This window comes from Bradyrhizobium sp. 76, assembly GCF_023073025.1.
GTDB lineage: Bacteria > Pseudomonadota > Alphaproteobacteria > Rhizobiales > Xanthobacteraceae > Bradyrhizobium.
On the sequence record NZ_JADPIS010000035.1, the window covers coordinates 112,198 to 169,868 of the forward strand.

Here is a 57,671-nt window from a genome sequence, read left to right on the forward strand (position 1 = left end):
CACTTCATAGCCGGGATGCTTCTTGCGGACGGCGTCGAGCTCGGAATCGAGCTTGTCGACGATCGGCAGGAGCTGGCTGGAATCCTTGTCCGGCACGCGACCTGCGACCACGACGGCGTCCTGCTCGGCATCGATGAACCGGCGCACCAGATGCTCCGGAATGACGCTGACATATTCCTTCAAGGTCGCGACGTCGGCGCTGCCGGCCTTGTCCGCGAGCCAGCGGCGCAGGGTCTCAACCGACCAGACATTGCCGACACCGGCTGCCTTCTCCACCGTCGCGTGCACGTCAGCGATGGTCTGCAGCGTCTCCGGCGAATAGAGCGATTCACCCTTGGGGAACTGGATCAGAACGTTGACCGGGTTGGCGCCGGTGAGCTTGGCGTCGAGCCGGTCGCTGGCAGCGACCGCCTGGCGCTTGTCCGGTACCTGGTCGGCGAGCCGGTAGCGCGGCTCCAGATTGGCGTAGATGACGCCGAGGCCCGCCACGAACACCACGGCGATCAGGCTGAACAGGCCGGGACGGCCCACCATGCGCACCGCGATCCAGTAGCAGAAATTACGCAGCGCCTGCACGCCGGCATCCGCAGTCTGGAACTTGGTCGCAAAGACCTTCTCGTTGCGCACCAACAGCACGCCGAACACCGGCACCAGCGACAACACCGCGACCAGCGCGATGATGGTGGCGGCGAGACCGGCCTCGCCGAACTTGCGGATCAGATCGGAGTCGGAGAACTGGAGCGCGATAAAGGAAATGCCGGCGGTGCCGTGCGTCAGGACGCAGGCCGGCCCCACCACCAGCACCGCGTTCTTGAATGCGGTGAACTTGTCCTGGCCTGCGATCAGCCGGTCGCGCGCGGCGAAGGTGAGCTGCATCGAGTCCGAGAAGCTGATGACCATGATGAGCGGCGTCATCACGTTCAGGAACATGTTGAGATTGAAATTGGCCCAGCCGAGCGCGCCGAGCGCCAGCAGGATCGCGATCATCGGCGGGAACGCGGCCGCCACCATGAATGAGATCTTGCGGAAGAAGATGATGGCAATGACACAGCCGGCGAGAATGCCGAGGATGTTGTAGGTGAGCCCGTCGCGCTCGACCGCATTGCGGATCTCGAGCTGCATCACCGGCACGCCGGACAGCTGCACGTTGAGCCCGGTGTCGCCGAGGTCTTCCTTCATCAGCGCGCGGATGTCGGCGACGGTCTTGGTCAGCTTATTGGAGGCGACCACCTCCGGATCGAGCGACAGCACGATCAGCGCCAGCGTGCCGTCCTCGGACAACAGCTTGCCGCGGATGATCTCGTTGGCTTTGACGCCCTCGATGAACTTGTCATAGGCCGCGCCCTCGGGCAGCTCGGGCGGGAACAGCGCGGCGGGAAGCTTGCCCGGCGCCGGCGCCTGACGCGCGGAGAACAGCGAGACCAGTCCGCGCGTCCCCTCGACCAGCTGCATGTCGGTGACGAAGTCGCGCAGCTTCTCGAGGTTGTTCCGCGCCAGCAGGGTCTTGCCCTCGACTACGACGAGAACGTCGAATTCCTCGGCCGGGAACTTCTTGGTCACCGCTTCGTACTGGCGGAATTCCGGCGTGTTGGACCGGAACAGCTGCGACAGCGAATCGTCGATCTTGATCCGGTGAATGCCGAACACGGCGCCGACGATCAGGAAGAGCAGGACGATGCAGGAGACGATGGGCGCCCGGACTGCGAACAGCCCAATGCGCTCCAGCCCGAAGGCGATCGAGGACGCAGGTCCCTGCTCGACCTTGTCGACATGAACCTCACTCTCGCTGTGCTTTTCGAGCATGCCTTGTCCAGTTCCTAAATCGGCTCGGGTCTGTGAGCTTGTCGCGCCCCGCGAACGGCTTGAAAATGCCATACCAATGGGAGGCTTGCCCTTTGAAAATGCGCAGAAAATCGCCGCGAGGGGTTTAGCAGGTCAATCACCCTTCTCGCAAGCAGGCGGAGTGTGGCCGAATCGATCAAGATGTGGCGATTTTGCCTTAATGCCCTTCATTCGGGCAAAGCCGTGCCAATTCGACGCGGCGGACGGTCCGCGCTCTCGTCCTTCAGCGCCACACCGCTCACTTCCCGCGCGAGCCCCTCGCGGACCAGCCAGGCGATCTTGAAGGCCGCCTCGTCATAGCTCAACCCGGCCTTGTGGATGTTCGACACGCAATTGCGCTCGGCATCGGTGCGGCCCGGCTTCGGGGCGAAAGTCAGATAGGCGCCGAGACTGTCGGGCGCCGACAGGCCCGGCCGCTCGCCGATCAGCGTCGCGACCATGCGCGCGTCGAGAATGGCGCCGATCTCGTCACCGAGCGCGACGCGCGCGCCTGAGGCGACGACGACATGGCTGATCGCGACACCATCGTCGGCTGCGAGCAACGGCAGCAGGCGCATCACCAGCGCGGCCGCATGGGCGTGGACCGCCGCCGCTGACAGCCCATCGCCAATCACGACCGCGAGTCGGCACGGCTCCGAAGCGCTCCGCGCCAGGGCCTCGATTGATCCGGCATCGAGCCGTCTGCCCAGGTCGGGCCGCCGCAGATAGTCCCTGCGATCGACCGCCCGGCTGTTCGCCTCGGTGACGACGAGGCCAAGCGCGCGGAGATCCGCAACCAGCCGCGGCGCATCGAAGACGGCATGCACGGCATCGCGGGCGCGGGCATGGTCCAGCGTGAAATCGAGCAGTGCCCGCGTCGGCAGGCTCGCGCCGCTGCGCCCGAGCGCGACGCGCGCAGGCGTGAGCGACCGCAGATCGAGGGTCGGGCGACGCGGGGTGGCCGGATCAGACATGTCGCATCATTCGGCGGGGACGGAAGCCTCGCGTAGCCGGATCGAATAGTTCGAGGCGTTCTGCTGGCCGGTCGAGGCCGCCCGCGCAAAGGTGATGAGATGGTGCGCGATCAGGGTGCAGCCGATCAGCCCTTCGAGATCGCCGCGCTTGATGCGGCCCAGCGCGAACTTCCAGAACACGCGCTTGTAGTCGCCGAGCACGCCGACCTTCCAGAAGATGTTTCGCAGCATGACGAGGCCGCGCCTGATGTTGGGCCAGGTCTTCATTTCGTCTGGTGTCGGCATCTTAAGGCGGTGCACGTAAACGTGGTCGCATTGATACTGGAAGCGCGCGTAGACCTTCTCGGGCTCGTAGGCGACGGCCATGGCGTGCTTCCAGGACGCGACGACGTCGTCGTAGGGCAACAGGAAGTTGACATTGGAATCGCGGCCGTCGTCCTCGACCAGGCGCCCCTCGCGCTCCAGACGGTCCCACAGCGGCGTCTTCGGCAGCGCCTGAAGCAGGTTGATCGTGAGCAGCGGAATCCGGGAGTCCTCGACGAAGGCGAGCAGCGCCTCCGACGTGTTGGGCTTGTCGGTGTCGAGCCCCATGATGATGCCGGACACGACCTCCATGCCGTAGGAGTTGATGGTTTGCACGCCCTCGAGGATCGGGACCATCATATTGTGGTCCTTGTGCATCGCCTTCAGCGCATCGGGGTCGGGCGTCTCGATCCCGCAGAAGATGGTGACGAAATAAGCCTCGCGCATCTTCTCGAGGATTTCCGGCCGCTTGGCGATGTTGAGCGTCGCCTCGCAGGCGAGCCGCACCATGTAGCCGGTCCTCTTCTGCCATTCGATCAGATGCGGCAGGAGGTCCAGCGCCGCCTTGCGGTTGCCGATGAAATTGTCGTCGACGAAATAGACCGTGTCGGTCATGCCGCATTCGCGCAGGCGGTCGAGCTCGGCGATGATCTGCTCCGGCGATTTGAGGCGCGGATTGCGGCCGTAGAGGCCGGGGATGTCGCAGAACTCGCACTGATAGGGACAGCCGCTGGAATACTGGATGCTGCCGAGGAAGTACTTCTTCACGTCGGCGAGCTCGTAGGCCGGGATCGGAAACTCCGTCATCGGCACGCGGTCCTTGGTGGTCAGAACCACCTGCGCTTCCGGACGCGAGATGTCCCGCGACAAGATCTCGAGCAGCTGATTGGTGGCGTCGCCGAGCTCGCCGACATGGAGATAGTCGAAGGAGGGATAGTAATCCGGGCAGGCGCTGACGGAGGGACCGCCGAGCGCGACGGGCAGATCGAACTCGTGGGCGCGGCGGCAGATATCGTTCATCTGCTGGCGCTGGATGTGCATGCCGCTGACGAAGACCGCCTCGGCCCACTCGAACTCTTCCCTTGTCGCGCGGCGAAGGTTCTCGTCGACGAATTTGACCTGCCATTCCTTGGGCAAATAGGCCGCGAGCAGCAAAAGTCCCTGCGGCGGCATGAAGGCGCGGACGCCATCGGTCAGGGGGTAGGAATGCTCGAACGTCCCGAACGACGATGTGTATCGCGGAAACACGCAGAGAATCCGCCGGGACGTCCCGTTACTTTCAGCTCGCATCAAAGCTCCCCCGCCACGCTCGACTTAGCCGCGGAAATTGCCAGACAGACACATAGCGTAATGCTGCCGCCGGAATTTCTCAATATTGTGGCATGAGCCTAATTCCCTAGGGCACCAATGGTTTCCTCGGGTCGCCGGGTGCCTCCGCCGAGTCACGCGATCAGCCGTGACGCAAAATCGGGCAGCAGGCCTGCATCGCCGGCAAGACGGAAATCTGGGCCCGCAATGCCGGACCGCACCAGCCAGTCGTCGAATTCCGGTGCGCGGCGCAGTCCGAAGACGTCGCGGACGTAGAGCGCGTCGTGAAAAGACGTGGACTGATAGTTCAGCATGACGTCATCGGCGCCGGGAACACCCATGATGAAGGTGACGCCGGCGGCCGCCAGCAGCGTCAGCAGATTGTCCATGTCGTCCTGGTCCGCCTCGGCGTGATTGGTGTAGCAGATGTCGATGCCGAGCGGCAGGCCGAGCAGCTTGCCGCAAAAGTGATCTTCCAGCCCGGCCCGGATGATTTCCTTGCCGTCGTAGAGATATTCCGGGCCGATGAAGCCGACCACGCTGTTGACCAGGAGGGGCGCAAAGGCGCGGGCGACCGCATAGGCGCGCGCCTCGCAGGTCTGCTGGTCGACGCCGTGATGGGCGTTGGCCGACAGTGCCGAGCCCTGGCCGGTCTCGAAATACATCACGTTCTGGCCAACCGTACCGCGCTTCTGCGACAGCCCGGCCTCCTGCGCCTCCTTCAGAAGCGCGAGGTCGATGCCAAAACTGCGGTTGGCGGCCTCGGTGCCGGCGACCGACTGGAACACGAGGTCGACCGGCGCCCCCTGCCCGATCAGCGAAAGCGTCGTGGTGACATGGGTCAGCACGCAGCCCTGGGTCGGGATCTTCAGCCGCGCGATGACCTCGTCGAGCAGCCGCAGCAATTGGCCGATCATGGCCGGGTCGTCGCTCGCCGGGTTGATGCCGATGCAGGCATCGCCGGCGCCGAGCAGGATGCCGTCGAGGATGGATGCGGTGATGCCCCTGGCGTCGTCGAAGGGATGGTTGGGCTGGAGCCGGGTGCTCATCCGGCCCTTCAGGCCGATGGTGTTGCGGAAAGCGGTGGTGACCTGGCATTTCCGCGCCGCCAGGATCAGATCCTGGTTGCGCATCAGCTTCGAGACCGCGGCGGCCATCTCCGGGGTGATGCCGCCTCCTAACTTCCGCAAGATTTCGGGCGTCGCGGCATCCGACAGCAGCCAGTCGCGAAATGCACCGACCGTCAGCGAAACCACCGGCGCGAAGGCCTTGGCGTCGTGGCTGTCGATGACGAGGCGGGTGACCTCGTCCGTCTCATAGGGGATGACGGCTTCCTGCAAGAACTGCCCGAGCGGGACGTCAGCCAGCGCCATCCGCGCCGCGATCATCTGTTCGGCGCTGGCGGCGGCGATCCCGGCCAGCCGGTCGCCGGAGCGCGGCGGCGTCGCCTTGGCGAGCAGGTCGCGCAAATCCGGGAACGTGTAGGTCGTGGCGTCGATGGTGTGGCGGTAGACCAAAGGTCTCTCCGGGGTTCGTCGGCCAGAGGCCGACTCCAGGCGATCCCAAGACTATACCTTCAGATCAAGACGCTGAAATATCTACCTTTCTTTCGGCCGAGGGCAAAGGGGGCCAAACCCGGCGTTAACGCCGCGTCCATCTTCATTCTGCATAGTTTTGCAATCATTTGCACGACCGCGCTCTCCGGCCGCTCCCGGCCATTCGGGCCCCTGAAAACCATGACAACTGACCGACCTGGGAATGCCACCGGCCTCGCCGGCCGCTTCACGCTTGCCAACAAGCTCTACGCCATCTTCGCGCTGTTCGCGCTGCTCACGGCGGCGATCGCGATGCTGTCCGACTACAACAGCCGCCGCGGTGCCGACCTGACGAGCGCGATCGAGACTGCGAACGCCGCCGCGCTGAACGTCGAGCGGGTCAACTCGCTGGTCTATGCGGTCGTGATGGAATCGCGCGGCGTCTACATGTCGACCGAGCCCGCCGTGGTGAAGAAATACGGCGAGGGCCTGCTCAAGTTCAACGCCCAGATCCTTGACGTCGTGAAGCGCTGGGAGACCATCGTCAAGGCTGACGATGCCGAGCAGTTCGCCACCTTCAAGAAGCGCATCGAGCAGTTCGTCGAGTTTCGCAAGGAGCTGGTGCGCCGCGGCGTCGAGATCAATGCGGCCGCGGGCCGCGAATGGGGCGACAACGACGCCAACCGCACCGTGCGCTCGGCGCTGAACAAGGATCTCGAGGCACTGTCCAAGGTCTATGCCGAGCGCGCCAGGCAAATCGCGCACGAGACCGAGACCAATCGCATCCTGTCCCTCGTCCTGACCTGCCTCGCCGGCGTGGCGCTCGCGCTCGTCGTGATCGGCATCGTCATCATCGCCCGCTCGATCGCACGCCCCCTCTCCGCCATCACCGCGACCATCAAGCAGGTCGCTGACGGCGCCGAGAACGTCGTGGTGCCCCACAGCCACCGCGCCGACGAGATCGGCGCACTGGCACGCGCGATCCAGATCTTCCAGGACGCGATGGCGCGTAACCGCAACCTCGCCTCACAGGTCTCGCAGGACTCCGCCGCGCGCGAAGAGCGCGCCCGCCACATCGAACAATCCGTCGACGCGTTTCGCGAGGCGATCGGCGCGATCATGCGCGGCCTCAGCGACAACGCCTCCGTGATGCGCGAGACAGCGCAGACCATCACCCGCGTCACCGCGGACGCGAGCAGCCGCGCCGGCACGGCGGCGAACGCCACCGCGCAGGCTTCGCACAACGTAACGGCGGTGGCAGGCGCGGCCGAGGAGCTGTCGGCGTCGGTGGTGGAGATCGGCCGGCAGGTGCGGCAATCCGCCAGCGCGGTCGAGCAGACCGGCCAGCGCACCGAGAAATCCATCGCCGAGATCGAGAGCCTGGCCGCTGCCACGCAACGTATCGACGGCGTGCTCAGCCTGATCCAGGCAATCGCCGAGCAGACCAATCTGCTCGCGCTCAATGCCACCATCGAGGCGGCGCGCGCCGGCGATGCCGGTCGCGGCTTCGCCGTCGTCGCACACGAAGTCAAGGCGCTCGCGGGACAGACCGCGAAGGCGACCGCCGACATCAGCGAGAACGTCTCGATGATCCAGTCCTCCACCCGCAACGCAGTTGATGCCGTCCGCGAGATCGGCGGCGCGGTGCGCGAGATCAACGACGTCACCTCGGCGATCGCCGGCGCCATCGGCCAGCAGGATGCCGCCACGCGCGAGATCTCGTCCAACGCGCAATCGGCGGCCCAAGGCAACGAGACCCTCGTCGCCAACATCAGCTCGCTCCGCGACGCCATCGGCGAGACCGATACGGCGGCCTCCTCGGTGCTGACGGCTGCGAGCAGCGTGACCGAGACGGCGGAGACGCTGTCGCGCGAGGTGGAGAAGTTCTTCCAGAACCTGCGCTCGGGCGCAGCGGACGGCCGCATCGCCAAGGCCGGATGACGGGACGTCCACCGGCGGCGCTGGGGTCGCTCTATCAATAAAACGCGAAAACAACCCCATGCACAGTAACCGGGGACAGCGATTTCAATGGCTTGGCCATCGGCGTTACTTTTTGCGGATTTTACGAATCCATTTGCTCCGTCGGGCAAAACAGGGGCATGATGTCAATGTTGGAGCTTTCCGCGCTGGGGGCCGGCAGATCGTGGAAAGCCGAAGGCCGGCTGAGGCCGCCTCTCGTCGCTTGATGCCCCATAGACAATGATCCAGAACTTTTAGCGAAACTATCCAGCCGCCTCTGCGTCGGTATGCGGAGGGAATTACAGCATGTCTGCAGACGGCCAATTCGACGAACAGGAGGTCCTGATCTTGCGCTACCGGGCGTTGGAGCGAGAGGTGACCGATCCGCTTGCCGCCGTTCTGCTCCACGACATCGTCCAGGATCTCGAAGCCGATCTTCATAGAGAGCGCGCGATGGCTCTCTCCGCAATCCCATCTTCCAAGTCATAATCGCCAATTATAGCGAGTTGATCTGTCTTTCGGGCACGGGATGCCTGCGAACAGAGTGGCGGCAGCTGACGATATCTGTTCAGCCATGGAACCATTGGGTTCCCAGTCTATTGCCTCACTGACACATCACATTTTGGAGAAACACCATGAAATTTTTAACAGCCGCTCTGACGGCCGCAGCAAGTGCCCTTCTTGTGACCGCTGCTTCTGCAGCCCCGCTGTCTCCCACCCTGTATGCCGCTCCGGACAGCAATGTTCAAAACGTGCGCATGGTCTGCAATGAAGACGGTCGTTGCTGGCGCGAGCGCAGCGAGCGCCGTGTCATCATCCGCGATGGGCGCGATTCCTACGGATATGCACCTCGCGAGCGCTACATCGAGCGGCGCGGCTATGAAGAGCGCAGCGGCATCGGCTTCCGCGCTCCCGGCGTGAGCGTCGGCATCGGCACTGACCGCTACTGAGATACGAATCCTGTGAATGCAAAAGCCGCGGAGCAATCCGCGGCTTTTTTGAACTACAAACTCGCCGCTTTTCCCGGCCTAGCGAGGAGCTGTGATCAGGCAGCCATTCAAAGCACGAACACCGGAAGAACTGATTTCTCTATTGAGCGCCGTGGCGATGGCCATTCTCGCCGCGATCATTGTCATGGTGCTGTATTATGGTCGCGAGATCATCATTCCGATAGCGCTGGCCGTCTTGCTCAGCTTCGTGCTGGCGCCTCTGGTTCGACTGGTTCAGCGACTGCGCATTCCACGCAGTTTGGCTGTGGTGAGCGTGGTCGTGATCGCCTTCGCGTTCATATCTGCGATGGGCAGTCTGCTCGCTACCCAACTCGCCCAGCTGGCCGGCGATTTGCCGCGATATCAGTCCACAATAAGCGAGAAGATCCAATCCTTCCGTGAGACCACGGCCGGTCGGGGCACGCTCGAGCGGGCTTCCAGCATGTTGAAGGACCTCAGCAAGGAGCTCGACAAGCCGAAGGAGGCCGCGAATTCGTTGGGGACCATAGCAGCCCCGAAAGCGGCCCCGCCGAAACCCGTTCCTGTGGAAGTACTTCAGCCCGATCCCGGCGCGCTGGAGAGCTTGCAAACGCTGATTTCACCATTGCTTCATCCGCTCGCAACGACCGGGATCATCGTCATATTCGTGATCTTCATTCTGCTTCAGCGCGAGGATCTTCGTAATCGTCTGATCAGGCTGGCCGGTTCGGATGACCTGCAGCGCACCACGGCTGCTCTTGATGACGCGGCGAGCCGCCTCAGCCGGCTTTTCCTTATCCAGCTTCTCGTGAACGGGGGCTTCGGCATCATCATCGGAATCGGTCTCTGGCTGATCGGCGTTCCAAGCGCGATCCTGTGGGGCATTCTGGCGGCAGTGCTGCGCTTCGTGCCTTACATTGGGGCGGTCATCGCCGCCGCCTTCCCTCTCGCTCTCGCGGTTGCGGTCGATCCAACCTGGACGATGCTGCTTTGGACGATCGCGCTGTTCGTGGTGGTGGAGCCCGTCGTCGGCCACGTGCTGGAGCCGATGGTCTATGGACACAGCACGGGACTGTCGCCGGTGGCCGTTGTCGCTTCTGCGACATTCTGGACGGCGCTCTGGGGTCCGATCGGCCTCGTTCTCGCAACACCCCTTACGGTGTGTCTGGTCGTCCTGGGCCGCCACGTCGAGCGCCTGGAGTTCCTGGACGTCATGTTTGGAGACCGACCAGCGCTCTCTCCGCCTGAGATATTCTATCAGCGGATGCTCGCCGGCGACCCGACCGAAGCATCTGCAAAAGCCGAGGAGTTCTTGAAGGAGCGATCTCTCAGCTCTTATTACGACGAAGTCGCCTTGCGAGGACTGCAGCTGGCTCAAGCGGATGCCGAGCGCGGCGCTCTGGATCCCGACCGGCTGGCTAAAATCAGGGATGCGGTCCAGGAATTTGCCAATAACATTTCGGAGCAGGATGAGCGTCCGCCGCCGAAGGTCGGCCCGACCACAGATGTCGAAGCTACATCTGCCATAGAAGGCGTGGCTGAGGATGCGCCTTATGAGGGTCTGCGGGTGCTGCGCAAGGAGGACTTGTCCACTGAATGGCAAGGCGAACATCCCGTGCTCTGCGTGGCCGGGCGAAATCCGATCGACGAAGCCGCTGCGATCATGCTGGCTCAACTGACCGGAGCGCATGGCTTGTCGGCCAGAGTCGAGGCAGCGGAAGCGTTGTCGACGGCGAATATCTTCCGCCTGGAGACCGATGGGGTCGCCATTGTCTGCCTCGTCTATATGGATGCAAGCAGCCCGGCCCATATGCGTTACTCGGTGCGACGGCTTCGCCGTAAATTGCCGAAGGCTACAATCATTCTGGGTTGCTGGATGAAGGACATCGACCCATCGGCGCTTGAAAATCTGCGGGAAGGCGCCAAGGCGGATCTGGCTGCTGCAACTCTGGGCGGGGCGCTTAAACTCTGCATAGAGGCGACGGGTGTGGACTCCCTTGGCACAGTCGCTGAAGGCCGGATTTCGAAGATCACGGCCGGCTAGCAGTTTATACGCGGAGACATGGCTGCTGCAGGCGCGCAGCAAACCCGAAAGGCCTTCGTTCCTGCCGACATTGAATCCGGCTCGAGGCCGGTGTGTCCTGGCACTCCCTCAGTCACATACAAAGGACCGTGCTGCGCGACCTTCTGGTGCGACGGTTCAGCCAACCGGCCCGGGGGTCCAATCGCCGCCGGCAAGCGGCCGCACCTTTACATCGGGAATGACCCCGCGCTGCAGGCCCGGATCAAAATGGCGCATCGTCCGCTCGTTGAGGTCGATGATGCGGCCAGGCCTTAGCGGTCCCACGTCATTTATCTTGACGATGACCTTCTTGCCGACGGCCTCTACGAGGGCGTATTTCGGCTTCGCGCCAAACTGGACTCCACCGAATTTCTTACGCAAACTCGTTTTGATGGCGGCCGACCAGACTGAGGGATCATAGCGCTCGCCGGAGGCTGTCTTCGGGCCGCCCTCCTCTTTGCCCGGCTTGAACGGATTGTACGTGGACGCCGCGCCGACGATCGCTTCCCCGGAAGCGACATTGACGACAGCGCTTGAGTGAACTCCAGCGGCTTCGCATCGAGCAACAGTAACGGAAACGGCAAGCGCAACCACGGCGCCGCAAATTGCGGCGCTGGATCGGAACACCATCATATCTCCTGTGATTTTCGATTGTCCGGTTCCGATGCCTCAAAACATCATCAAGCAAACGCGGAAGCGTTCGGGTTCGTGATGTTTACAGGTCGAGCCAACCCCGGCTGCGGAACCATTGCAGGAACCAGAATGGTTCCAAACGGTGTTTTTAGTTGTCGCCGTCTAAGACGGACATTGCGTCAACAGCGTGACAAGAAGAGGCCACGGCGAAATGGCGCGGCCACATGAGTCCCGCGGCGCTCACAATCAGATTGATTGTTCCACTCGCCTGTCCGACCTTCTCTTCTTTCCCATCGACCGTCCTTTCCGCAGAAGCGATCAACGCAGATACACTGCTGCACAGGCGTGCACCCTCTCGAACGAAGAAGAGATCGCCCCTACTCCATCACCCGCTCCGCTTGATCGGATTGTAATCCTTGCCTCGGCAAATCTGCTACGCGCTGTCGCGAGAATGCGGCAAGCGATCATCCGACCTATCTTGCAGGCCGGGAACGCAGCTATCAGGGAGTGGGATCGCGGCCTTGCCCCGCAACGGGCGCGGCTAGAGCGTCCGCGGTTTCTCGTCCGATTGATCGATCGAGAACAGTCCGCTGAGCGCCTTGATGTTAACCGGCTTTTCGACACGTGGCACGGCTGCATAAGCATCCGGAATCGCCCAAGCGTCATAACCGGTGGTGAACACGAACCGCACCCCGCGCGTCCGAAGTGCGTCGGCAACCGGATAGGAGCGTTCGCCGCGAAGATTGATGTCCAGGACGGCGCCATCTATCCGCTGTTCGGCCGCAACCAGATTCAGGGCGTCCTCGACCGACCCCGCCGGCCCAATGACCTCAGCGCCGCGATCTTCCAGCGCACGGGCCAGGTCGGCGGCGATCATGTACTCGTCTTCGACGACGAGGAGCCGCCGGCCTAGTAGTGATTGCGACTCAGTCATCACGCTTCTCCTCGCTCGCGAGCGGCACGGCGATTTCGCAGTGGACGCCGTCAGGTTCGAACCGAAGCTTCGTTTTGGCGCCGAGCTGATAAGGAAGTGCTCGCTCGATCAATTCGCTTCCGTAGCCTTTTCTCGCCGGCCCGCCCTCAGGCATGGCAACCCCGCTTTCGGACCATACCACGGTTGCTTGCCGCCTGGATTGATCGTTCTTGACCTCCCATCGCACCGTCAGCCGGCCTGAGGGTTGGCCGAGGGCGCCGTATTTTACCGCATTCGTGGCGAGCTCATGCAGCGCGAGAGCCATCGATTGCGCCGACATCGCCGGCAACGGTGCCGCCGGCCCCTCGGTCGTCACCTTCTCCACGTCGGCACTGGCGTGCGCCTCCAATTCGGCCCTGACCAGATCACCGAGTTCAATCGGCCGATTGTCGCTTTGCGCGAGCAAACCCTGAGCCCTGGAGAGGGCGCCCAACCTGGCTTCAAAGTCGTCTGCAAAGTCGTCCAGGGACGGGCTCGATCTGATCGTCTGCCGGGCAAGTGATTGGACGACCCCGAGCAGATTGCGCCTGCGGTGCTGCAGTTCGGCCAAGAGAACCTTCTGCCGATCTTGAAGCACGCGCAGTTCGTGGATGTCCGTCATCGTGCCGACCCAATCGACAGCGTCTGCATCCGAACTGACTTTCATCGGTACCGCGCGGGTCTGATGCCACCTGAACTCTCTGTCGGCGGAACGCCTGACGCGGTGCTCGACGTAATACTCGCCCTTGGCGCGCGCTTCGAGCCAGGCCGCCTGGGTCTCTTCGCGATCATCCGGATGGATCGCGTCAAGCCAACCGAAACCGATGCTATCAGCGAAGCTCAGACCGCTGAAGATGGTCCATTGCGGGCTGGCCCAAGTGCGTTCACCATCACTTTTTGAGCGGAAAACCAGCTGGGGTATATTGGTGGCGAGAACGCGGAACAGCTCCTCGCTTTGCGCGAGCTGCTCCGCAGCACGGTGCTGGCTGGTGCGATCGCGCAGCATCTTCACGAAACCCGCGTCGCGCTCCGCCAGCGGCATCAACAGGCCCGAAGCCCAGAGCCGGGTGCCGTCCTTGCGCATCTGCCAGCGTTCGTCCTCGGCGCGGCCCTGAGCTAACGCGCTGCGTCGTTCTTCGGCTGCCGCCTCAAAACCACCCTCCTCGGCGGGAAAAATCACGTCCGCCGATTTTCCGATGATTTCGTCGGTCTTGTACCCGAGTAACCGCTCGGCGCCGGGGTTCCAGCTGGTGGTGATGCCGTTCGGGTCTGTCGTGAAGATAGCAAAGTCCGTCGCGCTCTCGAATACGAGACGCAGCAGCTCATTGTCCGCGGGGACGGCCGGACCGTTTGTCGGGTGATTGCTCTCCTGCACGCGGACGATCTCCAGCGCTCGCGCTGGGCAGCGCGCCAACTGCCAGCGACAATCGCGACAGTCCAAGGACGTTCCTAAGCTGGTTCACGACCCAGGTTCCCGCAGCAACGGGTGACGTCCGGTAACGGTCCTACCCGGCCATCACCCCGCCGCGCTTGATCAGCTCCTTCCCTACCGCGGCCAGATGCACCTGATCCGGCCCGTCGCCGATGCGGATGAAGCGGGCGTAGACGTAGGCACGCGCGAGGAAGGTATCCTGCGAGACGCCGGCGGCGCCGTGGATCTGGATGGCGCGGTCGATCACGCGGGCGGCCATGCTTGGCACCACGATCTTGGCGGCCGCGATCAGGTCGCGCGCGGCCTTGTTGCCTTCGCGGTCCATCCTGTCGGCGGCTTGCAGCGTCAGGAGCCGCGCCTGCGCGATCTCGCAGAATGAGTGCGCGATGTCCTCGCGCACCGAGCCCTGCTCTGCGAGCGGCTTGCCAAAGGCTGTGCGGGAGGCGGCGCGCTGGCACATCAATTCCAGCGCGCGCTGGGCACAGCCGATCAGCCGCATGCAATGATGGATGCGGCCGGGACCGAGCCGGCCTTGCGCGATCTCGAAACCGCGGCCCTCGCCGAGCAGGATGTTCTCGGCGGGCACGCGAACGTTCTCGTAGACGATCTCGGGATGGCCGACCGGCGCGTCGTCATAGCCGTAAGTGAGCATGTCGCGGACGATGCGCACGCCGGGCGTCGCTCTCGGCACCAGGATCATGGATTGCTGGCGGTGGCGGTCAGGATCGTCGGGCGCCGTCTTGCCCATCACGATCAGGATCTCGCAATCCTCGTTCATCGCGCCGGAGGTGAACCATTTGCGGCCGTTGATGACGTAGTCGCCGCCGTCGCGCTTGATCTCGCATTGAATGTTGGTGGCATCGCTGGAGGCGACCTGCGGCTCCGTCATCGAGAAGCCGGAGCGGATGCGCCCCTCCAGCAGCGGCTTCAGCCAGCGCTCCTGCTGTGCCGGCGTGCCGTAATTGGCCAGCACCTCCATGTTGCCGACATCGGGCGCCGAGCAATTGAACACCTCCGGCGCCCAGAGGATGCGGCCCATGATTTCCTTCACCGGCGCGTATTCGAGATTGGTCAAGCCAGTGTTGTTAGGGTCTTGGCCGTGCTCGCCGGAGAGGAACAGGTTCCAGAGCCCCTGCTCGCGCGCCAGCCGTTTCAGGTCCTGAAGGACCTGCGGCGTCTTGTAGCGTGTCGCTTCCGGCTTCACCTGCTCGTAGTAGAGCTCCTCGACCGGCTCGACATGCGTCCGCATCAACCGGCGAACACGCTCCTGCAGCTCGAGCGAACGTTCGGAGTGGTGAAAATCCATGGTGTTCTCCTCTTCCTTCTCCCCTTGTGGGAGAAGGTGGCATAGGCGGCCTTCGGCCGGCGTTCCTAAGAACGCCGAAGCAAAGCTTCGGCTATGGCGCCGGATGAGGGGTTGTATCCGCGAGTTCAAATGTAGAGACGACTCGCGGAGAGACACCCCTCACCCGGCTCGCCGCTTCGCGGCGATCCACCCTCTCCCACAAGGGGAGAGGGTGCACCGTCTCTGCAGCCGCTCGCTTCGCAGTCCCTCACGTGCCGCGCAACAGCTCGCTTGCCACGATCCAGTCGTTGCCGTTGAACTGAAGCATATAGCCGTCCTTGATCGGGCGGAAATCCTGCGGCGTGGTGTTGAGCGTGATGCCAGGCATCAGCAGCGATAGCGGCACGTTCTTCAAATTGGCCGCCTGCGCCATGATGTTCTCACGCGTCAGATTGTCCTTGCACTGCTTCAGCAAGACCACCAATGCCTCGGCGACGGTGTAGCCGTAGAGACCCGCGACGTTGTTGACGTCGGCATTGGGCAGGCGCTTCTTCATGAAGTCGATATAGGCCGTCATCGCCGGATCGTCCTTTGGCGCCTCGACGAACGGCTTGAGCGAGCCGAGCGAGAGCACGCCCTTGCCGGCATCGAGGCCAGCCGGGACCATCACGGTTGCCTTGTTGGCGCAGCCCGAGGCGAGGAAGCGCGTTGCCTGCCAGCCGACCTCATGCGCTTTCCGGATCGCCTGGGCGCAGGCGCGCGGCGTCACCGAATAGATCATGAACACGTCGGCCTTGGTGTTCGCGAGAGTCAGCACCTGGGAATCGACGGTGGGGTCGGCGACCTCGAAGCTCGACGCCATCGCGATCGCCTTGTCGGCGTCGGCACCAAGCGCTTCCTTGACGCCGCGCAGATATTCCTTGCCGGCGTCGTCGTTCTGATAGAGCACCGCGAAGCGTGCATTCGGGTTCTTGGCGCGGGCATAGGCGACGTCGATGGCCGCCTCGCTGGTGTAGTTCGGCGCCCACGGCAGCGCCATCGACCAGGGCATGTTGGCCGGGTCGTTCCACTTCGAGGCCGAGCTGATCAGAAACAGCTGCGGCACCTTGTTGCTGTTGAGATATTTCGCAATCGCCGAGCTCGGCGCGGTGCCCATGGTCGCGAAGATGAAGGCGACGCCATCGCCCTCGACCAGCCGGCGCGCCGCTTCCATGGTCTTCGGCGGCGAGAAGGCGTCGTCGAGCGACAGGAGATTGAGCTTGCGGCCGTTGATCCCGCCCTTCTCGTTGACCTCGTCGAAATAGGCCGAGATCACCCTGCCGGTGATGCCGAGCGGCGATGCGGGGCCGCTATAGGGCATGGTGTTGCCGATCTTGATCTCGGTGTCGCTGACGCCCGGACCGTAGGATTTTTGCGCGGAGACAGGCGTGGACAGGCAGGCAGCCAAGGCTGCAGCCAGGACCAAAGCGGCTTTCATGGTTTCTCCCCGGTGATGATCGCCGCGCGACTCGGAAGGCGCGGCGTGCTGCTCTTGCCAGCACGTCAGATCAGCGGAGTTCCACAAGGCGGTCTTGCGTCGAGTTGCTGATCAGCCGGTGCACAGCCGCCGTCGCCGGCAGCAACATTGACGCCAATCAAGATCGGATGCGGCGCCTCAGCCGCGCGTCCGCTCCATCTCCAGCTCGGCCTTGAGGTTGTCGAGATCCCGATAAATTGAAGCAATCGCAAGGACACGGCCGCCCTTGCGATACTTCAGCAGGCAGTCCTTGCCGGAAATGCTGCCGTCGATTGCGATATCGTCAAAACTATCGGCGTGGCCGACATAGTTGATCGGCACGTCATAGTGCTGCGACCAGAAGAACGGCACGGCCTCGAAGCGCTCGCGCTTGCCGAGCATGTTGCGGGCCGCGGTCTGGCCCTGCCGCTCCGCCACCACCCAGTGCTCGACGCGAATAGTTTGCCGCGAATGCGGATCGGGCCAGCGCGCGATGTCCCCGGCCGCAAAGATACCTGCTATGCTGGTCTCCAGATATTCGCTCACGCTGACGCCCCGGTCGGCCGCAAGCCCTGCCTGCTCGGCGAGCGCGAGGCGCGGCTTGACGCCGATGCCGACCACGACCAGGTCGGCCTCGATCACGCCGCCGCTTTTCAACGTGGCGCGCGTGCCGTCCAGCTTCTCCACCGTGTCCTCGAGGTGGAAGTTGACGCCATTCTCCTCATGCAGCGCGCGCACGAAGTCGCCCATCTCGGGACCGAGCACCCTCTGCATCGGCCGTTCGTCCGGTGCGACCACGTGGACCTCGATCTTGCGTGCCCGCAAGGAGGCCGCAACTTCCAGGCCGATGAAGCTGGCCCCGATCACCAGCGCACGCTTGGCGCTGCCGGCCGCCTCAATGATGGCGCGGCTGTCGGCGACGGAGCGCAGGGTGTGGACATGAGGCTGGTCGGCCCCCGGAATCTGCAATCTGACCGGCTCGGCGCCGGTCGCGAGCAGCAGCCGGTCGAACGGCAGCCTGTCGCCGTTGCCCAGCGTCACGCTGCGCGTCTTCGCCTCGATCGCGGCGACATTCGTGTTGAGCCTGAGATCGATGCCGGCATCCCGATAATAGTCCTCGCCCCGCAGCGGCAGCCAATCCTCCGGCGCGTTGCCCGCGAGGTAATCCTTGGAAAGATTGGGCCGGTCGACCGGCATCGCGTTGTCATTGCTGAGCATGGTGATGGCGCCGCCAAAGCCCTCGCGACGGAGCGTCTGCGCCGCCGCGAAACCCGCCGCGCCGCCGCCGATGATGACGAATTTTTCCGGCGTTGGCGCCGTCCGGTGAGGCGCCGGAGGCTTCGGCATCTCGCGCTTGCGCTGAACGACGATCTTGTCTTGATCGCGCGAGACCTCCCACACCGCCAGCGCATTCAGCGCCGGCGGACGGGTCGCCTCGCCTGACCGCAAGGAGAAGCAGGCATGATGCCAGGGACAGCGGATGGTGTCGCCAACCACCAGTCCTTCTGCAAGCGGTCCGTGATAGTGGCTGCAGGTCGGCTCGATCGCAAAGATCTCGCTGCCGGCCTGCACCAGCAGGACGTCTTCCTCGCCGACATGGCCGAGCAATTTGCTGTCCTTGAACGCGGCGAGCGTCACGCCTCGGCTCAAGTCGGGTCCGCTTGGCTTCTTGTCCTCGGTCATGGCGTTGCCTCCTTGAGCCGTCGCGGATCAATCGTCCGAATTGGCCAGCCCCAGCAGCTCCTGGCGCGTCAACGCATTGTCGCGGAACACGCCGAGCATGCGGCTGGTGACGAGATCTGTCCCGGGCTTGTGCGCGCCGCGCGTGGTCATGCAGTGATGCGTTGCCTTGATGATGACCCCGACGCCTTCGGGCCTCAGCACATCGTTAATCGTGTTGGCGATCTGCGCGGTCATCTTCTCCTGGATCTGAAGCCGCTTGGCGTAGATGTCGACGAGACGCGCGAGCTTGGAAATGCCCACGACGCGTCCTTGCGGGATATAAGCGACCCAGGCGCGGCCGACGATCGGTGCCATGTGGTGCTCGCAATGGCTTTCGAAGCGAACGCCGCGCAGAACGATCATCTCGTCATAGCCTTCGATCTCCTCAAACGTCTTTTGCAGGATTTCGGTCGGATCCTGCGCATAGCCGGAGAAATACTCCTCGAAGGCGCGCGCGACCCGGTCCGGCGTATCGCGCAGACCGTCGCGCGCGGGATCGTCGCCGGCCCAGCGGATCATGGTCCGGATCGCTTGCTCGACCTCCGCCCTCTCAGGCCGCTCGCTTGGCGCCTGCGCGACCGCGACACGTTCCAGCCTGCGCGTTTGCGTCTTCATCTAAAACTCCCCTGCAACGAACCGCATACAGAAGGCGGCCCACAGCTTGGACGGCTGCGATCGGAAAAGGTTCCCGGGATCAGGAAAAATTGGAAGCTGTGAGAGCGGCAAGACAGCGGGACGAGAAATCCGGCGCTATGAGGCCGCTTTCCGTACATCGAGCACGGCCTGGGCCCATTCGGCCGGCCGCTCCTGCGGCAAATTGTGGCCGGCCCCTGCAAAGACGCGCCGCTCGAAAAAGCCCGCGAATTTGCCTGCGTGGTGAGCGGTGCCGGAATTGACCCCGTCGCTGTCACCGTCGATCGCGATGGTCGGCACCCGAACCGGCGGCTGGGCGGCGAGCTTCGCCTCGATCGCGGCATAGGCGGGATCGCCGGCGACCAGCGCGTAACGATGTCGATAGGAGTGGATCACAACATCGACGAAATCAGGATTGTCGAACGACATGGCGCTGGTCTCGAACGTCGCGTCGTCGAAGTCCCATGTCGGCGACCACATCGACCAGAGCTGGCGCGCAAAATCGCGCCGGTTGCGCTCCAGCGCGCGGCGGCCGCGTTCGTTGTGGAAGAGATATTGATACCAGAGCGCCGCCTCCTCGGTTGGCGAAGCCGGCTCCATCGAACGCGCGATGTTCTGGATGTTGTAGGAATTGCCCGAGACGAGGCCGATTACGCGCTCCGGGTGCAGAACCGAGACCACGCAGGCCGCGCGCCCGCCCCAGTCGTAACCGCCGACCACCGCGTGCGAGATTCCAAGCGCATCCATGAAGGCCAGGAGATCGGCGCCAAGCGCCGCCTGCTCGCCGGAGCGCAACGTCGCAGCGGAGCGAAACCGCGTCGGCCCGTAGCCGCGCAGCCAGGGCACCAGCACCCGCGCGCCCGCTTGCGCAATGATCGGCGCGGACTCGGCATAGGCGTTCACGTCGTAGGGAAAGCCGTGGCCCATGATGCAGGGCCAGCCGTCCGGCGCGCCGTATTCGCGATAGGCGATATCGAGGATATCGGTGGCGACAGTTTTTTGTCGCATCACAAAGCGGAGCTATTTTTGCGGCCCGGACAACGTGATGTCACGCTCGGCGCGGAACACGTTGCTGTAGAGGTTGGCGATCCACTGGCGGCCGATCTCGGTCTTGTTGAGATAGCCGATCTCGGTTTGAATGTGCGGTGCGACGCTATTCCAATAGAACTGCGGATAGCGGTTCACGATGTCGGCAGGCGAATCGTAGCCGAGCTGGCGGTTCATGCCGACTTCTTCGAATTCGTAATAGAGCGCGTTGGCCTTGCGCAGATAGTTGGGATCTCCGAGTTGCCCGATGAAATCGGCAGCGCGCAGGATCGAGGCGTCGTCGTCGTATTCCTGGCCCTCGCGGGCCGGGAAGCGGGTGCCCTCGATGGCGCGCGCGATCCGCTCTGGATCAAGTCCGGGAATATGCTGCAGCCGGCGCATGACGTAGAGCTTGGAACGGTCGACGTGATACATCATCAGGCTGGCATCTGATGAGCCGCGGGGCAGCGAGACCTTGCTGCCTGCCGCATCGACCACAAAACCGTCCTCGTCATCTTCCTCGAACAAGCCACGGACATAGCCAATATCGTGCGCAAGGCAGGCGATCAGGACGTGGACGTAATCCTCGGCCGAGAGATGAATATGAAGATACCGGCCGCTCAGGATGGAATGACCCGCGAGCGTGACCAGCATCGTATGTTCGACATTATGATAGAGCGCGTCGCTGTTTCCGATGCATTCCATAGCGGTACGGGTCGCGCTCTCGACGATGTTTGCCGGAGAATCGCCGTACCTGCGGCGCATGAACGAACCTAGCGTCTTCTCAAGGGATTCAGCCGCCAGTCTCGGTAACGTGATCATGGATGCAGCCCCGTCTGTCGGTGGTGTCCCACGCCAACTACCGACGTCTCATTCTCGTCCTCGACGCAAGCGCCAGCATAGCCCATCTTGGGCCGACTGGCCAAACCCGGGAACGAAAATCCGGAAAAATGTTGCGGTTGTGCCCCGCGATATCGCGGTTGCGGTGCCGGCCCGACACACCCGCGCTGGGCGTCGCCGGGACGGCAAAAACGGCAATCATTCCACCAGCAGCACGTCGACGGCGACGTCGAGCTTCTGCTTCGGCGAGCCGACGATGATGCCGTCGACCGGCGAAACGTCGGAAAAGTCGCGGCCGACCGCGAGCACGATATGGTCGCCAGCGACCATAAGATCGTTGGTCGGATCGAAATCGACCCAGCCAAGGTTCTCCCCGCACCACAGCGACACCCAGGCATGAGTGGCATCGGCGCCCTGCAGGCGCGGCTGGCCCGCCGGCGGAATGGTGCGCAAATATCCGCTGACATAGGCCGCGGGCAGTCCCAGCCCGCGCAAGCCCGCAATCATCACATGGGCAAAATCCTGACAGACGCCATGGCGCTTGACGAAGACCTCGTCGAGCGGCGTCGAGATCACCGTCGCCTTGGGGTCGTAGCGAAATTCGGTGCGAATGCGATGCATCAGATCGACCGCCCCGGCGAGGATACCCGCGCCGGCCGCGAAGCTTTCCGCGGCATAGGCGCTGACGGGTCCCAGCACCGGCACCAGCGGGCTCGCAAAGACATAGCCGACCGGCGAGGACGGCTCGAGGCTCGTCGCCTCGAAGGCGATGTCGCGAATGCTCTCCCAGCCCGGGCTGTCAGCGTCACGCGCCGGCGGCTGGCGCGACACCTTCACGCGAGAGCGGGAATCGATGCGCAGAGTGCGATGCGCGGCCTCGATCACCACACTCTCGGTCAGGGTGCCGAAGAAATCGCGCCGGACGCTACGCTCCGCGGGGCGCGGACGAATCTCGACCTTGTGCGAGATCAGCTCCTGGCCATTGCCGCTCCTCGGCTCCAGCCGCAGCGTGCAGCGGGCGAAGCTGACCGGGCTCTCATATTCGTAGGTGGTGACGTGACGGATATCGTAGATCACGCCAGCCCCGTCAGCTTTTCCGGCCGGCTGGCATTGGGGCCGTGCGGGAAGTAGTGCTGCCCGACTGCCTCGGCGAGGCTGAGCAGATCCTGCTCCAGTGCGAACAGCGTCTTGACCTCGATCCTCTCGGCCTCCGCGGTCGCGAGCATCGCCTGCAGCGCGACCGCAAGCCGCTGCGGCTTCTCGATCAGGCCGTGCTCCTTCAGGCTCGGCAGTGCAGCGATATGCTCGTTCAGCGCCGTCACCTGGAACGCCACCGAACGCGGATTGTAACTGTCGAGCACGGCGAGATCGCGCACCGGCGCAAGGATCGGCGCCAGCAGATAACGCGAGCGGTAGGTGATCTGGCAATCCACCAGCGTCAGCAGGATATCGAGATCCTCGTCGCCGGCTTCGTCATAGGCAAACTGCCGGGCAAAGCGCGTGGTGTTGATGGCGCGCTCGGTGCGGCGGCCGATATCGAGGAAGCGCCAGCCGGCGGCGCGGTTCATGTTCTCATGCGCAAGGCCGGCAAAGCTCGCGAGCTCCTGCAAGGTCAGCTCGGCCGCGCTCAGCACGCTGTCGTCGTCCTCGACCTCGACGGCCAGCCGCTCGACCATCTCGGTGATGACTTGCCAGGCATCGGGCGACAGCCGCTCGCGCAAGGAGGTCGCCGTGCGCTGGGCCGCGCGGACCAGCGACAGTGCCGAGCCGAAACGCTCCGGGCTCTGCAGCGCTTCGGCGACGATGCGGCCGGGCGCCGCACGCGACGTCTGTGAGATCGCGCCCCAGGTCACCAGCAGGCGCTGGATACGCTCCGCCGATTGCAGCGAGGCCGCGGTGCCCTTGTTGGGCCCGCTCGGCGAGCCCAGCGCCCGCACCAGCCGCAGCGTCGCCTCGGCGCGTTCGAGATAGCGGCCGAGCCAGAACAGATTGTCGGCGGCGCGACTCGGCAGCACTCCGGCGATACGGCGGATGCGCACCTTGTCAACCGCAGGCAGCAGCGTCGCGGTCGAGACCTGCTTGTCCGAGACCACCACCCAGACGTCGGCGGAACGCGCGCCGTCGCCCATCGACACCGCGCGCGCATCCGGCTGCTCGGCGATCCGGCAGAAGCCGCCGGGCATGATGGCCCAGCCGTCCGGCGTCGCGGCTGCGAACACGCGCAGCACGAAGGGACGGGACGTGATCTGCCCCTGCTCCCATACCGGCATGGTCGAGAGCCGAACCACCTCCTGGCCGACATAGTCCATGCCGCGCGCAGCGATCGCGTCGCTCAGGCGCCGGCGGCCGGCGGCATCGAGCTCGCTCGCGAGCACCGGACCGTTGCTGTCGAAACCGGGAACGCCGCGCCGATAGGCGCCTTCGATCGCGACCTCGTCGAGCCGCGACAGCACCTCGTCGCGCGCCGAGCGCTGGCCGCACCACCAGGTCGCGATGTGCGGCATCTTCAACTCTTCACCGAGCAGGCGGCGGCTCAGCGCCGGCAGGAAGCCGAGCATCGCGCGCGCCTCCAGCACGCCCGAGCCCGGCATGTTGGCGACGACGACGCCGTCCTTGCGCAGCACGTCGATCAGCCCGGGGACGCCAAGCCGCGAGGAGGCTTCGAGCTCGAGCGGGTCGAGCGAATTGGAATCGACACGGCGCAGCAGCACGTCGAGCCGCTTGAGGCCCGCAACCGTGCGGATGTGGATATGGTTGTCGCTGACGGCGAGATCGTCGCCTTCGACCAGCAGGAAGCCGAGATAGCGCGCCAGCGTCGCGTGCTCGAAATAGGTCTCGCTGAAGCTGCCCGGCGTGAGCACGCCGATCCGCGGCTCGTCGCGGTCGGCGCGCGCCCGAAGACTGTCGCGAAACGCCTCGAAGAACGGCGCGACGCGCGGCACGTTCATCGACTTGTAGAGATCGGAGAAGGCGCGCGAGAGCACCAGGCGGTTCTCCAGCGCATAACCCGCGCCGGAAGGTGCCTGCGTGCGGTCGCCGAGCACCCACCAGCGGCCGTCGGGCCCGCGGCCGACATCGGCGGCATAGAGCGAGAGATAGCGCCCGCCCGGCGGCGGCACGCCGCAGACGGGGCGGAGATATTCGGGGCTGCCCGCGATCGCGGCCGCCGGCAGCGCGCCTTCGGCGACGAGGCGACCCTCGCCATAGATGTCGCGCAGCACGAGCTCGAGCAGCTCGGCGCGCTGGATGATGCCATCGGACAGCTGCTTCCAGTCGGCCTCGTCGATCAGCAGCGGCAGATGGCTGATCGACCAGGGCCGGTCGGCGCTCTCGCCGGGCGCGCGATAGGTGACGCCGGCCTCGCGGAGATGACGGTCGGCCATGCCGAACCGCCGCTCGACCTCGTCGGGCGCGAGCGCGCCGAAGGCATCGAAGAAGCGGCTCCAGACCGCGCGGGGCTTGCCGTCCGGGCCGAGAAACTCGTCGGGGATGCCGGGCAGGCGCCTGTAGTCGCGGACCCATTGCGCGAAACGGCGCTGGCCTTCGCGCTGGCCATTGCGTTGACCTTGCGCCTTACCCGCCTTGTCGTCCTCTTCGGCTGCGCCCTCGGCCATGCGCCTCTCCCTGCCCCCCATCATACTCATTGCAGGAGCGGGGTCCGCAAGTCGAGGGTCAGCGGAAACTCATTTGTGCGTTCCTCGGGCGGCGGCTGCATCGGGCCCGGCGTATGGCCGTGGTCCTGGAAGCGCGCCAGCCGCCGCGCCTCGGCCTCGTAGGTGTTGACCGGCTTGGTGTCGTAGCTGCGGCCGCCGGGATGGGCGACGTGATAGACGCAGCCGCCGAGCGAGCGGCCGTTCCAGGTGTCAATAAGATCGAAGGTCAGGGGCGCGTGAACGGGAATGGTCGGATGCAGACCGGAGGCCGGCTGCCAGGCCTTGAAGCGGACGCCGGCCACGGCTTCGCCGGAGCGGCCGGTGGCGGTCATCGGCAGGCGGCGGCCGTTGCAGGTGACGATATGGCGGCCCTCGACGAACCCCTCCGCCTTGACCTGGAGCCGCTCGACCGATGAGTCGACATAGCGCACGGTGCCGCCGGCCGATCCCTCCTCGCCGAGCACGTGCCAGGGCTCCAGCGCCTGCCGCAGCTCCAGCGTCACGCCGCCATGATGGATGCGGCCGAAAGCGGGGAAGCGGAATTCGAGCTGGGCCAGATACCATTCAGGCTCGAACGGATAGCCGGACTGCTTCAACTCGGTCAGCACTTCGAGGAAATCCTCCCAGATGAAGTGAGGCAACATGAAGCGATCATGGAGCGCGGTGCCCCAGCGCACGAACTTGCCTTGTTGCGGCTCGCGCCAGAATTTTGCGATCAGCGCGCGGATCAGCAGCTGCTGCGCCAGCGACATGCGCGGATCCGGCGGCATTTCGAGCGCGCGGAATTCGACCAGGCCAAGGCGGCCGGTCGTGCCGTCCGGTGAATAGAGCTTGTCGATGCAGATCTCGGCGCGATGGGTGTTGCCGGTGATGTCGACGAGGAGATGCCGGAACAAGCGATCCACCAGCCACAGCGGCGCCTGAACGCCCGGCGGCGGCACGTGCGTGAGCGCAACCTCGAGCTCGTAAATGCTGTCGTGGCGGGCTTCGTCGATGCGCGGTGCCTGACTGGTCGGGCCGATGAACAGGCCGGAGAAGAAATAGGACAGCGCCGGATGCCGCTGCCAGTGCAGCACCAGGCTCTTCAACAGATCAGGCCGGCGCAGGAACGGCGAGTCCTGCGGACTCGAGCCGCCGACCACGACGTGATTGCCGCCGCCGGTGCCGGTGTGGCGGCCGTCGACGAGGAAGCGGTTGGCGCCGAGGCGTGTCTTGCCCGCATCTTCATAGAGCCCGACGGTGATATCGACCGCCTCGCGCCAGTTCTTTGCCGGCTGGACGTTGACCTCGATCACGCCGGGATCGGGCGTCACCTTGATGACGTCGACACGCGGATCGAACGGCGGCGGATAACCCTCGACATGGACCTGGAGCTGCATCTCCTCGGCCGTCGCTTCGAGCGCCGCGATCATCTCCAGATAATCCTCGATCTGCTCGACCGGCGGCATGAAGGCGCAGAGCACGCCGTCGCGGACCTCGACCGACATCGCGGTGCGGACCGGCACGGAGGTGTTGAGCTCTTCGGGCTCGAGCCGCTCCGGCGAGTCCGGACGCGCCGGAAGGCTGAACACGGGCAGCTTGCCGCGGGCTTCCATTGGATCCCGCTCGACGATGTAGGGGTATTGATCGGGCGGGACATAGCCGAGCGAGTCCAGCGGCAGGCGCAGGCCAAGCGGCGAGTCCCCCGGCATCAGGAACAGATGACTGCGCCGGAGCTGCCACCGCTCGCTGCGCCAACGTGGCGCCGCATTCCAGCGCTGTACCGGCAGCACGAAGCCGCGAGGATTGTTGAGCCCCTGCTCGAACACCCGCGCCATCCGCGCGCGGGCCTCCGGATCGGATAATTTGGAATCGGAGGGATCGACGTTGACGGGAAGCTCGGATTCCTTCTGCAGCCAGTACGCGGTGTCCTCATAGGCCGGCATGATGTAGCCGGGATCGAGCCCAAGCCGCAGCGCCGTGCCCTCCACGAACGCCTTGACGTCCTTGGCCTGCGCCGGCCGCCGATTTTCGATGCTGGCGATGAGGTCGGCATTCTTCCAGATCGGCACGCCGTCCTTGCGCCAGTACAGGCCAAACGCCCAGCGCGGCAGGCTTTCGCCGGGATACCATTTGCCCTGACCGAAGTGCAGCAGGCCCCCGGGTCCGAAACGCGCGCGCAGGCGGCGGATCAGGTCGTCGGCGAGCCCGCGCTTGGTTGGGCCGACGGCGTCCGTGTTCCACTCGGCGCCTTCGAGATCATCGACGGAGACGAAGGTCGGCTCGCCGCCCATGGTCAGACGCACGTCCTGCGCCGCAAGATCGCCGTCGACCTGCTCGCCGAGATCGTTGAGCCGTATCCAGGATTCGTCGGAGAACGGTTTTGTGATGCGCGGCGCCTCGCGAATGCGCTTGACGCTCATGTCGAAGGCGAATTCGACCTCGGCAAAGCCCGCGCCGCCGGAGATCGGCGCGGCCGAGCGGTAGTGCGGTGTCGCGGCGACCGGGATGTGGCCCTCGCCCGCAAGCATGCCCGAGGTCGCGTCGAAGCCGATCCAGCCCGCGCCCGGCAGGTAGACCTCGGCCCAGGCGTGCAGATCAGTGAAATCGTTCTCGACCTCCGGCGGCCCCTCGATCGGATCGATGTCGGGACGGACCTGGATCAGATAGCCCGAGACGAAACGGGCGGCGAGACCGAGGTGCCGGAAGGTCTGGATCAGAAGCCAGGCGGAGTCGCGGCACGAGCCGGCCGCGGAGGAGAGCGTCTCCTCCGGCGTCTGCACGCCCGCCTCCATGCGGATGACGTAGCCGATCCTTTTCTGCAGCTCCCTGTTGAGATCGACGAGGAAGTTGACGGTGTTCGGGGCTTCGTGCGGGATCGTGTCGAGATATTTCGCGAACAGCCGATCGGGCTTGACGGTCTCGAGATAAGGCGCGAGTTCGGTCTTGAGATCCTGCGTATATTCGAACGGAAAGCTGTCGGCATAGGGTTCGACGAAGAAGTCGAACGGATTGACAGTGGTCATCTGCGCCGTGAAATCGACCTCGATCTTGAGCTCGGTCGTCTTCTCCGGGAAGACGTAACGCGCGATCCAATTGCCCAGCGGATCCTGCTGCCAGTTCACGAAATGATTGGCCGGCGTGACCTTGAGCGAATAGCTCAGGATCGGCGTGCGAGTATGCGGCGCCGGCCGCAGACGGATGGTCTGCGGGCCGAGATCGATCGGGCGGTCGTATTTGTAGTGCGTGACGTGGTGTAATGCGACGTAGATCGACACGGGGTGCGGTACTCCAGCAGCTTTTTTGAGCAGAACACCGCTGGTGACCTCGATCAAGCACTAACAACGGGCAAAGGGTGCCTACGCAAGGTGCGGGCGGTCGCTTTCTTCCTTGTCCCCTTGCGGGAGAAGGTGGCGCGAAGCGCCGGATGAGGGGTACGTCTCCGCGATTCCGGCGTGAGAGGTGCGCGCGGAGAGAGACCCCTCACCCGTCTCGCCGCAAACGCTGCGAGCCACCCTCTCCCACAAGGGGAGAGGGGAAGAATGCGCGTCCTCTCCGCGATGTCCTACGCCGCTGACGTCAGCCGCTGCAAAAACTGCGTCACCTCGCGCCGGAGCGTCTCGACCTCGCCATAGACGCGTTCGGAGGCGCTGTTGACGCGGCTCGCCACACGGCCGGTGTCGGCGGCGGCTTCGCTGATGCCGGTGACGTTGGAGGACATTTGCGAGGTGCCGGCCGAGGCTTCCTGGACGTTGCGGGCGATCTCCCGGGTGGCGAGCCCCTGCTGCTCGATCGAGGTCGCGATCGAGGCGGTGATGCCGTTGATCTCGGTAATGGTCTGCGCGATCGCCTCGACGGCGGTGACCGAATTGGTGGTCGATTGCTGCATCTCGCCGACCTTGGCGCTAATCTCCTCGGTCGCCTTCGCGGTCTGGTTGGCGAGGCTCTTGACCTCGGATGCGACCACGGCGAAGCCGCGGCCGGCCTCGCCTGCGCGCGCGGCCTCGATGGTGGCGTTGAGCGCCAAGAGATTGGTCTGCTCGGCGATCGCGCTGATCAGCTTGACCACGTCGCCGATCCGCATCGCCGCGTCCGCAAGCGTGCGGATCTCGCTGCCGGCACGATTGGCTTCGTTCACCGCCCGCCCCGTGCTCGTGGTCGAGCCGGCCACCTGGCGGCTGATCTCGGCGATCGATGACGCGAGCTGCTCCGCGGCGCCGGCGACGGTGGCGACGTTGCGCGAGGCCTGGTCGGACGCACTGAGCACGCCGGAGGTCTGCCGGCTGGTCTTCTCGGCCGCCGCCGCCATCTGGCCGGCGTCTGATTCGAGATCGGTCGCCGCGCCCATCAGAGTGCCGGCGACCTGGTCGAGATGCGTGCCGAACTGCTTTGCGAGGTCCGCGATCTCGACCACACGACGGCCGAGGCTGTAGGTGCCGGAATTGATGACGGTGGCTGAACGGCGGAACGAGCCGGGTAGTCCGCGCGCGAGAATCTTGCGGAAATATTTGCCGCGGCTCGCATAGTCCATCGACGCCGAGGCTTCCCGCAAATAGGCATCGGTGATGTCGAGCATGTCGTTGACCGACTTCTGAATGGCGCCGATCCGTCCGGGCTGGCGGATGCTGAGGATGCGCGCCTCAAGGTCGCCACGTGCGGCCTTGCGGCATACGTCTGCCATCTCGTCGACGGCCGCCCCCGTGCGATGCTGGCACCAGACGGCATAACCGAGCAGCACGACCGTCGCGCCAAGCAACGCCGCACCGGAAATTCCGGTCGCACCGGCCAGCGAGAGCACGAACGCAACGACGGCAAGAACGGATGCGAGCGCGGTCGCTCCCTGCGCCTTAGAGAGAGAGCACAAATTCATCGTAGCCGACACCCTGTTGCTTGAGCAGCCCGACCATCGCCTCGAAGCTCGCATGCATGCCGTCCTTGGCATTGGCATGCCGCGCCTCTTCCGCGCACAGCGCCTTGTAGATCGGCTTGATGCGCTCGATCTGCGCCGGATCGGGTCTGCGACGGTTGGAGTGATAGCCGACGATATTGCCACGCTCGTCGAATGTCGGCGTGACGTGGGCGAACACCCAGTAATGACTGCCGTCCCTCGCGAGGTTGACGACGTAGGCGAAGATCTCCTGCCTGGACTGAAGCGTGTCCCACAGCAGCTTGAAGACGGAGCGTGGCATCTCAGGGTGGCGGATCAGACTATGGGGGGCGCCCATCAGCTCCTCCCACGAGTACTTCGCCATGCGGATGAAGACATCGTTGGCGTAGGTGATGCGGCCCTTGAGATCGGTCTTCGACACGATCAGCTCCTCCTCACCGAGGAGATGTTCCACGCCGGTCGGCCGTATCGCACGCGTCATCGTCGACGAATCCTCACGAAGGGCGAACGCCCCACATGAGTGGAGTTCGCATCTCCCAAGGGATTACGGCAGAAGATGTTAATCAGGTGTGACCGCGGGAACCCCCGTGTTCACTTGACGGCTCCGTATCATTACTTAGGAGCGTCGCTTGCCGTGCAGGGTTACCGCCGACGCGCGACGAGGAATTACATCGTCGCGCCCAGCACCCACGGCGCGAACTCGGCGCCGCCGAAATCAAAACTCTCGCTCTTGGTCGGCTGTCCGGACGCGGTCTTGAGGATGAGATCGAAAATGCGCTGGCCGCACTGCTGGACGCTCTCCTCGCCTTCGAGGATGGTGCCGCAATTGACGTCCATGTCCTCTTCCATGCGCTTGTACATGGGCGTGTTGGTCGCGAGCTTGATCGAGGGCGCCGGCTTGCAGCCGAACACGCTGCCGCGGCCCGTGGTGAAGCAGACCAGATTGGCGCCGCCGGCGACCTGCCCGGTCGCGGCAACGGGATCGTAGCCGGGCGTGTCCATGAAGACGAAACCCTTCTTGGTGATGGGTTCGGCGTAGCGCAGCACCTCGACGAGATTGGTGGTGCCGGCCTTCGCCATCGCGCCGAGCGACTTCTCCAAAATGGTGGTGAGACCGCCGGCCTTGTTGCCCGGGCTCGGATTGGCGTTCATCTCGGCGCCTTCGCGCGTCGTGTATTCGTCCCACCAGCGCATGAGATCGACCAGCTTCTCGCCGACTTCGCGGCTGACGGCGCGGCGCGTGAGCAGATGCTCGGCGCCATAAGTCTCCGGCGTCTCCGACAGGATCACGGTGCCGCCGTGACGTACGATGAGATCGCTGGCCGCACCCAGCGCCGGATTGGCGGAAACGCCGGAATAGCCATCCGAGCCGCCGCATTGCAGCGCCACGGTCAATTCGCTGACCGGAACGGACTCGCGCCTGACCTTGTTGGACTCCGCGAGTGCCTCGCGCACGAAGGCGATGCCGGCTTCCACCGTCTTGCGGGTGCCGCCGACCTCCTGGATGTCCATCGCGCGCAGGCGGCCGGCGAGCTTCTGCTCCTCCATCAAGCCGCCGATCTGGTTCACCTCGCAGCCGAGGCCGAGCACGATGACGTGAGAGAAGTTCACGTGCCGCGCATAGCCACCGAGCGTGCGGCGGAGCAGCGCCAAGGGCTCGTTCTGCGTCATGCCGCAGCCGGTCTTATGGGTCAGCGCAACCACGCCGTCGACATTGGGGAAGTCGGCCAGCGGATTATCGCCGGTGAACGGATTTTTCTTGAATACGTCGGCGACGAGGCTTGCGACATGCGCGCTGCAATTCACCGAGGTGAGGATGCCGATATAGTTGCGCGTGGCGACGCGGCCGTCCGGGCGGCGGATGCCTTCGAAGCTCGCCGGCAGGTCAAAATTCGGCGTCGGCTTGACGTCGGCGCAATAGGCATAGTCCTTGGCGAAATCGCCCATGCCGCAGTTCTGCACGTGCACGTGCTGGCCCGGCGCGATCGGCACCGTCGCGAAGCCGATGATCTGGCCATAGCGGATCACCGGCTCCCCGACTGCGATCGGCTTGATCGCGACCTTGTGACCGGAAGGAATGCGCTCGACCGTGGTCACGCCGTCGGCCACCAATGTTCCCGGCGGCAAGCTTGCGCGCGCGATCAGCACGCCATCATCGGGATGCAGGCGAATGACGGGGCTGATGGTCATGGGAGTCTCCTTAGGGCGAATAGTGAGTAGCGAGTGGCGAATGGAAAAGGGGAGCAGCTCATTCGCTACTCCCCATTCGCCATTCGCGAGTTCTCAGGCCTTGCCGCCGGAATCCTTCCGCGTGGCATTCACCTGCATCTTAGCGTAGGTCGTCATCAGGCCGACCTCGTTCGAGAGCGTCACCAGCTTGAAGCCCATGTTGATGGCGCGCGCGGCACCTTCGGCGCCGCTGCAATGGATGCCCGGGTTGAGGCCCCGCTTGCCGCACTCCTTGATGATCTTCTCGTAGATCGCGAGGATCTCCGGCTCGGTACGATCGAGCTTCGGCTCGAGGCCGTAGGAGAAGCCGAGGTCGGACGGGCCGATATAGACGCCGTCGATGCCTTCGACGTCGAAGATCGCTTCCATGTTCTCGACCGCGGTTTTGGTCTCCATCATCGGCAGCAGCACGATGTCGTCGTTGGCCGTCTTCTGGTAGGAGCCCGCGGTTCCGTACATGCCGGCGCGGATCGGGCCATTGGAGCGCACGCCTTTTGGCGGGTACTTGGCATAGGAGACGAGATTCCTGGCTTCCTGCGGCGTGTTGACCATCGGGCAGATCACGCCATAGGCACCGCCATCGAGCACCTTCCCGATGATGCCGGGCTCGTTCCAGGGCACGCGGACCATCGGCGTGATCGGATGCTTGTCCATCGCCTGGAAGCACTGCACCATCGACAGATAATCCTGCACGCCGTGCTGCATGTCGACGGTGACGCTGTCGAAGCCGCATTGCGCGATCATCTCGGCCGAGAAGCCGGAGGGAATCGCGAGCCACGCGTTGACCACGGCCTTGCCCGACTTCCAGATTTCCTTGACCTTGTTCGCCACGTTGCCTTCCTTCTTGTTTTGGACCGTTATTGTTTAAGTCGTCGTTGTTTGGACCTTCGTCACCATGACGAGCGCCGCGACAGCACAGCCCCGCTGTTACCGCGAACTGGCGCGCCGCGCTACGCTCGCAATGACGCAAGACCTATGCGGTCGCCCTCTGGATGCTCACTTCGCTGACGCCGACCTCGCGGGCCGTATTCACTATTGCCGCCCAGGTGTCATCCGGCAAGGGGACGCCGTTCTGGGTCCGCTCAGCCCTGGTTTTCCGCTCGGGGTCGCCGGGAATCAGCACCTGATCGACCCCGGCCACCGGCTTGGTGGCACGGATGAAGTCCGCATAGCGCGACACCTCTGCGTCGAAGACATGGGAGGTATCGACCACTTTCGGATCGATGTAGAAAGCCAGCATGCCGTTGGCGAAGCGCCGACCGCCGGACGTGGCCCCGGTTCCGGTCAACGCCCCGCCGAGCAGCTCGCACATGAAGGCAAGGCCCGAGCCCTTGTGCTCGCCGAACGCTCGGATCGCGCCCGTTCCCTTGGTGTGGTCGCGCGGCCCGTCCGGCGTGTAGGGGCCGTAGAGCACGGCCGGCTCCTCGCTCAGTCTGCCGTCGGCATCGACCAGCGCGCCCTTCGGCAGCTTCTTGCCGCCGCGGCTCGCGACCAGCACCTTGCCCTCGGCCACGACCGAGGTTGCGAAGTCCAGCACGATCGGGTCTTGGCCCTCGCGCGGAATGCCGACGCAATAGGGCGCGGTGGAGAGCCGTTTCTCGACGCCGCCGAACGGCGCCACCAGCAGCGAGCCCGCGGCATTGACGAAATGCACCGAGATCAGCCCTTCTGCGGCGGCCATCTCGGCCCAATCGCCGACGCGGCCGATATGGCCCGCATTGCGTAGCGCGACTGCGGCAAGTCCCGCCTTCCTGCACTTCTCGATGCCGATCCGGACCGCTTGCGGCGTCACGGTCTGGCCGTAGCCGAACTTGCCGTCGATCACCGCGAGCGAAGGCGTGTCGAGCACCAATTCGGCGTTCTGGTTGGGCACGACCGCGCCGGACTTCTGCCAGCGAATATAGACGGGGACGCGGATCACGCCGTGGCTGTCATGGCCGGTCAGATTTGCCGTGGTCAGGTAGGTGGCGATGCGCCGGGCTTCGTCGGGCGACGACCGCGCATGCGCGAAGACCTCGGTGACGAAGTCGATCAGCTTCTGAACCTGGATGGTGACCATGGGGGTCTGTTTGCCTCTACCTCGGCGCCGATTTTGCAGTGATCGGCTTGAGCGGCACTTGAGCGAAAAACTGCGGCGATGTCCATGATTGTTGACGCGCGCTTGCGCATATCTGCTTTCACTCCTCGGCACTTGCCTCCTCGCCGGCGCCGAGCCCTGCGAGACTTTGTTCGAGCTCGCCGAGCATCTCCTGCAACTCGACGAGCTTGCGTGCGCCAAAGCGTCGCGTGATCTCCGCATAGATCGCTTCGGAGGACGGCGCCACGGAGGCCATCAGCTTCACGCCCTTTTCCGAGATCGAGACCATGCTGCGGCGCTGGTCCGCCTTGGCGGTCTTGCGCTCGATCAGGTTGCGCGCCTCCAGATCACGCAGGATGCGCGACAGGCTTGGTCCAAGCAGGAACGCGGTGCGCGCCAGTTCCGTGACCTCGACCGTGTCGATCGCCGCGAGCGCGCGCAGAATGCGCCATTGCTGCTCGGTCAGGCCATGCTCACGCAGCGAGGGACGGAATTGCCGCATCACCGCTTCGCGCGCCCGCAGAAGCGACATCGGTAGCGAGCGCGAGAAGTCGCGCATCGGCACCTGCCGGACGGCGGGCTCGCTTCCGTTCGCAGGATCAGCCGGTCTCTTCACCATGACGCCCCTTCAAGCCGCGAAACGTTTGCAGTGCAGCAAGCCAATTTGCGATTGACGCATTCACTTAACATGTTAAGTATCTTCCCCCACCACGATTTGTAAGATCACAAATGGCGCTTTCCAACGACGATATCCGAGCTAGCGCGAACCGTCTGCACCAGGCGGAAAAGACCCGTACGCAGATCCGGCAACTCTCGCAGGACTTTCCCGACATCAGCATCGCTGACGCCTACGCGATTCAGAAGGCTTGGGTCGACGTCAAGATTGCCGAGGGGCGCATCGTTAGGGGACACAAGATCGGCCTGACCTCGAAGGCGATGCAGAGCGCGCTCGGCATCAACGAGCCGGATTCCGGCGTGTTGCTCGACGACATGTTCTTCGCCGATGGTGGCTTGGTCCCGACGGAGCGCTTCATAGCCACGCGGGTGGAAGCCGAGCTCGCCTTCGTCATGAGCAAGCGCCTCGCAGGCCCCGACTGCACGCTGTTCGACGTGCTCAACGCCACCGACTTCGTGGTGCCGGCGTTGGAGATTCTGGACACGCGGATCGAGCGCGTCGATCCCCGGACCAAGGCGACGCGAAAGATCTTCGACACCATCGCCGATAACGCGGCCAATGCCGGCATCGTGCTCGGCGGACGGCCGATCCGCCCGCTTGACGCCGATCTGCGCTGGATCGGTGCGTTGTGTTCCAAGAACGGCCAGCTCGAAGAGACCGGCCTTGCCGCCGGCGTGCTCAATCATCCCGCCACGGCCGTTGCCTGGCTCGCCAACAAGATCGCACCGCTCGGCCTTGCGCTCGAGCCCGGACAAATCGTGCTCGCCGGCTCTTTCATCCGTCCGATCGAGACCCGCAAGGGCGACACAATCCAGGCCGATTATGGCGCCTACGGCTCGGTGAGCTGCTACTTCGCTTAGACGAACAAGAAAACAGGGAGTGAAACCGCGATGCCGCATTTCACGATCGAATATTCGGCCAATCTCGACGACCGCCTCGACATCGGCGCGGCGTGCGAGGTGGTGCGCAAGGCGGCGGTCGAGACCGGCATCTTCCCGCTCGGCGGCATCCGCGTCCGCGCCGTCAGATGCGAGCACTATGCCATCGCCGACGCGCGGCAAGACTACGGCTTTCTCGACATGGTGCTGCGCATCGGCGAAGGCCGCGATCTGCCAACCCGCAAGACGGCCGGCGAGCATGTCTTCCAGGCGCTCTCCCGGCATCTCGATCCCGTCTTCGCAAGCTCGAAATTCGCCCTCTCGTTCGACATGCAGATCAACGACAAGGACACGAGCTGGAAGCGCAACAACATCCACGACGCCCTGAAAGCGGAGGCCGCCCATGGATAAGCCCACGCCGAAAACCGATGTGTTCCAGGCCAACCGAGACCGCGTTGCACCGCTGCTGAAGACGCTGCGTGCCGACGGTATCGGGCACATGATCGACGGCAAGATTGTGCCGTCAATCTCAGGCGAGACGTTCGAGACGAAATCGCCGATCGACGGCGCGACACTCGCAAGCGTCGCCCGCGGCAATGCCGAGGATGTCGATCGCGCCGCCACCGCTGCCGCCCTCGCCTTCAAGTCCTGGCGCGACATGGCACCGGCGATGCGGAAGAAGCTGCTGCATCGCGTGGCCGACGCCATCGAGGACAATGCCGAAGACATCGCGGTGCTCGAATGCATCGACACCGGCCAGGCCTATCGCTTCATGGCCAAGGCCGCGATCCGCGCCGCCGAAAATTTCCGCTTCTTTGCCGATCGATGCGGCGAGGCGCGCGACGGCCAGAACACGCCGAGCGACGAGCATTGGAACGTCTCGACGCGCGTGCCGATCGGCCCGGTCGGCGTGATCACGCCGTGGAATACACCGTTCATGCTCTCGACCTGGAAGATCGCCCCTGCCCTCGCCGCCGGCTGCACCGTCGTGCACAAGCCGGCGGAGTGGTCGCCGGTCACGGCGGCTATTCTGGCAAAGCTCGTCAAGGAAGCCGGCGTGCCCGACGGCGTGCTCAACACCGTGCACGGTTTCGGGGAAGAGGCCGGCAAGGCGCTGACCGAGCATCCCGCCATCAAGGCGATCGGCTTCGTCGGCGAGAGCTCTACCGGCTCGGCGATCATGGTTCAGGGCGCGCCGACCTTGAAGCGCGTGCATTTCGAGCTCGGCGGCAAGAACCCAGTGATCGTGTTCGACGACGCCGATCTCGACCGCGCGCTCGATGCCGTCGTGTTCATGATCTACTCGCTCAACGGCGAGCGCTGCACGTCGTCGAGCCGCCTGCTGATCCAGGCCGGCATCGCCGAGAAGTTCACCGAGAAACTCACGGCGCGCGTAAAAGCCCTGAAGGTCGGCCATCCCCTCGATCCCGTAACCGAGATCGGGCCACTGATCCACGAGCGTCATCTGGCAAAGGTGTGCTCCTATTTCGACGTCGCACGCCAGGACGGCGCGACGATTGCCGTCGGCGGCAAGGCCTATGACGGCCCGGGCGGCGGACATTATGTCGAGCCGACCCTGGTGACCGGCGCGCATGGCAAGATGCGCGTGGCGCAGGAAGAGGTGTTCGGCCCCTTCCTCACCGTGCTGCCCTTCAAGGACGAAGCAGACGCGATCGAGATCGCCAACGACATCCGCTACGGCCTGACTGGCTATGTCTGGACCAACGATGTCGGCCGCGCGTTGCGTGTCGCGGATGCGCTGGAAGCCGGCATGATTTGGCTGAACTCGGAAAACGTCCGGCATCTGCCGACGCCGTTCGGCGGCATGAAGGCATCAGGCATCGGCCGCGACGGCGGCGATTACTCGTTCGATTTCTACATGGAAACCAAGCACGTCTCGCTGGCGCGGGGCACGCACAAGATTCAGAAGTTGGGAATCTAACGCCCGCGGTTCCTCGACGCGCGGAGCGCGGACGGGGAATGGCGGGGTCTAGAGAGGGGAAACGCAATGCCCGTACCGCAACATATCTTCGAGCCGCCGTTCAACATCATCCGCTCCAGCCACGCCGTGCTGGACGTCACCGACCTGAAGCTCAGCCGCGAGTTCTATGAAAGCGTTGTCGGCCTGCATGTGGAGGACGCCGACGACAAGGTCGTCTACTTGCGCGCCGCCGAGGAGCACCAGCATCACTCGCTGGTGTTGCGCAAGGCGGCGGCGCCTGCCTGCAACCGGCTCGGTTTCAAAGTTGGCAACGACGGGGATCTGGACAAGGCCGCGAAGTTCCTGTCCGAGAACGGCCTTGGCTACGCCTTCGTCGATCAGCCCTTCCAGGGCCGCACGCTGCAATTCACCGACCCCTTCGGCTTCCAGATCGAGCTATATGCGTCGATGGACCGGCGGCCGCACCTGCTGCGCCGCTACGATCTCTACAGGGGCTGCCATCCGCAGCGGCTCGACCATTTCAACGTGTTCGCCGCCGAAGTGCAGGACACCGTCGAATTCTATGCCCGGCTCGGCTTTCGCCTCACCGAATACGCCGAGGAGGACGGACCGAACGGGCGCATCGCCGCAGCCTGGATGCATCGCAAGGGCAATGTCCACGACTTCGCCATCACCAATGGCAAGGGCCCGCGGCTGCACCACTTCGCGTACTGGACGCCGACGGCGATGAACATCATCCATCTCTGCGACGTCATGGCCTCGCAAGGCTTCGTCAAGAACATCGAGCGTGGTCCCGGCCGCCACGGCATCTCGAATGCGTTCTTCCTCTACGTCCGCGACCCCGATGGACACCGGCTCGAGCTCTACACCAGCGACTATTTCACCGGCGATCACGACCACGAGCCGCTGCGCTGGTCATTGCGCGATCCCCGTCGCCAGACATTGTGGGGCGCGCCGGCCCCGCGCTCCTGGTTCGAGCAGGGCTCGCCGTTCGCAGGACAAGCCGTGCGTGAGCCGAACTTCGTGGCCGACGTGCTGGTGGCGGACTAAGCGATGAACCTCCCTCGCATCGCCACCTATTCCGTCAAGGGTGCAACGAAGTACGGCGCCGTCGTGGACGGCGGCATTGTCGATCTCTCCGCGCGCCACGCAAAGGACTATCCGACGCTGCGCGAGGTGATCGCGGCAGGAAAGCTCGCGAGCTTCGCGGAAGAGGCCGCCGGCCGCACGCCCGATCACGCGCTCAGTGACATCATCTGGCTGCCGCCGGTGCCCGCGCCGGAAAAGATCATCTGCATCGGCGTCAACTATCCCGACCGCAATGCCGAGTACAAGGACGGCCAGGACGCGCCGAAATATCCGAGCATGTTCATGCGCTCGCCGCGCTCCTTCGTCGGCCACGACACACCGCTGGTGCGCCCGCGCGCCTCCGCGCAGCTCGACTATGAGGGAGAGATCGTGCTGGTGATCGGCAAGGCCGGTCGGCACATTGCGGAAAGTTCGGCGCTCGATCACATCGCCGCGCTGACGCTCTGCAATGAAGGTTCGGTGCGCGACTGGCTGCGCCATGCCAAGTTCAACGTCACGCAGGGCAAGAACTTCGATTCCAGCGGCAGCCTCGGCCCGTGGCTGGTGCCCTACGCACAGGAATCGCAGGTCGCCGACATCCGCCTCACCACGCACGTCAACGGAGAGCTGCGGCAGGACGACCGCACCAGCCGGCTGATGTTTCCGTTCCGCTATCTCATCAGCTATATCTCGACCTTCGCAACGCTCGTTCCCGGCGATATCATCGTCACGGGCACGCCAACCGGCGCCGGTGCGCGGTTCGACCCGCCGCGTTATCTGAAGCCCGGCGATGTTATCGAAGTCGCGGCCGAGGGCATCGGATCTTTACGCAACGGCGTCGTCGACGAAGCCTGAACAATAATCGAAATGGAATAATGCCATGACTACCCTCACCGGCGGCGAAGCCATCGTAAGCGGCCTTGTCGCCCATGGCGTCGATACTGTATTCGGCCTGCCCGGCGCCCAGGTCTACGGCCTGTTCGACGCGTTCCACCAGGCCCAGCTCAAGGTGATCGGCGCGCGGCACGAGCAGGCTTGCGGCTACATGGCGTTCGGCTATGCGCGCTCCAGCGGCAGGCCCGGCGTGTTCAGCGTGGTGCCCGGCCCCGGCGTGCTCAACGCCAGCGCCGCGCTGCTCACCGCCTTCGGCTGCAACGAGCCGGTGCTGTGCGTCACCGGTCAGGTGCCGACGCAGTTTCTGGGCAAGGGCCGCGGCCATCTGCACGAGATGCCGGACCAGCTCGCGACCTTGCGCACCTATGTGAAATGGGCGGATCGGATCGAATATCCCGGCAACGCGCCGACCACCGTCGCGCGCGCCTTCCAGGAGATGACGTCCGGACGGCGTGGCCCCGCTTCGGTCGAGATGCCCTGGGACGTCTTCACCCAGCGCGCCGACACCGCGGCTGCGCAAGTGCTGGAGCCGCTGCCCGCGCCGCAGCCCGACCCTGATATGATCAAGCAGGCGGCCGCGCTGATCAAGAACAGCAAGGCGCCGATGATCTTCGTCGGCAGCGGCGCGATCGAGGCGCGCGAGGAGATTCTCGAACTCGCCGAGATGATCGACGCGCCTGTCGTCGCCTTCCGCAGCGGCCGCGGCATCGTCTCCAACGCGCATGAGCTTGGGCTGACCATGGCGGCAGCTTACAAGCTGTGGCCGACAACCGATTTGATGATCGCAATCGGCACGCGCGCCGAACTGCCGGCATCGGGCTTCCGCTGGCCGTATCAGCCGAAGGGGCTGAAATCCATTCGTGTCGATATCGATCCGGCCGAGATGCGCCGGCTCGCCTCCGATGTCGCTATCGTCGCCGACGCCAAGGCCGGCGCGGCCGATCTGGTCACCGCCGTGACGAAGGCCGGCTATGCCAGGACCAGCGGCCGGCGGGGCGACATCCGCGAGGCTGCTGCGACGGCGCAAGCCGAGATCCAGCGCATCCAGCCGCAGATGGCATATCTCAACATCCTGCGCGAGGTGCTGCCGGCGAACGCGATCGTGACAGATGAATTGTCGCAGTTCGGTTTCGCCTCCTGGTACGGTTTTCCGATCTACGAGCCGCGCACCTTCATCACATCAGGCTATCAGGGCACGCTCGGCTCGGGCTTCCCGACCGCGCTCGGCGCCAAGGTCGCCAATCCCGACAAGCCGGTGGTGGCGATCACCGGCGACGGCGGCTTCATGTTCGGCGTGCAGGAGCTTGCCACCGCCGTGCAGTTCAACATCGGCGTGGTGACGCTGGTGTTCAACAACAACGCCTATGGCAATGTCCGCCGCGACCAGCGCGAGCGCTTCGACGGCCGCGTGGTGGCGTCCGATCTGGTCAACCCGGATTTCGTCAAGCTGGCGGAGTCCTTTGGCGTCGCATCAGCGCGCGTCACTGCGCCGGACCAGTTCAAGGCGGCGATGGAGAAGGCGCTCGCCCATGGCGGGCCGTATCTGATCTCGATCGAAGTGACCAGGGATTCGGAAGTGAGCCCCTGGGCGTTCATCCACCCGCCGAAGCCTTGAGGTGAACGCCGCCCTGTAGCCGCGCCGCCGCGATCACCAGCAGGCCCGCGCCTGCGACCGCCCAGCAGGCGACCGGGGCCCAGTGCAGCAGCGGCGCGTAGTCAGGCACTTTCTGCAAGCCGCCGGCAACCGCCGCCATTCGTGCCAAGGTCCCGAGTGCCAGCGCCGAGAAGACGAGGCCGGTCACCTTTCCCTCCGCGCCGGTCGAGCCGATGGCCAACGCAGCCGAGATCGCGCTCATCAGCATGCAGCCCCACGCTGCTCCGGCGAGAAACTGCGCGACGATCAGCGTGTTGAGGCTGCCGGCGAATTCGGCCGCAGCAATCGCGACCGCTCCAAGCAGTCCGGCCGCGCCCATCACGATCACGCCGCCACGGTGCTTGGCGACGAGGCTTGCCGGAAACATGGCAATGTTGAAACCGATCCAGAACACCGGCATCAGCCATTGCAGCTCATCCGGCTTGGCAAAGCGCAGGTAGAACGGCGCGCTGTTCAGAGCGAAGTGCAACTGATAACCGAGCGCGAGCGCCACCATCGCGACGATGAAGGCGATCGGCACGAGGCCAAGCGGCTTTGCCGCTTCGGGCGGTGTGGGCGGCGCGGTGTCGCGGGCCACCTCGTGCTCGATCCGTGACAGTCCGAGCGCGGTCAACAGCAACACTGCGCTCGATATCACGAAGGGCAGCCGCGCATCGTGCTCGCGCAGCACCACGCCGAGATAGGGCGAGACTGCGCCGGCGACGCCATAGCCGAGCATCGCGAGCGCGGCGAGGAACGGCACCTGCGGCCGGGCGCGGTATTTGCCGAGCAGGGTCAGCGGCGGCGCGCGCAGCGCGGACGAGGTGATCGACCAGACCACGATCAGGGCAATGAACCACCCCTGCGCGGCCACCCCGCGTCCTGCGACGAAGGGCAGCGCGACGAACGCGCCGCAGGAGATCGCGGCCACGAGCCCGACGAACAGGCCTAGCCTGCCGAGATGGGGAGCGATCTTGTCGGCGGCGATCCCCATCGCGGTGTCGGCGATGGTGAAGATCGCCTGGTCCAGCATCAGGATGAGGATGACGGCTGATGGCGCGACGCCGACCTCAGCCGCGAGCTTTGGCAGATAGATGACGTAGGTGGTCCAGCCAAGCGTGAACGCCAGTTGCAGCACGGCCAGATACAAGCCGGTACGGTTGGCCGCGCCAGTGCCGGCCGAGAGCTGTGTGGTCGCCATATCGCCGTCTCCCCTGCCGGAAGCTTAGACGAGCGGCGGCTGCGAGGAAACGCGTCAGCGGACCTTTCGGAACGTCAAATTGATCCGCTTCCGCCCCAGCAACGCATGTTCACCGTCGGCCAGCGGCGCGACGCCGTGATAGGCGAGCCGTGACGGCCCGCCCCAGACCACGACATCGCCATGGACCAAGCGGAAGCGGCGCGGCTTGTCGCTGCGTGCCAGGCCGCCGAACAGGAACGTCGCAGGCAGCCCGAGCGAGACCGAGACGATCGGCGCTGAATAATCCAGCTCGTCCTTGTCCTGATGCAATGACAGCCGCGTGCCGGGCTCGTAGCGGTTGACGAGGCACGCGTCGGGCGCGAAGCCGGCAAAGCCGCCCTGCTCCGCGGCGCGCAACGCCAGATCGCGGAGCACCGGCGGCATCGCCGGCCACGGCGCCCCGGTCCGCGGGTCGATGGGATCATAGCGATAGCCGGTATGATCGGTGATCCAGCCGCGCTCGCCGCAATTGGTCATGGCGACCGACATCAGATGCCCGCCGGGCGTGGTCATGCGGCGGAACGGCGACTGCGCCACGATGGCGCGCACGGCTTCGATCAACTCGCTCTCGATCGGCTTGACGAAGCCGCGCAGCAGAACGGCGCCGTCGGCGATCTCCTCGCGCGACGGCTGGGCTTCGGCAACGCTATCGAACAAATCCGCCATCAGTGGCAGCGTTTATTTCGCATCGTGAAAGATCACACCTAGTGTGTGGCGCTGACCGGACCTGACCCGGCTGACGCCATGGCGGAGATTAACGCGGTAGGTGCCGCGTGTCCCCTGCACCGGGCGGTGATGCACAGCGAAGGCCACGGCGTCGCCCTGCGCGAGCGGAACCACTTCGGCGCGGGACTGCATGCGCGTGCGCTGCTCGGTCAGCACGAACTCGCCGCCGGTGAAATCGCGGCCGGGCTCCGACAAGAGGATCGCGACCTGCAACGGGAACACGTGCTCGCCATAGAGGTCCTGATGCAGACAGTTGAAATCGCCGGCCTCGTATTGCAGCAGCAGCGGCGTCGGTCGCGCTTGGCCTGCCTCGTGGCACCGCTTCAGGAACGCCGCGTGTTCGGCCGGGTAGCGGATGTCGATCCCCATAGCCTCGTTCCAGCGGTTGGCGACGCCCTGGAGATGCGCGTAGAGCGTCGGGCGCAACTGCGCGATCAGGTCAGGCAGCGGGTAGGAGAAATATTTGTACTCGCCGCGACCGAAGCCATGGCGGCCCATGACGATGCGGCTGCGGAAGTTGGCGTCGTGGGGATAGAGCGCGGCGACGGCGCGGCACTGGTCCGGCGTGAGCAGGCCTTTCAGGAGCGCGCAGCCCTGGGTGTCGAGTTCGCCGGTGATCTGGGGCCAGTCGAGGGCATCGACGCGGGCGGCGGGGTCCGTGGCTGACTTATGAGGCGATTTGCGTGCTGTTGCTGTCATGGCTCTGACCTTCGCAAGACCGCCCCGTCCTCTACCACCCGATTTCCGTCTCTCTCCCCGTCATTGCGAGCGGAGCGAAGCAATCCAGAATCCCCCCGCGGAACCAGCCTGGATTGCTTCGTCGCAAGGGCTCCTCGCAATGACGGCGGAGAGAGTTCCGCTCGCAATGACGGCGGAGAGACCTTAGCCCCTCACGGGCAGCGTCACCACGTCATAGCCGTGCTTGATCGTGCGCTTCAGCACCGGGTCTTCCAGCTCGAAATCGAAACGGTCGGCGGAGCGGATACCGCCCTTCGCCGCAAACGTGCCGCCGAACATGGCGCAGCCGTCGGGAAATTTCCCTCCCTCGAAGCCACCCGCGATCAGGTCGGCCACCGGCAGCATCGCATCGAGCGTGCCCTCCTGATAGAGCACGCGCTCGCCCTTGATCGTGGCCCAGGAGCGCAGGATCATCCTGTCCCAGTGGCCGATGACGTCCTCGAGCTCCCACAGCGTGGATGCGATCGGCTTGTCGCACATCTGCTTGGACACCGTGACGTTATAGGCCTCGACCTTGCGGTCGGTGTGGTCGGAACCGCAGCCGACGAAAATGCGACCCTGCCAGCCGATCAGCACGAACTCGACCTCGCCAGAGGAATCGCCTCCGGTGCATTCGATGCTGTCTTCCATCGTCAGCCGTCGTGCCGAGGCGCGATAGTAGATCGGCGTCGAGGCCGGCGGGGCGATACCCATCTCCTGCAGCTCGGCAATGTGCTTGTCGCGCGCGACCGGATCGCGGCCGGTCCAGCCGGCGATGACCATCTGGTCGATCGCCAGCGTCAGCGGCGTGGTGGTGTCCTGGGCGTCAACGGTGAAAGTCAGGTCAAACACGAATTACGGCCTCCATGCCGGCAGCAAGCTCGAAGATACGGCGGTCCGATCCGCCCGCGCCCGCCAGCATCAGGCCGACCGGAATCTCGCCCTCGCGATGCGCAGGCAGCGAGATGGCGCAGCCGTCGATCATGTTGATCAGGGTGCAGTTGCGGAGCGCCCGCAGGTTTTCCCTTGTGAACGCCTTGTCGTCGGCAAGGTCCGAAATTTTCGGCGGCGTGTTGGCGGTGGTCGGCAGCACCAGCGCGTCATAGGGCGCGATGCGCGCATTGACGCGGGCGATCAGCGAGCGGCGCTCATGGAGAAGATCGATGTAGTCCGCCGCGCTCTGCGCCTCGCCACGCATGATGCGCACGGAGACTCGGGGATCGTAGACGTCGCCCTTGGACGTGAGGAGGTAGCGATGCCAGGCATAGCTTTCGGAAGCCGCAAAGCCGCCCTTGGCGTTCATCGGCCCGATGTCGTGGAATTCAGCCATCTCGATGCGCTCGATGATCGCACCATGATCGGCAAGGCTCTTGAGTGCACGCTCGAATGTCGCGGCCACAGCCGCGTCGAGGTCGTCGAGCGCGATCGTGGTCGGGACCGCCAGCCGCATGCCCTTGACGGGCCGGGGCTTCAGCGGGGCGATCGGCTCGTTCGCAAGCACGGCATCGAGAATGGCACAGCAACTGACCGATCGTGCCAGCGGCCCGATGCTGTCGAGCGAGAACGACAGCGGCACAGCCCCGTCGAGCGGCACGCGCCGCTGCGTCGGCTTGTAGCCGACGATGCCGTTATAGGCCGCCGGAATCCGGCAGGAGCCGCCGGTGTCGGTGCCGAGCGCGCCATGCGCCATGCCGTCGAGCACGGAAACCGCGGCGCCCGAGGACGACCCGCCGGGCACGTAGCCCTCGGCCCGGTTCCAGACGCCCTTTGGCGTGCCGTAATGCGGATTGATGCCGATGCCGGAATAGGCGAACTCGGTCATGTTGGTGCGCCCGATCACGACGAAGCCGGCCTTGCGCAGCCGCGCCACCGTGGGGGCATCCTGTTCGGCCGGGGAGGAATCGTCGAGCGCGCGGGAGCCGGCGCGCGTCACCTGGCCCTTGATGTCGAAGAGATCCTTGATCGAGACCGGGATACCGGCGTAGCGCGACGGCGCCGCCTTCACCTTGCGCAAACCGTCCATCGCATCGGCCGCCATAAGCGCGGCATCCTTGTCGACATGGATGAAGGCACGCTGCCCCTCGCCGGCCGGATCGGCGATTTTGGCGATGCAAGCCTCGACCAGCTTGCGGGAGGTGGTGCGGCCGCTTTCGAGGTCTTCGGCGAGCTTCGTCACTGTCGGAAAATCGGGCATGTCTGTCTCACGGAATATTTGCGCGCAATGTATAGCGCTGCCTCACTTCGACACAAGCATTGTGCGCATGATGGCATGCATGCGCATTGCTGGACCGTTGACGCGCCATGGTCGATTGTCGCATCAAGATCGCAACAGCCGGGCTCAGCTTGGCCTTGGGAGGACCTGCCGAGATGGCCGAACCGCAGCGCGCGCGACCGAAACCGACGCCCGAGACCCAGCATTTCTGGGACGGTACCAAGACGGGTGAGTTGCGCCTGCAGCGCTGCGATGCCTGCGCGCATGTCTATTTTCCTCCGCGCCCGTTCTGCCCGTCCTGCGCCTCGCGCAAGGTCAGCATCTTCAAGGCGAGTGGCAAGGGCTTCCTCTACAGCTACGTGATCAACCATCGTCCCGCCGCGCCCGGCTTCACGCCGCCTTACGCGATCGCCGTGGTTGAACTTGCCGAGGGACCGCGGATGATGAGCAACATCATCGACTGCCCGCAGACGCCGGAGGCGCTCGAGCTCGACATGAAGCTCGAGGTCTGCTTCGAGACGCTCGACGACAAGATCACCCTTCCCGTATTCCGTCCGGCGAAGGGGTAAGCCCATGCGCAGCAATCAGGTTGCCGTCGTCGGCGCGGCCGAGACCACCGAGCTCGGTGTCATTCCCAACGCCTCGCAGCTCCAGCTTCACGCGGATGCGGCGCTCAATGCCATTGCCGATGCCGGCCTGAAGCTGTCGGACATCGACGGCTTCGCCACCGCCGTCGAGACACCGCAGCAGGTCTGCCACTATCTCGGCATCAAACCGACCTGGGTGGACGGCACCTCGGTCGGCGGCTGCTCCTTCATGCTGCACGTCCGCCATGCCGCCGCAGCGATCGAGGCCGGCCTGTGCAAGACCGTGCTGATCACCCATGCCGAGAGCGGCAAGTCGATGATCGGCAAGGCGCCGCGCTCGATTCCCGCCGACAGCCTGCAAGGCCAGTTCGAAGCGCCGTTCGGCGTCTACGGCCCGCCCAGCATGTTCCCGATCCCCGTGCTGCGCTTCATGAAGACCTATGGCATCACGCACGAGCAGCTCGCCGCGGTCGCGGTGGTGCAGCGGGAATGGGCGGCGAAGAATCCGCGCGCGATGATGAAGGACCCGATCACGGTCGCCGACGTCCTCAACTCGCGCATGATCGCCTACCCGTTCCGCCTGCTGCAATGCTGCCTCGTCACCGACGGCGGCGGCGCGCTGATCCTGACCTCGGCGGACCGTGCCAAGGATTTTCCGCGCAAGCCGGTCTACATCATGGGCACCGGCGAGAGCGTGGAGACGCCGATGGTCAGCCAGATGGAGACTTTTAATTCCTCGCGCGCGTTCAAGACCGCGGGACCGCTGGCGTTCAGGGAGGCCGGCATTGCACATAAGGACGTCGATCATCTCATGATCTACGACGCGTTTGCGCATCTGCCGCTGTTCGGCCTCGGCGATCTCGGCTTTATGCCGCACGAGGAGACCGGCAAGTTCATCGCGGACGGCAACACGCGGCCTGGGGCCAAGCTTCCGCTCAACACCAATGGCGGCGGCTTGAGCTACATGCATTCCGGCATGTACGGCATGTACGCGCTCCAGGAGAGCGTCCGGCAGATGCGCGGCATTGCGCCGGCGCAGGTCGCCAACGCGAAGATTTCGGTGTGCCACGGCGTCGGCGGCATGTTCGCCGCGTCGGGCACGATCGTGTTTACGAACGAGAGGTAATCCACATGACGAAATCACTGCAAGACAAGGTCATCATCGTCACCGGCGCAGGCCGCGGCATCGGACGGGAGATCGCGCTGCTTTGCGCTGGCGAGGGCGCCAAGGTCGTCGTCAACGATCCAGGCGTCGCCGCGGACGGCGCCGGCACCAGCGCCGCGCCCGCCGAGGAAGTGGTCGAGGAGATCAAGAAGCGCGGCGGCACCGCCGTCGCAAATTTCGAGTCGGTGGCCGAAGCCATCCCCGCCAGCAAGATCGTGAAGACCGCGACCGATCATTTCGGCCGGCTCGACGGCGTGGTCAACAATGCCGGCATCCTGCGCGACATGATCTTCCACAAGATGAGCGTGGAAGCGTTCGAGGCCGTCATCAAGGTGCATTTGATGGGCTCGTTCTACGTCAGCCACGCCGCGGCGCGGATCTTCCGCGAGCAGGAGAGCGGCTCCTTCGTCCACTTCACCTCGACCTCGGGCCTGATCGGCAACTTTGGACAAGCCAATTACGCCGCCGCCAAGCTCGGCATCGTCGGCCTGTCGAAGTCGATTGCGCTCGACATGGGCCGCTTCAACGTCCGTTCCAACTGCGTCTCGCCGTTCGCCTGGACCCGCATGATCGGCACCATCCCGACCGAGACCGAAGCCGAGAAGGCGCGGGTCGAGAAGATCAAGCAGATGGGACCGGAGAAGATCGCGCCGGTCTGCGCCTATCTGCTCTCCGACGCCGCCAAGGACGTCTCCGGGCAGATCTTTGGCGCACGCATGAACGAGCTGTTCCTGTTCAGCCAGAACCGTCCGCTGCGCTCGGTGCACCGGAGCGAAGGTTGGACGCCGCAATCGATCGGGGAACACGGCATGCCGGCGCTGAAGGGATCGTTCTACAAGCTCGACCGCTCCGCCGACATCTTCCCGTGGGATCCCGTGTAAGCGAATTCCACCTTTGCTGCATTGCGATCTCCGGTTGTCCAGCCGGGGATCGCCCGCTTTACGCCCGATTGCAGGCGGACAGTTTTCTCCCAAACAAAAAAATGGGAGGCGACTATGACAAACCCACTGACCATCTCCACCGACGTCAATGAGCCTGTTCTCGCGCGCCGCACCCTGTTGAAGGGTGCGGCAGCGGCAGTTGCGGCGACGGGCGTCACCATGACCGCAGCCCTGGGGGCGTCCGTAACGCCCTTGGGCCAGACGGGTGCACCGACAAGATCGACCGCGCCGCTGCCGTTGGGGCCGCTGCCAGGCAGCCGCTACCCGGACGCCCACTTGGAATCGGCCAAGAAGGGGCCGCCATCGTTTGGGCCCCCCGGCTTTCCCGCCTTTGCCGGCACCATGGCCGTCGAGCGAGTCGCAACGGGCTTCCGCTGGGCCGAGGGGCCAGTATATTTCGCGGCGGGGCGATACCTGCTGTTCAGCGACATTCCGAATAATCGCATCATGCGCTTCTCGGAGGACGACGGCCACGTCAGTGTCTATCGCCAGCCCTCGATGAACTCGAACGGCAACACGATTGATCGCGAAGGACGCCTGATCACGTGCGAGCACAGCGGTCGGCGCGTGACGCGCACCGAACTCGACGGCTCGATCACCATCATCGCCGACAAGTTCAATGGCAAGCGACTGAACTCGCCCAACGATGCGGTCGTGACGGCCGATGGCGCAATCTGGTTCACCGATCCCGCCTACGGCATCGGCGGTTTCTACGAAGGAATCAAGGCCGAGCCCGAGCAGGAGAAGAAGAACGTCTACCGGGTCGATCCGAAGTCCGGAGAGGTCAAGGTCGTCGTCGACGACTTTGTCGAGCCGAACGGGCTTGCCATCTCGCCGGACGAGAAGAAGCTCTACATCTGCGACACCGGCTTCACGGATGGGCCCGACAATCCATCCCATATCCGCGTGTTTGACCTCGACGTCGCCGGGGGCAAGGTCTCGAACAGCAAGGTGTTCGCAGAGATGCCAAAACCGAGCATCACCGATGGTGTCCGCTGTGACACCGAAGGACGCGTCTGGTGCTCGGTGGGCTGGGGGGACGCAAACGAAGACGGCGTACGCTGCTACACGCCCTCCGGCGAGTTGCTGGGCAAGATTCATATTCCGGAAACCGTCGCTAATTTGTGCTTCGGCGGTCAGCAGCGAAATAGGCTCTATATTTGTGGCTCGACATCGCTCTATGCCGTCTACACCAGTGTGCAGGGCGCGATGAAGCCGTAAGCGATTAATAGAGAAGCGAGTAGCGAACCGTACGGTTCGCTACTCGCTTCTCAACCCGTATTCCTCAGCCCCGCCGAGATCCCGTTGATCGTGAGCTGAATCCCGCGCAGCACCTGCTCATCCGGGTTCTGCGCGCGATGCTCTTTCAGCAGCTCGACCTGCACATGGTTGAGCGGGTCGAGATAGGGGAAGCGGTGGCGCACCGAGCGTTCCAGCAGCGGGTTGCCCTGGAGCAGGCGGTCCTGGCCCATGATGTCCAAGAGCGTCTCGATGCAGGAGTGCCATTCGCGGCGGATGCGGCCGAAGATTTTTTCACGCAGAGCTTCGTCGGGCACGAGTTCGGCATAGCGCGAGGCGATCGCGATCGAGCTTTTCGCCAGCACCATGTCCATGTTCGACAGCAGCATGCGGAAGAACGGCCATTCCTTGTAGAGCTCTTTGAGGAACGGCATGCCCTTGTCGGGATGCTCCGCGATCCATTGCTCGACGGCGCTGCCAAAGCCGTACCAACCGGGCAGCATCAGGCGGCATTGCGCCCAGGAGAACACCCAGGGGATGGCGCGAAGGTCCTCGATCGCGCGAGTCTTCTTGCGCGAGGCCGGGCGGCTGCCGATGTTGAGCGTCGCGATCTCGTTGATGACGGTGGACGCCCAGAAATAATCGACAAAGCCGTCGGTCTCGTAGACGAGGCCGCGGTAGGCCTTGAAGGCGAGACTTGAAAGCTCGTCCATCGCGGTCAGATATTCGCGCCGCGGCGCGCTCTGGCGCGGATGCAACAGGCTCGCCTCCAGAGTCGCGGCGGCAAGTATCTCCAGATTGTTGCGGCCAACTTCGGCGTTGGAGTATTTCGACGAGATGATCTCGCCCTGCTCGGTGATGCGAATCTGGCCGTTCACCGCGCCGCCGGGCTGGGCGATGATGGCATCGTAGCTCGGGCCGCCGCCACGGCCGACCGAACCGCCGCGGCCATGGAACAGGCGCAGGCGCACGCCGTGGCGCTCGAACACGTCGACGAGGCCGATCTCGGCCTTGTAGAGCTCCCAGCCCGAGGTGACGAAGCCGCCGTCCTTGTTCGAGTCGGAATAGCCCAGCATGACCTCCTGCACGCTGCCGCGGCTGTCGACCAGCCGGCGGTAATCATGCAGCGACAGCATGCGGTCCATGATGGCGCTGGAAGCCTGCAGATCCTCGATGGTTTCGAACAGCGGCACGACGTTGATCGCGCTGCGCCCGGAGGGATGAACGAGGCCGACCTCCTTGAGCAGCACCGCGACCTCGAGCATGTCGGACATGCCCTTGCACATCGAGATGATGCATTGGGGAATGGCGTCCGAGCCGAACTTCGCATGCGCTTCCGCGGCCGCATGGAAGACGTTGAGCTCGCCCATGGTCTCGTCGCTGTACTTGACGAACGGCGACACCAGCGAACGCGTCGAGCGCAGCTCGTTGGTGAGCAGCGAGATGCGGGCGTCCTCGCCGAGCGCGAGATAGGACATACCGGGGTTGGCGGCGTCCATCAGCTCGGCAATGGTACGCTCGTGCACCGCCGAATTCTGCCGGATGTCCAGCCGCGCCAGATGGAATCCAAAGCAGTCCACCGCACGGCGCAGCAGCCGCAGCCGGCCGCGGGCGATGACGCCGGCGTTGTTGGAGATCAGCGAGCGGTGCAGCACGTCGAGATCGGCCTTGAACTCTCCGACGCTGTCATACGGCGCGCCTTTGCCGACCGGCCGGCGCGTGATCTCGACCTGAAGCATTTCGGCCGTGGCGGTCAGGCGCGCATAGATGCCGGAGACCGCGAGGCGATAGGGCTCGCCGCTCCGATGCGGCGAGGTATCGGGCGAGCGCTCCGCCAGCGTGCGCAGCTCCTCGGAGACGTCGGCGAGATGCGCTGCGATCGACAATTCCGAGCCGAGCACGTGCAACTCATTGAGATAGAACTGCATCACCCGGCTCGACTGCAGCCGCAGCGTGCCGCGCATCACGTCGGCGGTGACGAAGGGATTGCCGTCGCGGTCGCCGCCGATCCAGCTGCCCATGCGCAGGAACGAGGCGAGCTCGCCGGCCGCCTGCTCGCCGCCCTCCTCCAGCCGGTCCTCCAGCGTGTTGACCAGCCGCGGCACCTCGCGCAGAAACGTGTAATCGTAGAACGACAAGCCGTTGGCGACCTCGTCGAGCACGGTGAGCTTGGTCCGGCGCAGCAGATTGGTCTGCCACAGCGTCAGCACCTCGCGGCGGAGCTGCTCGTCGCTTGCGGCAGCCTCCTCCGCCGTCAGCGCGACGCGCTCGCGACGATCGAGCAGGGCGGCGACCTCCATCTCGCGGTCCATCGTGCTCTTGCGGCGCACCTCGGTCGGATGCGCGGTCAGCACCGGGCTGACCAGCGCGGTCTTGAAGAAGTCGCGCAGGGCATCGGCACTGATGCCCGCCGCCTTGGCGTGGGCCAGCGTCTCGGCCAGCACGCCGGAGCCGCCACCCTTGCCGGCGCGCATCTGGCGGATGTTGTTCTGGTCCTCGGCGATGTTGGCGAGGTGGGAGAAATAGCTGAAGGCGCGGACGATCCGCACCGTCTCCGAGGTCGACATGCTGTCGAGGATCTGCTCGAGCTCGCGGCGGGCGAGCCGGTCCTCGTCGCGGTGGAAGCGGATCGAGGTCTGCCGGATGCGCTCGACCAGATCGAACAATTCGGCGCCCTCCTGGTCGCGCACGGTGTCACCGAGGATGCGCCCGAGCAGGCGGATATCGTCCCGCAGCCGCGCATCTGCCTCCAGCGCCAGGACATCCTCGGGGCGGTTGGGGCGTTGGTCGGCGGTGTCGGACGATATGGTCTGGAGGGACATGGCTCGCTCCCCTTGTCGAGCTCGCTTGACTGCCCGGCTCAGCCGAGTGTGCAAGTTTTTTGCCGCAGCGCAAGATGAAGTTGGGGGCGGCGCGGCAACATCACCGATCATGGGTGGGAATGCGCCTTGGTGACGGGCGCAGACATACATTCGCGGTCTCGCGGCGGGGGGCGCCCGAGTTTGCTGTCCGTTTCGCCCTCGTCGAGAAAAAAGGGCGCAGGGAAGGCCGGGCGCCGGCTGGCACCCAGGGTCCGCACGCGAAAAACGCACGCGGGGGTGACCACAGGTGATGCCGGAACATCCGGCCTTCCCTGCGCAATGGTTTTACGGCTTATGGCGCGCTCTCCCCGGGGAGCGATGCACTATTGCCCCCGTCGCCTTGCGGATGATCGATGCGCGCACCCGGTCGGGCCGCACATAACCGCAAGCCTTGACGCACAGACCCCGGGCGTCAGGACCACACGCTTTTGCCGTCCGCGGACGTCCCTCCCCGGACATCCGGAAGCTTGCGCGTGCTCGCTCCCGAAGCCGAAAAGAAACGCTGTGACCGCGCCGGGTCGTTCGCGCAGATCGCGATGGCTCACAGGCGTAGCCCGCCCTGCCACCTCGTCACGCGCCGGCGCTGCCGCGTCCATCGCATCCCGGCTCACGTATCGTGACGATCGCGAAACGCCCTTTTAGCGGGCCGGGATGTCTTGCGGTTTACCCGAAGCCGTGAATTCGGTCAATCAGAATATTTTTCGGTGCCACTCCTTGACCTGCATGTAGTGTGTTTTGGCATCGAAAAACCGTGGGCGTATAGTCACCATGGGAGCCGAATGTTTCTTCAGCCGACCTCTGCAGGTTCGAATGCCAACCAGAGAGCTTCAACTTCGTGACTCTGTCGTGCAGCCGGGCGAAAGAGCCGTATCTCGATCGGGATTACGGACTTGGCATCGCCGGCCGCGACCAGCGAACCCGCCTTGATGTCGTCTTCGGCCAACGTTCGCGGAAGCCAGGCGACACCGTCTCCGGACCTGACCATCGATAGCAGCGTCGCGGCGAGATGCGACGTGAAGATCTTCTTCAGGTCTCTTTTCGCTAACTGACTTGCAACGATACGGCCCAGCCCTGACTGCGGGCTGTAGGCCAAGTAGGGGATGGTCTCGTCGCTCTGCAGCGACCACCGCGGCTTCCGGCCGGTGCCCGCTGCGCTGAGCGGAAGTAGCGTGTCGGTCCCTACGACAATGCTCTTGAATTGCCTGGTATCGAGCCGGCTGCCCATGCTGCGGTGGTAGTGGCACAACAAGAACGACACGTCGCCCCGGAGCATCATCCGCTCGCACGCCAGCATGCTGTCGGAAACCAGATTAAGATTGCCTAAGGCGAGGATCTTCTCGCTGCTCCGGACCCACTTCGGAAAGAACGTGAACGACAATACATGCGTCGCCGCGATCGACAGCGGTCCCACGCCCCGGCCGGCCACTTCGAGGGTCTCGCGGCGCAGTTGGTGAAGCGCTCTGGTCAGGATCTCTGCCTGGCCGTGGAAATGCTCGCCGGCGGGCGTGAGCGTCACGCTGTGCGTCGTGCGAACGAATAGCGGCGCCCCCACCCAGTCCTCCAATGCCCGGATACGCCGGCTGAAGGCCGGCTGGGTGACGTGACGGGCTTCGGCCGCCTTGGAGAAGCTCAAGGTCTCGGAGAGAGCCAGATAGTCCTCAAACCAGATCAGCTCCATCGGTAATGCCAAATCGGCATAACTATTCTCGGCAACAGCATTGGCCTTCTCCCCGCCTGAAGCCTACGGATCACTGCAGGCTATACAACACCGCAGCAGGACGGAAGTCGTTCCGGACATCGGAGCGGCCCTTTCCAAACAGCTACAGAGGCCGATCCACGGCCGGCACAGCGGGGCCATCAGGGGAGAAAACATTGAGAAAAGCGTCATCATTCGGACTTTTGAGCGAACTGTATGTGCAGGTCCTCCTTGCCATCCTGCTCGGCGGTTTGGTGGGCTATCTCTGGCCTCAGGTCGGGACGAGCCTTCAGCCGCTCGCCGACGGCTTCATCAAACTGATCAAGATGCTGCTGTCGCCGATCATCTTCGGTACGGTCGTCGTCGGCATAGCCAAGATGAGCGACATTAAGGAAGTCGGCCGGATCGGTGTCAAGTCGCTGATCTACTTCGAGGTCGTCTCGACACTGGCCTTGGTGATCGGCCTGGTCGTCGTCAACGTGATCAAGCCAGGCGTTGGCATGAACATCGACGCCAGCCACATCGATGCGGGATCGATCTCGGCCTACGTAAAGGCCGCTGACGGCAACCACGGTTTCGTGCAGTTCCTACTCGACATCATCCCGCCACGATCGTGGAGGCCTTCGCCAAGGGAATGATGCTGCAGGTCATCCTGGTTTCGGTGCTGATCGGCATCGCCATGGTTCAACTCGGCGATTACGGCAAGCCGCTGGTGAACGTGATCGACATCCTGCTGCACGCCCTGTTCCGGATCGTGGCCATGGTGATGCGCCTCGCCCCGCTAGGAGCCGGGGCGGGGGTCGCGTTCACGATCGGGAAGTACGGGATCGCGACGCTCTGGTCGCTCGGCTATCTGATGCTCGGTGTCTACGTCACCACCATTCTCTTCGTCGTCGTGGTGCTCGGCGGCATCGCGACGTGGGCCGGTTTTTCGCTGCCGCAGTTCTTCCGTTACTTCAAGGACGAGATCCTCATCGTCCTGGGCACCTGCTCGACCGAAGCGGTGATGCCGCAGATGCTGGTCAAACTCGAACGGCTCGGTTGCGACAAGACCGTCGTCGGCATGGTGCTGCCCACCGGCTACACGTTCAATGCCGACGGAACGTCGATCTACCTTTCCATGGCCGCCATCTTCGTAGCCCAGGCGACGAACACCGATCTTTCCTTCGGCGACCAGATTGTCCTGCTGGGCGTGCTTCTCCTGACGTCGAAGGGATCCGCTGGCGTCGCTGGCGCGGGATTCGTGACGCTCGCCGCGACCCTCTCTTCGATCCACACCGTTCCCGTAGCCGGGCTCGTTCTACTGCTCGGCGTCGATCGCTTCATGAACGAAGCCCGCGCCGTGACCAACCTGATCGGCAACGGGATCGCGACGATCGCGATCGCCAAGTGGGACGGCGCCTTTGACCAGAAGCAGGCAGCGGAGGCCATGCGCCTTCATGGCAAGGAGCCCATCACAGGCGAATACGAACTTCCCGAGACAACCCACTAACCCGAGTCAGCAACTTAAAACGGAGAATGCCGATGCGTATCGTAGATGTCGTCGAGGCGACCAAGCCAATCTCGTCACCGATCCGGAATGCCTACATCGATTTCTCGAAGATGACGTCCAGCCTCGTCGCCGTCGTAACCGACGTCGTCCGCGACGGGCGGCGAGTGATCGGCTACGGCTTCAATTCGAACGGTCGCTACGGTCAGGGCGGACTGATCCGGGAGCGCTTTCGCGACCGCATTCTCGAAGCCGAACCCGTCAGCCTGCTGAACGACGACGGTACCAATCTCGATCCGCATCGCATCTGGGCGAAGATGATGTCGAACGAGAAGCCCGGCGGTCACGGCGAGCGTTCCGTGGCCGTCGGAACGCTCGATATGGCAATCTGGGATGCGACCGCAAAAATCGCCGGCAAGCCACTTTTCCGCCTGCTGGCCGAAATGAAGGGCAAGGAGGCCAACCCCCGGGTCTTCGTCTACGCTGCCGGCGGCTACTACTATCCCGGCAAGGACAACTCCGCATTGCAGGCAGAAATGCGCGGCTATCTACACCGCGGCTACAACGTCGTGAAGATGAAGATCGGTGGCGCGTCGATCGACGAGGACCGCGGCCGCATCGAGGCCGTGCTCAAGGAAATCGGGTCGCAGGCCAAGCTCGCCGTCGATGCCAACGGCCGCTTCGATCTCGAGACCGGCATCGCCTATGCCAAAATGCTGCGCCAGTACCCGCTGTTCTGGTATGAGGAGATTGGCGATCCGCTCGACTACGCCCTCCAGGCCGCCGTCGCCGAATTCTATCCCGGTCCGATGGCCACGGGCGAGAACCTGTTTTCGCATCAAGACGCTCGCAACCTGCTCCGCTACGGCGGCATGCGCCCGGACCGCGACTGGCTGCAGTTCGACTGTGCCTTGTCATACGGTCTCGTCGAATATCTCCGGACCCTGGACGTCCTAGCCCAACACGGTTGGTCGCCGTCGCGCTGCATCCCGCACGGTGGTCACCAGATGTCGTTGAACATCGCCGCCGGTCTAGGGCTCGGCGGCAACGAGAGCTACCCGGACCTCTTCCAGCCCTACGGTGGATTCCCGGATTCGGTCCGGGTTCAGGACGGTCACATCGTCATGCCGGACATTCCGGGCATCGGCTTCGAGGGCAAGTCGGATCTCATCAAGGTCATGCGCGAACTGGCGGATTAGGCCGGCTGCAAAGAGTTGCTCCGGATTGGTTGCGGCGCCCTTACCGCCCATCGCGGTGACCCTGTTGCTGTAGAGTTTGTTCCTCGTCGTCTTCCCGTCAAATCATGCTCGCCATGCCGAGCGCGCGAAGGAGGTCGTTCTGAATCGGGGCGACGGCCTCGTTCAGCCGCTGGACACCGAAATCCATGCCTTCGGGCATCACGACCGTCCGCAGAGGCCGCCGTTCCGTGGCCTCGACCAGCTGCGCGATCGCATTCGCGACTCGCTGGGGCTGTGGTGGATGCTGCGGATCGTTTCCATCGTTGGAGTGCTGCTTGATCTGACCCGGGATCGCCGCAACACCGCCGTAGGTTTTCAGCACGGCTTGGTCGGAGGGTTCAGGGCTGGATGGAAGAAGGTTGCTCGGGAACGGGCCTGGCTCGACGATGACCGAATCCACGCCGAAGCTCGAAAGCTCATAGCGGTAGGCTTCCGCGAGGGCTTCGAGCGCGAACTTGCTGGCGGAATAGACACCGAAGAACGGGAAGACCACCCGACCCATGAGCGACGTGACATGGATGAGGACGCCGCTGCCGGCGGCCCGCATGTGCGGCAGAACGGCGCGATCGGTGCGAACGGCGCCGAAGAAGTTCACGGCGAACTGCGCTTCGATATCCTTGACCGTATAGGCTTCCGTGACGCCCACGGGCATCATTCCCGCGTTGTTGACCAAGGCATCGACCCTGCCGTGCTGC

Annotated in this window: 45 protein-coding genes and 1 pseudogene (2 of these 46 only partly in view); 16 read left to right on the forward strand and 30 right to left on the reverse strand. The window is 64.5% G+C overall.

Going from position 1 to position 57,671, the window contains the following annotated elements; translation table 11 throughout:
* The 4 genes from IVB48_RS08370 to IVB48_RS08385 all read right to left on the reverse strand — a co-directional run.
* Positions 1-1,803 carry the 5' portion of an MMPL family transporter gene (locus tag IVB48_RS08370; RefSeq protein WP_247399310.1) on the reverse strand. It extends 564 nt beyond the left edge of the window, so 1,803 of the gene's 2,367 nt are visible here — the first part of the coding sequence; the start codon lies at positions 1,801-1,803; its stop codon lies beyond the left edge, outside the window.
* A 206-nt stretch (positions 1,804-2,009) separates the two neighbouring features.
* Positions 2,010-2,795 carry an ethanolamine ammonia-lyase subunit EutC gene (gene eutC, locus IVB48_RS08375; protein ID WP_247399311.1) on the reverse strand — a complete coding sequence of 262 codons (786 nt, stop codon included), beginning with the start codon at positions 2,793-2,795 and terminating at the stop codon, positions 2,010-2,012.
* Between the two features lie 6 nt (positions 2,796-2,801).
* Entirely contained in the window at positions 2,802-4,388 is a 1,587-nt protein-coding gene (locus tag IVB48_RS08380) for a B12-binding domain-containing radical SAM protein (RefSeq protein WP_247399313.1), read from the reverse strand.
* Positions 4,389-4,540: 152 nt separating this feature from the next.
* On the reverse strand, positions 4,541-5,923 hold the full coding sequence (locus IVB48_RS08385; RefSeq protein ID WP_247399315.1) for an ethanolamine ammonia-lyase subunit EutB: 1,383 nt from the start codon (positions 5,921-5,923) through the stop codon (positions 4,541-4,543).
* 219 nt (positions 5,924-6,142) lie between these two features.
* Between IVB48_RS08385 and IVB48_RS08390 the strand changes: the two genes are divergently transcribed.
* The 4 genes from IVB48_RS08390 to IVB48_RS08405 all read left to right on the forward strand — a co-directional run bounded on the left by IVB48_RS08390 (position 6,143) and on the right by IVB48_RS08405 (position 10,912).
* Positions 6,143-7,882 carry a HAMP domain-containing methyl-accepting chemotaxis protein gene (locus tag IVB48_RS08390; protein WP_247399317.1) on the forward strand — a complete coding sequence of 580 codons (1,740 nt, stop codon included), beginning with the start codon at positions 6,143-6,145 and terminating at the stop codon, positions 7,880-7,882.
* Positions 7,883-8,206: 324 nt separating this feature from the next.
* Positions 8,207-8,389 (forward strand): hypothetical protein, encoded by a 183-nt coding sequence (locus IVB48_RS08395; RefSeq protein WP_247288691.1) that lies wholly within the window; start codon positions 8,207-8,209, stop codon positions 8,387-8,389.
* 146 nt (positions 8,390-8,535) lie between these two features.
* On the forward strand, positions 8,536-8,850 hold the full coding sequence (locus IVB48_RS08400; RefSeq protein ID WP_247288689.1) for a hypothetical protein: 315 nt from the start codon (positions 8,536-8,538) through the stop codon (positions 8,848-8,850).
* 157 nt (positions 8,851-9,007) lie between these two features.
* Entirely contained in the window at positions 9,008-10,912 is a 1,905-nt protein-coding gene (locus IVB48_RS08405; protein WP_247399995.1) for an AI-2E family transporter, read from the forward strand.
* Positions 10,913-11,068: 156 nt separating this feature from the next.
* On the opposite strand, the gene IVB48_RS08410 is transcribed toward IVB48_RS08405, so the two are convergent.
* The 18 genes from IVB48_RS08410 to hpaR all read right to left on the reverse strand — a co-directional run bounded on the left by IVB48_RS08410 (position 11,069) and on the right by hpaR (position 34,393).
* A complete protein-coding gene (locus tag IVB48_RS08410) occupies positions 11,069-11,560 on the reverse strand; it encodes a septal ring lytic transglycosylase RlpA family protein (protein WP_027568999.1) in 492 nt (163 codons plus the stop codon).
* Positions 11,561-12,104: 544 nt separating this feature from the next.
* Positions 12,105-12,497: a response regulator gene (locus tag IVB48_RS08415; RefSeq protein ID WP_197031184.1), complete on the reverse strand. Its 393-nt coding sequence runs from the start codon at positions 12,495-12,497 to the stop codon at positions 12,105-12,107.
* Entirely contained in the window at positions 12,490-13,890 is a 1,401-nt protein-coding gene (locus tag IVB48_RS08420) for a PAS domain S-box protein (RefSeq protein WP_247399319.1), read from the reverse strand. Before IVB48_RS08420 ends, IVB48_RS08415 begins: the two co-directional genes overlap by 8 nt.
* 130 nt (positions 13,891-14,020) lie before the next feature.
* Positions 14,021-15,253, reverse strand: coding sequence for an acyl-CoA dehydrogenase family protein (locus tag IVB48_RS08425; protein ID WP_247399321.1), 1,233 nt, complete (start codon positions 15,251-15,253; stop codon positions 14,021-14,023).
* 247 nt (positions 15,254-15,500) lie between these two features.
* Positions 15,501-16,709 carry an ABC transporter substrate-binding protein gene (locus IVB48_RS08430; protein WP_247288685.1) on the reverse strand — a complete coding sequence of 403 codons (1,209 nt, stop codon included), beginning with the start codon at positions 16,707-16,709 and terminating at the stop codon, positions 15,501-15,503.
* A 177-nt stretch (positions 16,710-16,886) separates the two neighbouring features.
* Complete coding sequence (locus IVB48_RS08435; RefSeq protein ID WP_247399323.1) at positions 16,887-18,410, reverse strand: FAD-dependent oxidoreductase; 1,524 nt, start codon at positions 18,408-18,410, stop codon at positions 16,887-16,889.
* Between the two features lie 27 nt (positions 18,411-18,437).
* The gene (folE, locus tag IVB48_RS08440; protein ID WP_018456940.1) at positions 18,438-19,064 is read right to left on the reverse strand and encodes a GTP cyclohydrolase I FolE; all 627 of its coding nucleotides are present in this window, start codon (positions 19,062-19,064) and stop codon (positions 18,438-18,440) included.
* A 135-nt stretch (positions 19,065-19,199) separates the two neighbouring features.
* Positions 19,200-20,090 carry an alpha/beta hydrolase gene (locus IVB48_RS08445; protein ID WP_247399325.1) on the reverse strand — a complete coding sequence of 297 codons (891 nt, stop codon included), beginning with the start codon at positions 20,088-20,090 and terminating at the stop codon, positions 19,200-19,202.
* Between the two features lie 12 nt (positions 20,091-20,102).
* On the reverse strand, positions 20,103-20,930 hold the full coding sequence (locus IVB48_RS08450) for a metal-dependent phosphohydrolase (RefSeq protein ID WP_027568994.1): 828 nt from the start codon (positions 20,928-20,930) through the stop codon (positions 20,103-20,105).
* 216 nt (positions 20,931-21,146) lie between these two features.
* Positions 21,147-22,025 carry a transglutaminase family protein gene (locus IVB48_RS08455; protein WP_247399328.1) on the reverse strand — a complete coding sequence of 293 codons (879 nt, stop codon included), beginning with the start codon at positions 22,023-22,025 and terminating at the stop codon, positions 21,147-21,149.
* Positions 22,022-24,562, reverse strand: coding sequence for a circularly permuted type 2 ATP-grasp protein (locus tag IVB48_RS08460; protein WP_247399330.1), 2,541 nt, complete (start codon positions 24,560-24,562; stop codon positions 22,022-22,024). The genes IVB48_RS08455 and IVB48_RS08460 overlap by 4 nt, the downstream gene beginning before the upstream one ends.
* Before the next feature lie 26 nt (positions 24,563-24,588).
* Positions 24,589-27,858 carry a transglutaminase family protein gene (locus IVB48_RS08465; RefSeq protein WP_247399333.1) on the reverse strand — a complete coding sequence of 1,090 codons (3,270 nt, stop codon included), beginning with the start codon at positions 27,856-27,858 and terminating at the stop codon, positions 24,589-24,591.
* A gap of 287 nt (positions 27,859-28,145) precedes the next feature.
* Complete coding sequence (locus tag IVB48_RS08470) at positions 28,146-29,450, reverse strand: methyl-accepting chemotaxis protein (RefSeq protein ID WP_247399335.1); 1,305 nt, start codon at positions 29,448-29,450, stop codon at positions 28,146-28,148.
* The gene (locus IVB48_RS08475) at positions 29,428-29,949 is read right to left on the reverse strand and encodes a PAS domain-containing protein (RefSeq protein ID WP_247399338.1); all 522 of its coding nucleotides are present in this window, start codon (positions 29,947-29,949) and stop codon (positions 29,428-29,430) included. Before IVB48_RS08475 ends, IVB48_RS08470 begins: the two co-directional genes overlap by 23 nt.
* Positions 29,950-30,134: 185 nt before the next feature.
* Positions 30,135-31,658, reverse strand: coding sequence for an altronate dehydratase family protein (locus IVB48_RS08480; protein WP_247399341.1), 1,524 nt, complete (start codon positions 31,656-31,658; stop codon positions 30,135-30,137).
* A 93-nt stretch (positions 31,659-31,751) separates the two neighbouring features.
* Entirely contained in the window at positions 31,752-32,528 is a 777-nt protein-coding gene (locus IVB48_RS08485) for an aldolase/citrate lyase family protein (RefSeq protein ID WP_018456947.1), read from the reverse strand.
* Positions 32,529-32,670: 142 nt separating this feature from the next.
* Positions 32,671-33,756 (reverse strand): malate/lactate/ureidoglycolate dehydrogenase, encoded by a 1,086-nt coding sequence (locus tag IVB48_RS08490; RefSeq protein ID WP_247399346.1) that lies wholly within the window; start codon positions 33,754-33,756, stop codon positions 32,671-32,673.
* A gap of 118 nt (positions 33,757-33,874) precedes the next feature.
* Entirely contained in the window at positions 33,875-34,393 is a 519-nt protein-coding gene (hpaR, locus tag IVB48_RS08495) for a homoprotocatechuate degradation operon regulator HpaR (RefSeq protein WP_247288667.1), read from the reverse strand.
* A gap of 110 nt (positions 34,394-34,503) precedes the next feature.
* On the opposite strand from hpaR, the gene hpaH reads away from it, so the two are divergent.
* From hpaH to IVB48_RS08525, 6 genes are all read left to right on the forward strand, one after another.
* Positions 34,504-35,310: a 2-oxo-hept-4-ene-1,7-dioate hydratase gene (hpaH, locus tag IVB48_RS08500; protein ID WP_247399349.1), complete on the forward strand. Its 807-nt coding sequence runs from the start codon at positions 34,504-34,506 to the stop codon at positions 35,308-35,310.
* A 30-nt stretch (positions 35,311-35,340) separates the two neighbouring features.
* Positions 35,341-35,739: a 5-carboxymethyl-2-hydroxymuconate Delta-isomerase gene (locus tag IVB48_RS08505; RefSeq protein ID WP_247359939.1), complete on the forward strand. Its 399-nt coding sequence runs from the start codon at positions 35,341-35,343 to the stop codon at positions 35,737-35,739.
* Positions 35,732-37,270, forward strand: coding sequence for a 5-carboxymethyl-2-hydroxymuconate semialdehyde dehydrogenase (gene hpaE / locus IVB48_RS08510; RefSeq protein WP_247399352.1), 1,539 nt, complete (start codon positions 35,732-35,734; stop codon positions 37,268-37,270). The genes IVB48_RS08505 and hpaE overlap by 8 nt, the downstream gene beginning before the upstream one ends.
* A 66-nt stretch (positions 37,271-37,336) precedes the next feature.
* Complete coding sequence (gene hpaD / locus IVB48_RS08515; protein ID WP_027568982.1) at positions 37,337-38,320, forward strand: 3,4-dihydroxyphenylacetate 2,3-dioxygenase; 984 nt, start codon at positions 37,337-37,339, stop codon at positions 38,318-38,320.
* A gap of 3 nt (positions 38,321-38,323) precedes the next feature.
* Complete coding sequence (locus IVB48_RS08520; protein ID WP_247399354.1) at positions 38,324-39,193, forward strand: fumarylacetoacetate hydrolase family protein; 870 nt, start codon at positions 38,324-38,326, stop codon at positions 39,191-39,193.
* Between the two features lie 25 nt (positions 39,194-39,218).
* Positions 39,219-40,847: a thiamine pyrophosphate-dependent enzyme gene (locus IVB48_RS08525; protein ID WP_247399356.1), complete on the forward strand. Its 1,629-nt coding sequence runs from the start codon at positions 39,219-39,221 to the stop codon at positions 40,845-40,847.
* Here IVB48_RS08525 and IVB48_RS08530 read toward each other — a convergent pair.
* The 5 genes from IVB48_RS08530 to IVB48_RS08550 form a co-directional block, all read right to left on the reverse strand.
* A complete protein-coding gene (locus IVB48_RS08530; RefSeq protein WP_027568979.1) occupies positions 40,825-42,066 on the reverse strand; it encodes an MFS transporter in 1,242 nt (413 codons plus the stop codon). The genes IVB48_RS08525 and IVB48_RS08530 overlap by 23 nt on opposite strands.
* A 54-nt stretch (positions 42,067-42,120) precedes the next feature.
* Positions 42,121-42,774 carry a DNA oxidative demethylase AlkB gene (alkB, locus tag IVB48_RS08535; protein ID WP_027568978.1) on the reverse strand — a complete coding sequence of 218 codons (654 nt, stop codon included), beginning with the start codon at positions 42,772-42,774 and terminating at the stop codon, positions 42,121-42,123.
* 9 nt (positions 42,775-42,783) lie between these two features.
* On the reverse strand, positions 42,784-43,530 hold the full coding sequence (locus tag IVB48_RS08540) for a 2OG-Fe(II) oxygenase (protein ID WP_247399359.1): 747 nt from the start codon (positions 43,528-43,530) through the stop codon (positions 42,784-42,786).
* A gap of 183 nt (positions 43,531-43,713) precedes the next feature.
* Positions 43,714-44,400, reverse strand: a complete 687-nt coding sequence (locus tag IVB48_RS08545; RefSeq protein ID WP_247399362.1) for a DUF2848 domain-containing protein — start codon at positions 44,398-44,400, stop codon at positions 43,714-43,716.
* Entirely contained in the window at positions 44,393-45,742 is a 1,350-nt protein-coding gene (locus tag IVB48_RS08550; RefSeq protein WP_247399364.1) for an amidase, read from the reverse strand. Before IVB48_RS08550 ends, IVB48_RS08545 begins: the two co-directional genes overlap by 8 nt.
* Positions 45,743-45,915: 173 nt before the next feature.
* Between IVB48_RS08550 and IVB48_RS08555 the strand changes: the two genes are divergently transcribed.
* From IVB48_RS08555 to IVB48_RS08570, 4 genes are all read left to right on the forward strand, one after another.
* A complete protein-coding gene (locus IVB48_RS08555) occupies positions 45,916-46,329 on the forward strand; it encodes an OB-fold domain-containing protein (RefSeq protein ID WP_247399366.1) in 414 nt (137 codons plus the stop codon).
* Positions 46,330-46,333: 4 nt separating this feature from the next.
* Positions 46,334-47,473, forward strand: a complete 1,140-nt coding sequence (locus tag IVB48_RS08560; protein WP_247399370.1) for a thiolase — start codon at positions 46,334-46,336, stop codon at positions 47,471-47,473.
* 5 nt (positions 47,474-47,478) lie between these two features.
* Complete coding sequence (locus IVB48_RS08565) at positions 47,479-48,393, forward strand: SDR family oxidoreductase (protein WP_247399372.1); 915 nt, start codon at positions 47,479-47,481, stop codon at positions 48,391-48,393.
* Positions 48,394-48,507: 114 nt separating this feature from the next.
* Positions 48,508-49,674, forward strand: a complete 1,167-nt coding sequence (locus IVB48_RS08570) for an SMP-30/gluconolactonase/LRE family protein (protein WP_247399375.1) — start codon at positions 48,508-48,510, stop codon at positions 49,672-49,674.
* Between the two features lie 50 nt (positions 49,675-49,724).
* On the opposite strand, the gene ppc is transcribed toward IVB48_RS08570, so the two are convergent.
* Together ppc and IVB48_RS08580 are read right to left on the reverse strand one after the other, a co-directional pair.
* The gene (ppc, locus tag IVB48_RS08575; RefSeq protein ID WP_247399378.1) at positions 49,725-52,514 is read right to left on the reverse strand and encodes a phosphoenolpyruvate carboxylase; all 2,790 of its coding nucleotides are present in this window, start codon (positions 52,512-52,514) and stop codon (positions 49,725-49,727) included.
* A gap of 826 nt (positions 52,515-53,340) precedes the next feature.
* Positions 53,341-54,231, reverse strand: coding sequence for a LysR family transcriptional regulator (locus IVB48_RS08580; RefSeq protein WP_247399381.1), 891 nt, complete (start codon positions 54,229-54,231; stop codon positions 53,341-53,343).
* Positions 54,232-54,236: 5 nt separating this feature from the next.
* Here IVB48_RS08580 and IVB48_RS08585 point away from each other — a divergent pair.
* Together IVB48_RS08585 and IVB48_RS08590 are read left to right on the forward strand one after the other, a co-directional pair.
* Positions 54,237-55,741, forward strand: a pseudogene (locus IVB48_RS08585) (dicarboxylate/amino acid:cation symporter).
* Between the two features lie 32 nt (positions 55,742-55,773).
* Positions 55,774-56,937: a mandelate racemase/muconate lactonizing enzyme family protein gene (locus tag IVB48_RS08590; RefSeq protein WP_276576828.1), complete on the forward strand. Its 1,164-nt coding sequence runs from the start codon at positions 55,774-55,776 to the stop codon at positions 56,935-56,937.
* A 97-nt stretch (positions 56,938-57,034) separates the two neighbouring features.
* On the opposite strand, the gene IVB48_RS08595 is transcribed toward IVB48_RS08590, so the two are convergent.
* A protein-coding gene (locus IVB48_RS08595) for an SDR family oxidoreductase (RefSeq protein ID WP_247399387.1) crosses the window boundary here: on the reverse strand, positions 57,035-57,671 show its 3' portion. 236 nt of this gene lie beyond the right edge of the window; only the last 637 of its 873 coding nucleotides appear in the window; its start codon lies off the right edge, out of view; it ends in the stop codon at positions 57,035-57,037.

What these genes read in the sequence shown, in the direction of transcription:
- hpaE (WP_247399352.1), top strand. Translation starts at nt 35,732, where the DNA reads ATGGATAAGCCCACGCCGAAAACCGATGTGTTCCAGGCCAACCGAGAC.
- IVB48_RS08520 (WP_247399354.1), top strand. Translation starts at nt 38,324, where the DNA reads ATGAACCTCCCTCGCATCGCCACCTATTCCGTCAAGGGTGCAACGAAG.
- IVB48_RS08425 (WP_247399321.1), bottom strand. Translation starts at nt 15,253, where the DNA reads ATGGATTTTCACCACTCCGAACGTTCGCTCGAGCTGCAGGAGCGTGTT.
- IVB48_RS08530 (WP_027568979.1), bottom strand. Translation starts at nt 42,066, where the DNA reads ATGGCGACCACACAGCTCTCGGCCGGCACTGGCGCGGCCAACCGTACC.
- IVB48_RS08410 (WP_027568999.1), bottom strand. Translation starts at nt 11,560, where the DNA reads ATGGTGTTCCGATCCAGCGCCGCAATTTGCGGCGCCGTGGTTGCGCTT.
- folE (WP_018456940.1), bottom strand. Translation starts at nt 19,064, where the DNA reads ATGAAGACGCAAACGCGCAGGCTGGAACGTGTCGCGGTCGCGCAGGCG.
- IVB48_RS08565 (WP_247399372.1), top strand. Translation starts at nt 47,479, where the DNA reads ATGACGAAATCACTGCAAGACAAGGTCATCATCGTCACCGGCGCAGGC.
- IVB48_RS08525 (WP_247399356.1), top strand. Translation starts at nt 39,219, where the DNA reads ATGACTACCCTCACCGGCGGCGAAGCCATCGTAAGCGGCCTTGTCGCC.
- IVB48_RS08480 (WP_247399341.1), bottom strand. Translation starts at nt 31,658, where the DNA reads ATGACCATCAGCCCCGTCATTCGCCTGCATCCCGATGATGGCGTGCTG.
- IVB48_RS08580 (WP_247399381.1), bottom strand. Translation starts at nt 54,231, where the DNA reads ATGGAGCTGATCTGGTTTGAGGACTATCTGGCTCTCTCCGAGACCTTG.
- IVB48_RS08505 (WP_247359939.1), top strand. Translation starts at nt 35,341, where the DNA reads ATGCCGCATTTCACGATCGAATATTCGGCCAATCTCGACGACCGCCTC.
- IVB48_RS08435 (WP_247399323.1), bottom strand. Translation starts at nt 18,410, where the DNA reads ATGACCGAGGACAAGAAGCCAAGCGGACCCGACTTGAGCCGAGGCGTG.
- IVB48_RS08445 (WP_247399325.1), bottom strand. Translation starts at nt 20,090, where the DNA reads ATGCGACAAAAAACTGTCGCCACCGATATCCTCGATATCGCCTATCGC.
- IVB48_RS08470 (WP_247399335.1), bottom strand. Translation starts at nt 29,450, where the DNA reads ATGAATTTGTGCTCTCTCTCTAAGGCGCAGGGAGCGACCGCGCTCGCA.
- IVB48_RS08555 (WP_247399366.1), top strand. Translation starts at nt 45,916, where the DNA reads ATGGCCGAACCGCAGCGCGCGCGACCGAAACCGACGCCCGAGACCCAG.
- IVB48_RS08405 (WP_247399995.1), top strand. Translation starts at nt 9,008, where the DNA reads ATGGCCATTCTCGCCGCGATCATTGTCATGGTGCTGTATTATGGTCGC.
- IVB48_RS08560 (WP_247399370.1), top strand. Translation starts at nt 46,334, where the DNA reads ATGCGCAGCAATCAGGTTGCCGTCGTCGGCGCGGCCGAGACCACCGAG.
- IVB48_RS08490 (WP_247399346.1), bottom strand. Translation starts at nt 33,756, where the DNA reads ATGGTCACCATCCAGGTTCAGAAGCTGATCGACTTCGTCACCGAGGTC.
- hpaD (WP_027568982.1), top strand. Translation starts at nt 37,337, where the DNA reads ATGCCCGTACCGCAACATATCTTCGAGCCGCCGTTCAACATCATCCGC.
- eutC (WP_247399311.1), bottom strand. Translation starts at nt 2,795, where the DNA reads ATGTCTGATCCGGCCACCCCGCGTCGCCCGACCCTCGATCTGCGGTCG.
- hpaR (WP_247288667.1), bottom strand. Translation starts at nt 34,393, where the DNA reads ATGGTGAAGAGACCGGCTGATCCTGCGAACGGAAGCGAGCCCGCCGTC.
- IVB48_RS08430 (WP_247288685.1), bottom strand. Translation starts at nt 16,709, where the DNA reads ATGAAAGCCGCTTTGGTCCTGGCTGCAGCCTTGGCTGCCTGCCTGTCC.
- IVB48_RS08415 (WP_197031184.1), bottom strand. Translation starts at nt 12,497, where the DNA reads ATGACTGAGTCGCAATCACTACTAGGCCGGCGGCTCCTCGTCGTCGAA.
- IVB48_RS08390 (WP_247399317.1), top strand. Translation starts at nt 6,143, where the DNA reads ATGACAACTGACCGACCTGGGAATGCCACCGGCCTCGCCGGCCGCTTC.
- hpaH (WP_247399349.1), top strand. Translation starts at nt 34,504, where the DNA reads ATGGCGCTTTCCAACGACGATATCCGAGCTAGCGCGAACCGTCTGCAC.
- ppc (WP_247399378.1), bottom strand. Translation starts at nt 52,514, where the DNA reads ATGTCCCTCCAGACCATATCGTCCGACACCGCCGACCAACGCCCCAAC.
- IVB48_RS08380 (WP_247399313.1), bottom strand. Translation starts at nt 4,388, where the DNA reads ATGCGAGCTGAAAGTAACGGGACGTCCCGGCGGATTCTCTGCGTGTTT.
- IVB48_RS08550 (WP_247399364.1), bottom strand. Translation starts at nt 45,742, where the DNA reads ATGCCCGATTTTCCGACAGTGACGAAGCTCGCCGAAGACCTCGAAAGC.
- IVB48_RS08450 (WP_027568994.1), bottom strand. Translation starts at nt 20,930, where the DNA reads ATGATCACGTTACCGAGACTGGCGGCTGAATCCCTTGAGAAGACGCTA.
- IVB48_RS08475 (WP_247399338.1), bottom strand. Translation starts at nt 29,949, where the DNA reads ATGACGCGTGCGATACGGCCGACCGGCGTGGAACATCTCCTCGGTGAG.
- IVB48_RS08590 (WP_276576828.1), top strand. Translation starts at nt 55,774, where the DNA reads ATGCGTATCGTAGATGTCGTCGAGGCGACCAAGCCAATCTCGTCACCG.
- IVB48_RS08395 (WP_247288691.1), top strand. Translation starts at nt 8,207, where the DNA reads ATGTCTGCAGACGGCCAATTCGACGAACAGGAGGTCCTGATCTTGCGC.
- IVB48_RS08400 (WP_247288689.1), top strand. Translation starts at nt 8,536, where the DNA reads ATGAAATTTTTAACAGCCGCTCTGACGGCCGCAGCAAGTGCCCTTCTT.
- IVB48_RS08540 (WP_247399359.1), bottom strand. Translation starts at nt 43,530, where the DNA reads ATGACAGCAACAGCACGCAAATCGCCTCATAAGTCAGCCACGGACCCC.
- IVB48_RS08570 (WP_247399375.1), top strand. Translation starts at nt 48,508, where the DNA reads ATGACAAACCCACTGACCATCTCCACCGACGTCAATGAGCCTGTTCTC.
- IVB48_RS08460 (WP_247399330.1), bottom strand. Translation starts at nt 24,562, where the DNA reads ATGGCCGAGGGCGCAGCCGAAGAGGACGACAAGGCGGGTAAGGCGCAA.